At 61.9% G+C, this 57,313-nt stretch carries 49 protein-coding genes and 2 tRNA genes (1 of these 51 running past the window's edge); 32 read left to right on the forward strand and 19 right to left on the reverse strand.

What is annotated here, in order from left to right; translation table 11 throughout:
- Positions 1 to 96: 96 nt before the first annotated feature.
- The 4 genes from hisF to hisB form a co-directional block, all read right to left on the reverse strand.
- Entirely contained in the window at positions 97 to 870 is a 774-nt protein-coding gene (gene hisF, locus ASB58_RS14250; protein ID WP_118131328.1) for an imidazole glycerol phosphate synthase subunit HisF, read from the reverse strand.
- An 81-nt stretch (positions 871 to 951) separates the two neighbouring features.
- Complete coding sequence (gene hisA / locus ASB58_RS14255; RefSeq protein ID WP_118131329.1) at positions 952 to 1,701, reverse strand: 1-(5-phosphoribosyl)-5-[(5-phosphoribosylamino)methylideneamino]imidazole-4-carboxamide isomerase; 750 nt, start codon at positions 1,699 to 1,701, stop codon at positions 952 to 954.
- Between the two features lie 95 nt (positions 1,702 to 1,796).
- Positions 1,797 to 2,441, reverse strand: coding sequence for an imidazole glycerol phosphate synthase subunit HisH (gene hisH, locus ASB58_RS14260; RefSeq protein WP_118131330.1), 645 nt, complete (start codon positions 2,439 to 2,441; stop codon positions 1,797 to 1,799).
- A 3-nt stretch (positions 2,442 to 2,444) separates the two neighbouring features.
- A complete protein-coding gene (hisB, locus tag ASB58_RS14265) occupies positions 2,445 to 3,038 on the reverse strand; it encodes an imidazoleglycerol-phosphate dehydratase HisB (RefSeq protein ID WP_118131331.1) in 594 nt (197 codons plus the stop codon).
- A gap of 140 nt (positions 3,039 to 3,178) precedes the next feature.
- Between hisB and ASB58_RS14270 the strand changes: the two genes are divergently transcribed.
- From ASB58_RS14270 to ASB58_RS14350, 17 genes are all read left to right on the forward strand, one after another.
- Positions 3,179 to 4,282 carry an NAD(P)/FAD-dependent oxidoreductase gene (locus ASB58_RS14270; RefSeq protein ID WP_118131332.1) on the forward strand — a complete coding sequence of 368 codons (1,104 nt, stop codon included), beginning with the start codon at positions 3,179 to 3,181 and terminating at the stop codon, positions 4,280 to 4,282.
- Between the two features lie 90 nt (positions 4,283 to 4,372).
- Complete coding sequence (locus ASB58_RS14275; protein WP_181977943.1) at positions 4,373 to 6,544, forward strand: AsmA family protein; 2,172 nt, start codon at positions 4,373 to 4,375, stop codon at positions 6,542 to 6,544.
- Positions 6,541 to 7,605: an A/G-specific adenine glycosylase gene (gene mutY, locus ASB58_RS14280; protein ID WP_118131334.1), complete on the forward strand. Its 1,065-nt coding sequence runs from the start codon at positions 6,541 to 6,543 to the stop codon at positions 7,603 to 7,605. Before ASB58_RS14275 ends, mutY begins: the two co-directional genes overlap by 4 nt.
- A 4-nt stretch (positions 7,606 to 7,609) precedes the next feature.
- Complete coding sequence (locus ASB58_RS14285; RefSeq protein ID WP_083728207.1) at positions 7,610 to 7,882, forward strand: oxidative damage protection protein; 273 nt, start codon at positions 7,610 to 7,612, stop codon at positions 7,880 to 7,882.
- 87 nt (positions 7,883 to 7,969) lie between these two features.
- Positions 7,970 to 8,045: transfer RNA gene (locus ASB58_RS14290), tRNA-Phe, on the forward strand.
- 145 nt (positions 8,046 to 8,190) lie between these two features.
- Positions 8,191 to 8,991, forward strand: coding sequence for a hypothetical protein (locus ASB58_RS14295; RefSeq protein WP_118131335.1), 801 nt, complete (start codon positions 8,191 to 8,193; stop codon positions 8,989 to 8,991).
- A 17-nt stretch (positions 8,992 to 9,008) separates the two neighbouring features.
- Positions 9,009 to 10,064, forward strand: coding sequence for a bile salt hydrolase (locus ASB58_RS14300; RefSeq protein ID WP_118131336.1), 1,056 nt, complete (start codon positions 9,009 to 9,011; stop codon positions 10,062 to 10,064).
- Between the two features lie 256 nt (positions 10,065 to 10,320).
- Entirely contained in the window at positions 10,321 to 11,088 is a 768-nt protein-coding gene (locus ASB58_RS14305) for an ABC transporter ATP-binding protein (RefSeq protein WP_096004468.1), read from the forward strand.
- 11 nt (positions 11,089 to 11,099) lie between these two features.
- Positions 11,100 to 11,849 carry an ABC transporter substrate-binding protein gene (locus ASB58_RS14310; RefSeq protein WP_118131337.1) on the forward strand — a complete coding sequence of 250 codons (750 nt, stop codon included), beginning with the start codon at positions 11,100 to 11,102 and terminating at the stop codon, positions 11,847 to 11,849.
- 42 nt (positions 11,850 to 11,891) lie between these two features.
- Positions 11,892 to 12,584, forward strand: coding sequence for an ABC transporter permease (locus tag ASB58_RS14315; RefSeq protein ID WP_118131338.1), 693 nt, complete (start codon positions 11,892 to 11,894; stop codon positions 12,582 to 12,584).
- Positions 12,581 to 13,285, forward strand: coding sequence for an ABC transporter permease (locus tag ASB58_RS14320; protein WP_118131339.1), 705 nt, complete (start codon positions 12,581 to 12,583; stop codon positions 13,283 to 13,285). Before ASB58_RS14315 ends, ASB58_RS14320 begins: the two co-directional genes overlap by 4 nt.
- Before the next feature lie 9 nt (positions 13,286 to 13,294).
- Entirely contained in the window at positions 13,295 to 14,506 is a 1,212-nt protein-coding gene (locus ASB58_RS14325) for a methyltransferase (RefSeq protein ID WP_118131340.1), read from the forward strand.
- 415 nt (positions 14,507 to 14,921) lie between these two features.
- Positions 14,922 to 14,997, forward strand: a tRNA-Thr gene (locus ASB58_RS14330).
- A 435-nt stretch (positions 14,998 to 15,432) separates the two neighbouring features.
- Complete coding sequence (locus ASB58_RS14335) at positions 15,433 to 17,469, forward strand: type I restriction-modification system subunit M (RefSeq protein WP_118131341.1); 2,037 nt, start codon at positions 15,433 to 15,435, stop codon at positions 17,467 to 17,469.
- Positions 17,466 to 18,836 (forward strand): restriction endonuclease subunit S, encoded by a 1,371-nt coding sequence (locus ASB58_RS14340; protein WP_147336840.1) that lies wholly within the window; start codon positions 17,466 to 17,468, stop codon positions 18,834 to 18,836. Before ASB58_RS14335 ends, ASB58_RS14340 begins: the two co-directional genes overlap by 4 nt.
- 26 nt (positions 18,837 to 18,862) lie before the next feature.
- Positions 18,863 to 19,996, forward strand: coding sequence for a Fic family protein (locus ASB58_RS14345; RefSeq protein ID WP_118131343.1), 1,134 nt, complete (start codon positions 18,863 to 18,865; stop codon positions 19,994 to 19,996).
- A gap of 452 nt (positions 19,997 to 20,448) precedes the next feature.
- Positions 20,449 to 23,649, forward strand: coding sequence for a type I restriction endonuclease subunit R (locus tag ASB58_RS14350; RefSeq protein ID WP_118131344.1), 3,201 nt, complete (start codon positions 20,449 to 20,451; stop codon positions 23,647 to 23,649).
- A gap of 73 nt (positions 23,650 to 23,722) precedes the next feature.
- Here the strand turns inward: ASB58_RS14350 and ASB58_RS14355 are convergent, their stop codons facing one another.
- The 6 genes from ASB58_RS14355 to ASB58_RS14380 form a co-directional block, all read right to left on the reverse strand.
- Positions 23,723 to 25,051: an ABC transporter ATP-binding protein/permease gene (locus ASB58_RS14355; protein ID WP_118131345.1), complete on the reverse strand. Its 1,329-nt coding sequence runs from the start codon at positions 25,049 to 25,051 to the stop codon at positions 23,723 to 23,725.
- Positions 25,048 to 27,837 carry a M16 family metallopeptidase gene (locus ASB58_RS14360; RefSeq protein ID WP_118131346.1) on the reverse strand — a complete coding sequence of 930 codons (2,790 nt, stop codon included), beginning with the start codon at positions 27,835 to 27,837 and terminating at the stop codon, positions 25,048 to 25,050. Before ASB58_RS14360 ends, ASB58_RS14355 begins: the two co-directional genes overlap by 4 nt.
- A gap of 18 nt (positions 27,838 to 27,855) precedes the next feature.
- Entirely contained in the window at positions 27,856 to 30,723 is a 2,868-nt protein-coding gene (locus ASB58_RS14365; RefSeq protein ID WP_118131347.1) for a TonB-dependent receptor, read from the reverse strand.
- Positions 30,724 to 30,825: 102 nt separating this feature from the next.
- Positions 30,826 to 31,767, reverse strand: coding sequence for a FecR family protein (locus ASB58_RS14370; protein WP_147336841.1), 942 nt, complete (start codon positions 31,765 to 31,767; stop codon positions 30,826 to 30,828).
- A gap of 90 nt (positions 31,768 to 31,857) precedes the next feature.
- Complete coding sequence (locus ASB58_RS14375) at positions 31,858 to 32,349, reverse strand: sigma-70 family RNA polymerase sigma factor (protein WP_118131349.1); 492 nt, start codon at positions 32,347 to 32,349, stop codon at positions 31,858 to 31,860.
- Positions 32,350 to 32,432: 83 nt separating this feature from the next.
- The gene (locus ASB58_RS14380; protein ID WP_118131350.1) at positions 32,433 to 33,368 is read right to left on the reverse strand and encodes an alpha/beta hydrolase; all 936 of its coding nucleotides are present in this window, start codon (positions 33,366 to 33,368) and stop codon (positions 32,433 to 32,435) included.
- 206 nt (positions 33,369 to 33,574) lie between these two features.
- Between ASB58_RS14380 and ppnN the strand changes: the two genes are divergently transcribed.
- Positions 33,575 to 34,948: a nucleotide 5'-monophosphate nucleosidase PpnN gene (gene ppnN, locus ASB58_RS14385; protein WP_118131351.1), complete on the forward strand. Its 1,374-nt coding sequence runs from the start codon at positions 33,575 to 33,577 to the stop codon at positions 34,946 to 34,948.
- Between the two features lie 42 nt (positions 34,949 to 34,990).
- On the opposite strand, the gene rutF is transcribed toward ppnN, so the two are convergent.
- From rutF to rutA, 6 genes are read right to left on the reverse strand one after another with little or no spacing between them, the layout of a single operon-like run.
- Positions 34,991 to 35,503, reverse strand: a complete 513-nt coding sequence (rutF, locus tag ASB58_RS14390) for an NADH-dependent FMN reductase RutF (protein WP_104738077.1) — start codon at positions 35,501 to 35,503, stop codon at positions 34,991 to 34,993.
- A gap of 11 nt (positions 35,504 to 35,514) precedes the next feature.
- The gene (locus tag ASB58_RS14395; protein WP_118131352.1) at positions 35,515 to 36,105 is read right to left on the reverse strand and encodes a malonic semialdehyde reductase; all 591 of its coding nucleotides are present in this window, start codon (positions 36,103 to 36,105) and stop codon (positions 35,515 to 35,517) included.
- Between the two features lie 12 nt (positions 36,106 to 36,117).
- Positions 36,118 to 36,921: a pyrimidine utilization protein D gene (rutD, locus tag ASB58_RS14400; protein ID WP_118131353.1), complete on the reverse strand. Its 804-nt coding sequence runs from the start codon at positions 36,919 to 36,921 to the stop codon at positions 36,118 to 36,120.
- Positions 36,922 to 36,934: 13 nt separating this feature from the next.
- A complete protein-coding gene (gene rutC / locus ASB58_RS14405; RefSeq protein WP_104738080.1) occupies positions 36,935 to 37,318 on the reverse strand; it encodes a pyrimidine utilization protein C in 384 nt (127 codons plus the stop codon).
- On the reverse strand, positions 37,315 to 38,067 hold the full coding sequence (gene rutB, locus ASB58_RS14410; protein ID WP_104738081.1) for a pyrimidine utilization protein B: 753 nt from the start codon (positions 38,065 to 38,067) through the stop codon (positions 37,315 to 37,317). The genes rutC and rutB overlap by 4 nt, the downstream gene beginning before the upstream one ends.
- Positions 38,067 to 39,155 carry a pyrimidine utilization protein A gene (rutA, locus tag ASB58_RS14415; protein WP_118131354.1) on the reverse strand — a complete coding sequence of 363 codons (1,089 nt, stop codon included), beginning with the start codon at positions 39,153 to 39,155 and terminating at the stop codon, positions 38,067 to 38,069. The genes rutB and rutA overlap by 1 nt, the downstream gene beginning before the upstream one ends.
- Positions 39,156 to 39,390: 235 nt before the next feature.
- On the opposite strand from rutA, the gene rutR reads away from it, so the two are divergent.
- The 8 genes from rutR (at position 39,391) to ASB58_RS14455 (ending at position 47,353) form a co-directional block, all read left to right on the forward strand.
- The gene (gene rutR / locus ASB58_RS14420) at positions 39,391 to 40,119 is read left to right on the forward strand and encodes an HTH-type transcriptional regulator RutR (protein ID WP_118131355.1); all 729 of its coding nucleotides are present in this window, start codon (positions 39,391 to 39,393) and stop codon (positions 40,117 to 40,119) included.
- A 242-nt stretch (positions 40,120 to 40,361) separates the two neighbouring features.
- Positions 40,362 to 41,369, forward strand: a complete 1,008-nt coding sequence (locus ASB58_RS14425) for an isopenicillin N synthase family dioxygenase (protein ID WP_104738084.1) — start codon at positions 40,362 to 40,364, stop codon at positions 41,367 to 41,369.
- Position 41,370: 1 nt separating this feature from the next.
- On the forward strand, positions 41,371 to 41,757 hold the full coding sequence (locus ASB58_RS14430; protein ID WP_088277161.1) for a VOC family protein: 387 nt from the start codon (positions 41,371 to 41,373) through the stop codon (positions 41,755 to 41,757).
- Positions 41,758 to 41,790: 33 nt separating this feature from the next.
- Positions 41,791 to 42,882, forward strand: coding sequence for a BMP family ABC transporter substrate-binding protein (locus ASB58_RS14435; protein WP_104738085.1), 1,092 nt, complete (start codon positions 41,791 to 41,793; stop codon positions 42,880 to 42,882).
- Entirely contained in the window at positions 42,879 to 44,396 is a 1,518-nt protein-coding gene (locus ASB58_RS14440) for an ABC transporter ATP-binding protein (protein WP_104738086.1), read from the forward strand. The genes ASB58_RS14435 and ASB58_RS14440 overlap by 4 nt, the downstream gene beginning before the upstream one ends.
- Positions 44,389 to 45,483 (forward strand): ABC transporter permease, encoded by a 1,095-nt coding sequence (locus tag ASB58_RS14445; RefSeq protein ID WP_118131356.1) that lies wholly within the window; start codon positions 44,389 to 44,391, stop codon positions 45,481 to 45,483. The genes ASB58_RS14440 and ASB58_RS14445 overlap by 8 nt, the downstream gene beginning before the upstream one ends.
- Positions 45,483 to 46,412: an ABC transporter permease gene (locus tag ASB58_RS14450; protein WP_118131357.1), complete on the forward strand. Its 930-nt coding sequence runs from the start codon at positions 45,483 to 45,485 to the stop codon at positions 46,410 to 46,412. Before ASB58_RS14445 ends, ASB58_RS14450 begins: the two co-directional genes overlap by 1 nt.
- Before the next feature lie 164 nt (positions 46,413 to 46,576).
- Entirely contained in the window at positions 46,577 to 47,353 is a 777-nt protein-coding gene (locus ASB58_RS14455) for an SDR family NAD(P)-dependent oxidoreductase (RefSeq protein ID WP_118131358.1), read from the forward strand.
- Here the strand turns inward: ASB58_RS14455 and ASB58_RS14460 are convergent.
- Together ASB58_RS14460 and ASB58_RS14465 are read right to left on the reverse strand one after the other, a co-directional pair.
- The gene (locus ASB58_RS14460; RefSeq protein WP_118131359.1) at positions 47,332 to 48,276 is read right to left on the reverse strand and encodes an alpha/beta hydrolase; all 945 of its coding nucleotides are present in this window, start codon (positions 48,274 to 48,276) and stop codon (positions 47,332 to 47,334) included. The two genes, ASB58_RS14455 and ASB58_RS14460, sit on opposite strands and share 22 nt — an antisense overlap.
- The gene (locus ASB58_RS14465) at positions 48,260 to 49,735 is read right to left on the reverse strand and encodes a flavin-containing monooxygenase (RefSeq protein ID WP_118131360.1); all 1,476 of its coding nucleotides are present in this window, start codon (positions 49,733 to 49,735) and stop codon (positions 48,260 to 48,262) included. The genes ASB58_RS14460 and ASB58_RS14465 overlap by 17 nt, the downstream gene beginning before the upstream one ends.
- A gap of 93 nt (positions 49,736 to 49,828) precedes the next feature.
- On the opposite strand from ASB58_RS14465, the gene ASB58_RS14470 reads away from it, so the two are divergent.
- The 3 genes from ASB58_RS14470 (at position 49,829) to ASB58_RS14480 (ending at position 53,329) form a co-directional block, all read left to right on the forward strand.
- Positions 49,829 to 50,863: an AraC family transcriptional regulator gene (locus ASB58_RS14470; protein ID WP_118131361.1), complete on the forward strand. Its 1,035-nt coding sequence runs from the start codon at positions 49,829 to 49,831 to the stop codon at positions 50,861 to 50,863.
- 132 nt (positions 50,864 to 50,995) lie between these two features.
- On the forward strand, positions 50,996 to 52,174 hold the full coding sequence (locus tag ASB58_RS14475) for an acyl-CoA dehydrogenase family protein (protein ID WP_118131362.1): 1,179 nt from the start codon (positions 50,996 to 50,998) through the stop codon (positions 52,172 to 52,174).
- 12 nt (positions 52,175 to 52,186) lie between these two features.
- A complete protein-coding gene (locus ASB58_RS14480; RefSeq protein ID WP_118131363.1) occupies positions 52,187 to 53,329 on the forward strand; it encodes an acyl-CoA dehydrogenase family protein in 1,143 nt (380 codons plus the stop codon).
- Positions 53,330 to 53,565: 236 nt separating this feature from the next.
- Here the strand turns inward: ASB58_RS14480 and ASB58_RS14485 are convergent, their stop codons facing one another.
- Positions 53,566 to 54,342, reverse strand: a complete 777-nt coding sequence (locus ASB58_RS14485) for an outer membrane protein OmpK (protein WP_096004432.1) — start codon at positions 54,340 to 54,342, stop codon at positions 53,566 to 53,568.
- Between the two features lie 209 nt (positions 54,343 to 54,551).
- On the opposite strand from ASB58_RS14485, the gene ASB58_RS14490 reads away from it, so the two are divergent.
- The 3 genes from ASB58_RS14490 to ASB58_RS14500 all read left to right on the forward strand — a co-directional run.
- The gene (locus tag ASB58_RS14490) at positions 54,552 to 54,911 is read left to right on the forward strand and encodes a CidA/LrgA family protein (RefSeq protein ID WP_096004431.1); all 360 of its coding nucleotides are present in this window, start codon (positions 54,552 to 54,554) and stop codon (positions 54,909 to 54,911) included.
- Entirely contained in the window at positions 54,908 to 55,636 is a 729-nt protein-coding gene (locus tag ASB58_RS14495) for an LrgB family protein (RefSeq protein WP_096004430.1), read from the forward strand. Before ASB58_RS14490 ends, ASB58_RS14495 begins: the two co-directional genes overlap by 4 nt.
- A gap of 174 nt (positions 55,637 to 55,810) precedes the next feature.
- On the forward strand, positions 55,811 to 57,313 hold the 5' portion of the coding sequence (locus tag ASB58_RS14500) for a cytochrome ubiquinol oxidase subunit I (protein WP_202974638.1). 54 nt of this gene lie beyond the right edge of the window; 1,503 of the gene's 1,557 nt are visible here — the first part of the coding sequence; the start codon lies at positions 55,811 to 55,813; its stop codon lies beyond the right edge, outside the window.

Consider the following 57,313-nt stretch of genomic DNA (forward strand, 5'->3'; position numbering starts at 1 on the left):
TCCTGCGCTACTCGCCCGCGTAAACGGGACGGCAGTCCGTGCGCGCTGCACCGCTGCTGACGGCCCTCACGCAGAGCGTGGGAGCCACCAAGGATATTAGAGACGCATCTCGATGCCGCGCTCGGCCATATAGGCCTTGGCGTCGGCAATGCTGTATTCACCGAAGTGGAAGATGCTGGCAGCCAGTACCGCGTCTGCCCGGCCTTGCAGTACGCCGTCGGCCAGGTGTTGCAGGTTGCCGACGCCGCCGGAGGCGATCACCGGGATGTGCAGGGCATCGCTTATGGCGCGGGTTACGCCCAAATCGTAGCCGCTCTTCACGCCGTCCTGATCCATGCTGGTCAGCAGAATTTCGCCAGCACCCAGCTGTTCCATCTTCTTCGACCACTCAACCGCATCCAGCCCGGTCGGCTTGCGCCCGCCGTGGGTGAAAATCTCCCAGCGGCCCGGCTCATTCGGGCCCGAGACGCGCTTGGCATCGATTGCCACAACAATGCACTGCGAGCCAAAGCGATCAGCGGCTTCGCCGACAAACTCTGGATTGAACACCGCTGCGGTGTTGATCGAGACCTTGTCTGCGCCGGCGTTGAGCAGGTTGCGAATATCCTGCACGTTACGCACGCCGCCGCCGACGGTCAGCGGGATGAACACCTGGCTGGCCATGCGCTCGACCGTGTGCAGCGTGGTGTCGCGTTCCTGATGGCTGGCGGTGATGTCGAGGAAGGTAATCTCGTCCGCGCCCTGCTCGTTGTAACGACGAGCGATTTCCACCGGGTCACCGGCGTCGCGGATGTTCTCGAACTTGACGCCCTTGACCACGCGACCATTATCGACGTCGAGGCAGGGGATGATGCGTTTGGCCAGGGGCATGGGCTTTCTCCGAAAGCAGCTGCAAGCGACAAGCTTCAAGCTGCAAGCAAAATCAGTAAACCGGCGCGGACAGCTTGCCGCTTAAGGCTTGCGGCTTGCGGCTGCGTTGTCACACAACGCCTGCGCTTGCGCCACATCCAGCGTGCCTTCGTAGATCGCGCGGCCCGTGATGGCGCCGATGATGCCGGGGGCGCGGGCGTCGAGCAGGGTCTGGATGTCGCCGATGTGGTGAATGCCGCCGGAGGCGATCACCGGGATCGAGGTGGCGTTGGCCAGCGCGGCGGTGGCTTCGACGTTGCAGCCCTGCATCATGCCGTCTTTGGCGATGTCGGTGTAGACGATGGCGCTGACGCCGTCGGCTTCAAAGCGTTTGGCCAGATCGACAACCTGAATGCTGCTGACTTCCGCCCAGCCGTCGGTGGCAACAAAGCCGTCTTTGGCGTCCAGCCCGACGATCACCTTACCCGGGAAGGCGCGGCAGGCTTCGCCGACAAACTCCGGCTCTTTGACCGCCTTGGTGCCGATGATGACGTAGCTGACACCTGCCTTGACGTATTCCTCGATGGTTTCCAGCGAGCGAATGCCGCCGCCGATCTGGATCGGCAGGTCGGGGTAGCGGCGCGCAATCGCGGTGACGGCATCGCCGTTGACCGGCTTGCCCTCGAAGGCGCCGTTCAGGTCAACCAGGTGCAGGCGTCGGCAGCCGGCGTCGACCCATTTGGCGGCCATGGCCACCGGGTCGTCGGAGAACACGGTGGCGTCTTCCATCAGGCCCTGACGCAGGCGAACGCAGGCGCCGTCTTTCAGGTCGATAGCGGGGATGATCAGCATGTCTTTTTCCTTTGGAAAAAGAGCTTCAAGCTTCAAGCTTCAAGCTTCAAGCGGTCTGGCTTGTGGCTTGCAGCTTGTGGCTTGTCGCTCGATGTTTACCAGCGCCCATCCCAAGCGAGAAAGTTGCTCAACAGCTGCAGGCCGTTGGTGTGGCTTTTCTCGGGGTGGAATTGGGTGGCGAATACGTTGTCCTGTGCCAACGCTGCGGCAAAGTCGACGCCGTAGTGGCAGCGTCCGGCCAGCTGGCCGCTCTTGTCCGGCGCGGCGTAGTAGCTGTGCACAAAGTAGAAGCGGGCATCTTGCTCGATGCGGTGCCAGAGTGGGTGGTCGATAGCCTGTTTGACCTGGTTCCAGCCCATGTGCGGCACCTTCAGGCGGGTGCCGTCGGCCTCTTTCAGCTCATTGCCAAAGAAACGCACCTTGCCCGGGAACAGACCAAGGCAGTCAACGCCATTGTTCTCTTCGCTATGCTCCAGCAGCATCTGCATGCCGACACAGATGCCCAGCAGGGGCTTTTCCTTGGCAGCCTGACGGACGACGCCGTCCAGTTCGAGCTGGCGCAGTTCGCTGACGCAGTCGCGAATGGCGCCAACGCCGGGCAGCAGCACGCGGTCGGCGGCGAGGATGATCTGCGGATCACTGGTCACGTCGACCTGGCGGGCGCCAGCGTGTTCAAGCGCCTTGGCAACCGAGTGCAGGTTGCCCATGCCATAGTCGATGACGGCTACATGACTGCTCATGGTTTACAGGCAACCCTTGGTCGACGGCATGATGCCGCTCATGCGCGGATCTTCTTCAATCGCCATGCGCAGCGCGCGGCCAAAGGCCTTGAACACCGTCTCGATCTGGTGGTGGGTGTTGACGCCACGCAGGTTATCGATGTGCAGGGTGACCTGGGCGTGGTTGACGAAGCCCTGGAAAAATTCCATGAACAGGTCAACGTCAAAGCCGCCCACGCTGGCGCGGGTGTAGGGCACGTGCATCTGCAGACCGGGGCGGCCAGAGAAGTCGATCACTACGCGTGACAGCGCTTCGTCCAGCGGCACGTAGGCGTGGCCGTAGCGGCGGATGCCTTTCTTGTCGCCGATGGCCTTGGCAAATGCCTGGCCAAGGGTGATGCCGACGTCTTCGACGGTGTGGTGGTCGTCGATGTGCAGGTCGCCGCGGGCCTTGATGGTCATGTCGATCAGGCCGTGACGGGCAATCTGGTCGAGCATGTGTTCAAGAAAAGGCACGCCGATGTCGAAATCGGCCTGGCCGGTGCCGTCGAGGTTAATGGCGACCTGGACCTGGGTTTCCAGCGTGTCGCGCGCGACGCTGGCCTTGCGTTCAGCCATGGCTGTCTCCGCTGATGGATACGTTCAAAGGCGTGCATTATACGTGCCTGCCCGTGCCGAGGGCTACCAGTGGCGGATTCACCCTGCCAATCGGTGTGATAGGTCGGCACAATGGGCCAATTCAAGCGGCGGAGAGATGTGTGGTGGATGTCGACCTGGTGGTGATCGGCGCCGGCGTAGTAGGCCTGGCTATTGCCCAGCGCATGGCGCGGGCGGGGCGCAGCGTGCTGGTGCTGGAGCAGGAAGAGGCGCCGGGCCTGCACTGCTCCAGCCGCAACAGCGAGGTGATCCACGCGGGTATCTACTACGCGCCGGGTTCGCGCAAGGCACAGCTGTGCCGTCAGGGGCGAGATCTGTTGTACGCCTGGTGCCGCGACTACAGGGTGCCGCACCAGCAGCTCGGCAAGCTGCTGGTGGCGGTGAACGAAGACGAGATACCCGCCTTGCAGCGGTTGCAGGCCAATGCCGCTGCCAATCGCGTGGAGCTGATCTGGCTGAGCGCTGCCGAGGTTCAGGCGCGAGAGCCGCAGGTGCGGGCGGTGGCTGGTCTGTTGTCGCCATTGACCGGGATTGTCGACAGCCATGCGCTGTTGCAGTCATTTGAGGCGGCGCTGCAGGCTGCGGATGGTGAGTTGCTGTGTCACACGCAGGTTGAGCACATTAACCCGACGCACGGCGGCCTTGAGCTGACCGGGCACAGCAACGGAGAGGTGTTCAGTCTGCGCGCGCGGCAGGTGGTTAACGCGGGCGGGCTGTTCGCCCAGCAGTTGCAGGCAGCGGCTGGCGCGCAGCAGATTTTGCCGCTGCACCTATGTCAGGGCCGCTATTTCAGCTACAGCGGGCGTTCGCCGTTTTCTCATCTGGTCTATCCGATGCCAGAGGCCAATGCCGCCGGTCTCGGCGTGCATGCGACCTTGGATATGGGCGGCCAGCTGCGCTTCGGGCCGGATGTGCGCTACCTCGATCAGCTGGATTATCAGGTCGACGACGGGCTGCGTGACGCCTTCGCCGCTGCCGTCCGCCGCTATTGGCCGCAGGTTGACGCGCAGCGTCTGCAGCCGGCCTATGCGGGTGTGCGTCCCAAGCTGTCTGGTCCGGGGGAACCGCCCCGGGATTTCGTCATCCAAGACCAGAGCGTACACGGGGTGCCCGGCTTGATTGCCCTGCTGGGCATCGAGTCGCCGGGCCTGACTGCCAGCCTGGCGCTGGCCGAGCTGGTCGCAGCGCGACTGGATGCGGTGTAGGCTCATTTGCAGGCGACCTCTGCGTCGCGCTGTGCCATGATCTTTGCCCCGGGCCGGACGGCCGCCGGCCGGGCTGACCAAGGAGTGATTATGAAATCCGTCGCCAAGGTGCTGGGCTTGGTAGTAGGTGCGGTAGCCCTGCTGTTGATTGCCGCGCTGTTCTTCCTGACCCGCCTGTTTGATCCCAACGACTACAAGGACGATATCCGCGCCGCTGCCCGCGAGCAGGGCAACGTTGAGCTGACGCTGGATGGCGACATTGGTTGGTCACTGTTTCCCTGGTTGGGCATGGAGCTGAAAGACGTGGGTGTCGCGCCGGTCGACAACCCGGCGCAGCCGCTGGCCAAGGTCGGCACCCTGGGCCTTGGCGTCAAGGTGCTGCCGCTGCTGCGTCAGCAGGTACGCATGAGCGATGTGATTCTGGACGACGTCCAGCTGCAACTGGTGCGCAATGATCAGGGCGTGGGTAACTGGGAGACCGTGGGCCCGCAGGACAGCGCCGGCGCAGCAGAAGGCGATGCCGGTAGCGGCGCCGAGCAACCGGAGGACACCGCCGGCTCGTCCTTCGATATCACCATCGAGAGCGTGCAGGTCACCAACGCCAGCGTGCACTACGAGGACCGCCAGAGCGGTCAGATCCTGTCGCTGGACGAAGCCAACCTAACCACCGGCGCGCTGATCCCGGGCGAGCCCTTTGATGTTTCATTCCTGGGCCTGCTGACGTTGGACCAGCCGGCCATGCGGGTGCGTATGGACCTGAACACCGTGGCGACCCTGCAGCCCGACGAACAGCGCTACCTGCTCAGCGGCGTCGACCTGAAGGTCGATGCCAGCGGCGAGCCCTTCTCTGGTCGTGCAGTCAATCTGCAACTCCAGGGCGATGGCCTGGTCGACCTGGCCGAACAGGTCGCCGAGCTGACCCAGCTGCGTCTGTCGCTGGCTGATATGCGTGCCACCGGTCAACTCAAACTCAGCCAGCTGGACACAGAGCCGCAACTGGCGGGCCGCCTCGACGTGGCCGCCTTTGATGCCCGCGACCTGCTGCGTGATATTGGTCAGACATTGCCGGACATGGCCGATCCGGGGGCCCTGTCCAGCGTTGCGTTGTCGGCCAACCTCGAGGGCGGTGCGAGCAGCCTGATGCTGAATGATCTGCAGTTGGCCCTGGACGGCTTTGCCCTGCAGGGCTCTCTCGGGCTGGCGGATTTCGAGCGCCAGGCGCTGCGCTTTGATCTGGCAGGCGACACCCTGAACCTCGACAACTACCTGCCGCCCAGCGCAGAAGGTGAGGGCAGCAGTGGCAGCGCCGGTTCCGGCGGCAGCCGTTCGCAGTCCGCGCCGGAGCCCTGGAGTGACGATGCCATTTTGCCGCTGGAAGCCCTTGCGCGGCTGGATGTCGACGGCAAGCTGGCGCTGCAGCAGGTCACGTTGACCGGGCAGGACATCAAGCCCTTCAATCTGGCAGTCAAGGCGCGTGATGGCGTAGTCCGTCTGACGCAACTGGACGGGGGTATCTTCGGTGGCACCTTCGCTGCCAGTGGCAGCATCGACACCCGCAAGACGCCGGTCAGCAGCGCCCTCAAGGCTCAGTTGCAGAAGATTGACTCAGCCGCGGCGCAGCAGGCTTACGACATACCGCAGCAGGTGCGCGGTCTGCTGGACATGAATCTGGATGTCACCGCTGGCGGCAATAGCCTGCGCCGCTGGATGGGCAGCCTGAACGGTGGCGCCTCCTTTAAAGTGGAGGATGGCGCGTTGCTTGGGGTCAACCTGGAACAGCAGGTCTGCCGCGCTATCGCGCTGGCCAATCGCAAATCGTTGAGTAGCGAGCACGGCAGCGACAATACGCCGTTCGAGCAGCTCGACGGCAGCTTTACCATTCGCAATGGCGTGGTCAGCAATTCGAATCTGGTGGTTGACCTGCCGGGGCTGGCTGGCAAGGGGCGAGGCGAAATCAATCTGCCTGAGCAGCGCCTGGATTACCGTGTCGGCCTGCTGCTCAAGGGTGACCGCAGCGAGATGCCGGATGAGGCCTGCCAGATCAATGAGCGCTACGCCGATATCGAATGGCCGATTCGCTGCCAGGGTTATCTGCACAATGCCGGCAGCAGCTGTGGTGTCGATACCGAAGAGGTCGGCAAGATTGCTGCCAGGCTGGTGGGTAATGAGGTACAGCGCAAACTGGAAGAGCGCATTGACGATTCGCTTGGCGACAAGGCACCGGAGCTGCGTGACGCCATCAAGGGGCTGTTTTCACGGTGACACCCGAGGTTTTCGCCCAGCGCGTGCTGGATTGGTATGACGAGCATGGGCGACACGATCTGCCCTGGCAGCAGGACATGACACCCTACCGCGTCTGGGTGTCGGAGATCATGCTGCAGCAGACGCAGGTGGCGACGGTCATCCCCTACTATCTGCGCTTTATGGAGCAATTGCCGAGCGTTGAGGCGCTGGCAGCGGCCGATGAGGATCAGGTGCTGCACCTGTGGACCGGGCTTGGCTACTACAGCCGGGCGCGCAATCTGCACAAGGCCGCCCAGCAGGTGGTCAGTCAGCACGGCGGCGTGTTTCCGCGCAGTGTCGAAGGGCTCTGCGAGTTGCCGGGGATCGGTCGCTCGACGGCCGGTGCCGTTGCCTCGTTGAGCATGGGGATTCGTGCGCCGATTCTCGATGGCAACGTCAAGCGGGTACTGGCGCGCTTTGCTGCGGTCGAAGGCTGGCCGGGCGAGAAGCCGGTGCACGACCGGCTGTGGCAGTTGGCCGAACGACTCACTCCGCAGCATCGGGTGGCCCATTACACGCAGGCGATGATGGATCTGGGCGCGACCCTGTGCACGCGCAGCAAGCCCTCCTGCCTGCTGTGCCCCCTGGGTGACCACTGTGCGGCCAGGGTGCTCGGCGAGCCAACCCGTTTCCCTTTTTCCAAACCACGCAAGACGCTGCCGGTGCGCAGCTGCGTCATGCCCTTGCTGATCAACGGCGATGGCAGCGTATGGTTGCAGCGCCGCCCCTCCAGCGGGCTCTGGGGCGGGCTCTGGTGTCCGCCCCAGTTGGATGACGACACTCAGTTGGCGGCGTTGCTGGAGCAGTTGCAACTGACTGTCCACCAACGTCAGGACATGACGCCACTGCGGCACACCTTCAGCCACTTCCACCTGGATATTCAGCCGCTGTTGCTGACCGTCTCCGGCCCCGCTGGCGTGGCTGAAAGCGGACAGGTCTGGTATAACCTGCGGCAACCTGAACCACTGGGTCTGGCGGCGCCGGTCAAGAAGCTGCTGGGCCGGATCGAGCCGCTGCTGCAGGCGGCCCTGGAGGAGTAAGCCAATGACGCGCATGGTGATGTGTCGCAAGTACAAGCAGGAACTGCCAGGCCTGGATCGCCCGCCGTATCCGGGTCCCAAAGGGCAGGAAGTTTTCAACGAAGTCTCGCGCAAGGCTTGGGATGAGTGGCAGAAGCACCAGACCATGCTGATCAACGAGCGTCGGCTGAACATGATGGATCCCGAGGATCGGCGTTTCATTCAGCAGGAAATGGACAAGTTTCTCGCCGGTGAGGAATACGCCCAGGCCGACGGCTACGTCCCGCCCAGCGAGTGATGTGTCGGTAAGCGGCTGAAAAAGTGGAAAATATTATGCCGATGGCTTGACAGGTCGAGGCGCAATCTATTTAATGGCGCCCACGTTGCCCGGGTAGCTCAGTTGGTAGAGCAGGGGATTGAAAATCCCCGTGTCGGCGGTTCGATTCCGTCCCCGGGCACCATCTTTTAAAAAGCTCGCTTATGGCGAGCTTTTTTTTGCCTGCGATTTGCCTCCTGGCACCTTTCTGAGGGCGCATGTGCCGCCTGAGGTTTGTCTGACAATCCTGTGCTAGCCTTTTTTTACCATTCGGTAGTAAAGGACTCGTCATGTGCCTGCAGCGTATTTCCCCTGGCAAGGCCTGCTTAGGTGCCGCTGCCGCCTTGGTCGCCGCAGACGCGATGGCCGCCCAGCACGCGGCAGCGGACAGCTGGCAGTGGACCGTCAGCCCCTATGTCTGGACGGCAGCCCTGGACGGCGATACCCGCCTGGCCGGCTACAGCAGCCCGGTTGATATTCCCTTTTCGGAGACCTGGGAGCATCTGGATCTGGCCGCCATGGGGACCGTTGAGCTGAGCAACGGCCTCTGGGGCGGCTATCTGGATCTGCAATATATCGATACCACCCAGGATCAGCAGGTCTCGGGCGGCAAGGCAGAGCTGACGGTCAGCATGCGCACCGCGTCGCTGGGCGCTTTTTATCGGGTTGTTACCCAGCCCTTGGGCGGCGATACGCTGCACGGCCAGCCGCGCCTGTTTACCGTGGCGCCGACTGTCGGTGTGCGCTGGCGGTCCCTGCGCGCTGACGCCAAGGCCCTCGGGGTCAACCAAGACCGCTCGGCGACCTGGTGGGACCCCTTTGTTGGCGCGCGCCTGAGTTACGACCTTGACCCGCGCTGGAACCTGTCAACCGAAGCGGATATTGGTGGCTTCGGTGTGGGTTCGGACTTTGCTTTCAACGGCCAGGTTCAGGTTGGCTACCGCAGCCAGCTCTGGAGCCATCCCGTACTCTGGCGTGCCGGTTATCGGGTACTTGCCGAGGATTTCTCAACGGACGACTTTACCGGCAACCGGTTTGTCTGGGATGTACGTGAGTACGGCCCGGTATTCGGCATGTCAATGGTGTTCTAGGGCAGATGGAGGTAGCGATGCGCAAGGTTTTACAGGCGTTTTTAGGGAGCGTGCTGGTCGCGTCAGGGTTGGGCGTGCAGCAGGCCGATGCCTGCACGCGACTGGTGTATCTGGGGGCGGGAGAACAGGTTGTTACCGCGCGCTCGATGGATTGGCGTAACGACATTGATACCCACCTGTGGGTTTTTCCGCGCGGCATGCAGCGCAATGGCGAGGCGGGGCCCAACTCGATCGAGTGGACGTCCCAATACGGCAGCGTGATCGCCAGCGGCTATGACATCTCGACCACCGACGGCATGAATGAGGCGGGCCTGGTCGCCAATGTGCTGTGGTTGGTGGAGTCCGACTATCCCGCGTATTCGGCGGACCGCCCCGGACTGGCCATTTCAGCCTGGGCGCAGTATGTGCTGGATAATTTTGCCTCGGTTGATGAAGCGGTAACCGCCCTGCGTGAAGAGCCCTTCTTGCTGGTTACCGACAAGGTGCCGGGTGAAGACCGGATGGCGACCCTGCATCTGTCGCTGTCCGATGCCAGTGGCGACAGTGCCATTGTCGAGTACATTGACGGCGAACAGGTGATTCATCACTCGCGCGAGTATCAGGTAATGACCAATTCGCCGGTATTTGATCAGCAGCTGGCGCTGGATACCTATTGGCGTCAGATCGGTGGCACGGTGATGTTGCCGGGCACCAATCGCGCGGCGGACCGCTTTGCCAGAGCCTCCTTCTATGTCAACGCGATACCCAAGAGCGAGGATGCCAACCGCGCCGTCGCCAGTGTGTTCAGCGTTATCCGCAATGTCTCGGTGCCCTACGGCATCACCACCCCGAGCGAGCCGAATATCTCTTCCACGCGTTGGCGTACCGTCGCTGATCACCAGCGTCTGCTGTACTTTTTTGAGTCGGCGCTGACCCCCAACACCTTCTGGGTTGATCTCAAGCGAGTTGACTTTTCTTCTGAGACAGGTAGTGTGCGCCGCCTTGATCTTGGCAAGGACCAGGACCACACCTATTCGGGCGACGCGACGGCAGACTTTGTCGAAGCTGCACCGTTTCGGTTCATGGGGTTGTGACCGTCGCTGCTGACGGTTTGCCCTGATGGCTCTGTTTCGGGCGTTCCGGGTGCGGGATCAATGAAGATGGCAAGCCTTTTGCCTATAAAAGGCTCAATGTGACCGAAGATAGGCGCTTGGTCATGGTTAGCAGCTGTGCTAGGTTTGCCATCAGCATGACAACCGGATGACTACAAACGGACTTGTCTAACGGTGGCGCATCACAAGTGCGGCACCTCATACCTGATGGCCAACACAGCCTGGTGGATACTGATACGTGACTTCACCCGCTCTTGAAGTGCGCAACCTGCACAAACGTTATGGCGACCTTGAGGTACTCAAGGGTGTCGATTTGATCGCCCGCGACGGCGATGTTATTTCCATTCTGGGATCGTCGGGGTCCGGCAAAAGCACGCTGCTGCGTTGCATCAACCTGCTGGAGAATCCCCATGACGGCCAGATTCTGGTGGCCGGCGAAGAGCTCAAGCTCAAGCGCGCCCGGCAGGGCGAACTGGTCGCCGCCGACAATCGGCAGATCAACCGGCTGCGTGCCCGCGTCGGCTTCGTGTTCCAGAGTTTCAACCTCTGGCCGCACATGAGCATCCTCGACAACATCATCGAAGCGCCGCGCCGCGTACTCGGCCAGTCCAAGGCCGAAGCGGTCGAGGCGGCCGAAGCCTTTCTGGCCAAGGTCGGTATCGCCGACAAGCGCCATGCCTTTCCTGCCCAGTTGTCCGGCGGTCAGCAACAGCGCGCCGCCATCGCGCGCACGCTGGCGATGCAGCCGCGGGTAATACTGTTTGATGAGCCAACCTCGGCACTGGACCCGGAAATGGTGCAGGAGGTGCTCAGCGTGATTCGTACACTGGCTGACGAGGGCCGTACTATGCTGTTGGTTACCCACGAATTGGGGTTTGCCCGGCAGGTGTCCAGTCAGGTGGTGTTTCTGCATCAGGGGCAGGTCGAAGAAATCGGCACCCCGGATCAGGTGTTCGATAACCCAGGTTCCGAACGCTGCCGACAGTTCATGTCTAGCCACAAGTAAGGAGTCGTACCATGAATCAGTACAAGAAGATGTTGCTGGCGGCTGCCACCGCGTTGTTCGTGAGTGCACCTGCCGTTGCCGAGACCCTGCGCATTGGTACCGAGGGCGCTTATCCTCCCTTCAACCAGATCGATGCCAGCGGTGAAGTGGTTGGCTTTGACCTGGATATCGCCAAGGCCCTGTGTGCCGAGATGCAGGTGGAGTGCACCGTCGTGACCTCCGACTGGGACGGTATTATCCCGGCCCTGAACAACAACAAGTTCGACTTCCTGGTCGCCTCCATGTCGATCACCGACGAGCGCAAGCAGGCCGTTGACTTCACCGAGCCCTACTACACCAACAAGCTGCAGTTTGTGGCGCCCAAAGACGCTGACTTCCAGACTGACGAAGCCAGCCTCGACGGCAAGACCATCGGTGCCCAGCGCGCGACCATCGCCGGTCAGTGGCTGGAAGACAACCTGGGTGATGTCGTGGATATTCGTCTGTACGACACCCAGGAAAACGCCTACCTGGACATGAGCGCAGGCCGCATTGACGGCGTGCTGGCTGACAACTTTGTCCAGTACGAGTGGCTGCAGAGCGATGCCGGTGCGGACTTCGAGTTCAAGGGCGAGCCGGTGTTCGACAATGACCAGATCGGTATTGCCGTGCGCAAGGGCGACCCGCTGCGCGAGCGTCTGAACACGGCACTCAAGACCATCGTTGAGAACGGTACCTACGAGACCATCAACGCCAAGTACTTCCCCTTCAGCATCTACTGATAACCAGCCGGGCCCTGCGGGGCCCGGTTCGGATGTAACCTCATGCCTGATCTTCACGGTTTTGCTCCAGCCCTGCTTGAAGGGACCTGGATGACCATTCGTTTGTCCCTGGCCTCGCTGGCCCTGGGGCTGCTGTTCGGCCTGCTTGGCGCCTCTGCCAAGGTGTCGGACAAGCGCGTGCCGCGCCTGCTGGGCGGCTTTTATACCTCGGTGGTGCGTGGTGTACCCGAAACGGTCTGGGTACTGATGATGTACTTCGGCACCGTGTCGGCCATGAATGCCATCGGCGCCTGGTTCGGTAATCCGCAGCTGTCGCTCAGCCCCTTTGTGGCTGGTACTTTCGCGTTGGCACTGTGCTTTGGCGCTTATGCCACGGAGGTGTTTCGGGGGGCGTTGCTGGCCATCCCCAAGGGGCAGAAAGAAGCGGGGCAGGCGCTGGGCATGTCCAACCTGCGCATCTTCTGGCGCATTACCTTGCCGCAGTTGTGGCGCGTCGCATTGCCGGGGCTGGGTAACCTGTATCTGATCATGCTCAAGGATACTGCGCTGGTGTCGCTGATCACCCTGGAAGAGATCATGCGCAAGGCGCAAACCGCCGCCAACGCCACCAAGGAACCCTTCACCTTTTATCTGCTGGCCGCGTTGATCTACCTGTTCCTCACGGTCTTTATCATGGGCGCGCTGCACTGGTTCGAGCGCCGCGCCAACCGTGGTTTTGTGAGGACTGAGCTATGACCTGGGCTGAACGCTGGGCGACTATCGAGCGCTTTCTGCCGCAGCTGTGGGACGGCACCCTGGTCACCCTGCAACTGGTCGGGCTGGCGGTACTGATTGGCCTGTTTTTCGCTATCCCATTGGGGCTGGCGCGGGCATCGCGGCATTGGTATGTGCGCGCGCTGCCGTACAGCTATATCTTTTTCTTCCGTGGTACGCCGCTGCTGCTGCAGCTGTTCCTCGTGTACTACGGCATTTCCCAGTTCGAGGTGGTGCGCAAGAGCTTCCTCTGGCCCTATCTGCGCGAGCCCTACTGGTGTGCACTGATCACCATGACCATGCATACCTCGGCCTACATCGCCGAGATTCTGCGCGGCGCCATCCAGGCGGTACCGCCGGGCGAGGTGGAAGCGGCTCGGGCGTTGGGCATGTCGCGGCGCCAGGCGCTGCAGTACATCATCCTGCCGCGTGCCATCCGCATCGGCCTGCCGGCCTACGGCAACGAGGTGATCCTCATGCTCAAGGCCAGTGCCGTGGTGTACACCATCACCATGATGGACATCATGGGGGTGATTCGCACCATCAACTCGCGTACTTACCAGTACGAGCTGTTCTTCTTTGTCGCTGGTGTCATGTATCTGATCATCACCCTGGTGTTCACCCAGCTGTTCCGGCTGGTCGAGCGCTGGCTCAAGGTCGACGCCAGCCGGCAGCAACGCTGACCGCCACGCGTGGAGCTGCTCACCCGGTTCAAACAGCTGACTGATTGGCTGCAGCGCCACCAGGCGCTGTGGCGTGAGCGTCCGTTTACCCACCTGCAGCTGTCCTGGGAGCAGGACTGGACCGCGCTGGCCAGCTGGTTGCGTCAGCGCAGTCTGGCCGACGCCGAGGCGGCGCAGCTGCAGCCGGCCTTGCTGGCCGATGCCCCTGAGCCCTTTGGCGCGCTGGCCGCCCAGGCGCGCGAGCTGTGCGGTGTGCCGCGCTGGCACGGCGAGCTGGCGGAGCCGATACCCGAGCCGCTGCAGCGGCATATTCCGGGGCGCAAGTGGCAGCAGATTACCCGCTTCAGTGCCGTCACTTCTGCGCGTATCCCTGCACCGCCGCAGCGTTGGGTCGACTGGTGCGCGGGCAAGGGCCACCTTGGCCGGCTGCTGGCCTGGCACAGCCAATGTCCGGTATGTTGCCTGGAGTGGGACGCCACCCTGTGTGGTGCCGGGCAGCAGCTCAGCCAGCAACTGCAGCTGCCGGTGCAGCATCTGACGGCGGATGTCATGCAGCTGCCTGTAGCGCATCTGCAACCCCAGGACGCTGCGGTGGCCCTGCACGCCTGCGGTGATCTGCACCGGCAACTGATCGAACAGGTAGTGGCTGCCGGTTGTGCACAGCTGGCGCTGTCGCCCTGTTGCTACAACCGCATCAGCGCGCCGCAGCACCAACCGTTATCAAATGCCGGCAGACAAGCCGGACTGCAGCTCAGCCGCGACGAGCTGGGTCTACCGCTACAGCAGACAGTGACTGCGGGTGCCCGTGAGCGGCGTCAGCGCGACCGCTCCATGGCCTGGCGGCTGGCCTGCGACCTCTGGCAGCGCGAAGCCCGCGGGATAGACGCCTACCTGCCCACTCCCTCGAAACCGCCAGGCCCCGCGCCGGATACCCTGCAGCAGTTCTGCCAAGCCATTGCCCAGCATCACCAGCTGGCGCTATCGGCACCACCCTGCTGGGACGCACTGGAGCAGCGCGGCTGGCAGCGGCTGGCCGAAGTACGCAACCTGGAACTGGTGGCCGGGCTGTTCCGTCGCCCCCTGGAGCTTTGGCTGGTGATCGAGCGCGCCCTTTATCTACAGGAAGCCGGCTACAGCGTCAGCCTGGGCGAGTTCTGCGACACGGAACTGACTCCACGCAACCTGCTGTTGCTGGCGACAGCAAGCCCTGATCAAGTCTGAACGCCGGGTGGAACGAGCGCTCAAGGCTCTACAGGGCGTGTGCAATGGGTCCATGCAGTCTATACACAACAACTGACAGTTACTCACCAGCCTGTCTACCGCTTGCGCACAGGGTTATCCACAGCTTGTGCTGGCCTGTGGTTATCCACGCCTTCTGTGCATAACTGTGTTGATGACATTGGAGTAACCCTGCCAAAGCCAGATTTGGCGCGGGCTGGCGCGCGCAGGCTAAATGTTGATCAGTTGTGCTCTGTGTGTAAAAACAACGGCTTGCAAGCACTTTGTGAAGCGTCGGTAGAAAAGTCATGCACAAGTGAGATTTGTCTGGCAGGGGATAAAATCCACAGCGAAAAAGCGCGCATAGCGGCCGCCGATCTCTTTACACAGGAATCTGGCGATATATAATGCACCCCGCGCCGGTATAGCTCAGCTGGTAGAGCAACTGACTTGTAATCAGTAGGTCCCGAGTTCGACTCTTGGTGCCGGCACCACAACATAGAAGGCCTGCGAGAAATCGCAGGCCTTTTTTGTGCTTGTGTACGTACAAAAACGCGTACAAACAGGCCGTTGAGTAAGGAGACGGGCTGGCATCCTCGCTATGCTCTGCGCAGTCCTCCTTCACCACCAGCCAGCGAAACGTCGCTGCCTACACGATAGCCCGGGTTATCGCGTCGCTCCTATGCCGTGCAGGCTTTGGCACGCACTGCTTAGTCGTTGCTTCCTGCGCATTAAATCATCATCGCTCGCCAACTTTTCCTCCAATCGTTGTGCGCATCTGTTTGCGGACCTTATTTTGGCTCTTAGCCGGGGCTTGCCTGGCCGGCGAGGTGCTGGGTTGTTTGGGTTGCTGTCCAATAGCGCGGCGGTATTTTCGGCGCTTGCATGGGGTACACTGCGGGTTTGCGCGTATTCCAAGGAGCAGTAGCGTGAACACGGAAAACCATTCCCAGACGGCCGCTTTTCTATGGTCGATTGCCGACCTGCTACGCGGTGATTTCAAGCAGTCCCAGTATGGCCGCATCATCCTGCCTTTTACGCTGCTGCGGCGGATGGAGTGTGTGCTGGAGCCCACAAAGGATAAGGTCGTCAGCGAGTCTTTCGCCCAACAGGGGCGACCCGACACCGTGCGTGAAATGCTTTTGCTACGTGCCGCCGGTGATCTGCAGTTTTTCAATGCGTCCGAGCTGACGCTCGGCACCCTGTCGGACACCCAGACCGCCTTTGATCTGATGAGCTATGTGCAGGCCTTCAGCAAGGATGCCCGCGAGATCTTCGAGCACTTTCACTTTGAAGACTTCGTGCAGCAGCTCGAAAACGCCAACCTGGTCTATCAGGTGGTGCAGCGCTTTGCTGCGGTTGACCTGAGCCCCGAGCGCATAAGCAACTTCGGCATGGGCATCATCTTTGAAGAGCTGATCCGCAAGTTCGCGGAAAGCTCCAACGAAACCGCCGGGGAACACTTCACCCCGCGCGATATAGTGCACCTGACCACCTCGCTGGTGATTACCGGGCAGGACGATAAGCTCAAGCCCAACAGCATCGTTACCATCTATGACCCGACTGCCGGCACCGGCGGGTTTCTCTCCGAGGGCGATGAGTACATCCAGTCCATCAGCCAGGGCGTTACCGTGTCGCTGCACGGCCAGGAGCTGAACCCCGAGTCCTACGCTATCTGCAAGGCCGACATGCTGATCAAGGGCCAACAGGTCGCTAACATCAAGCTGGGCAATACCCTGTCCAACGACCAACTGGCCGGCCCCGAGCACCGTTTTGACTTTATGCTCAGTAACCCGCCGTTTGGCGTGGAGTGGAAGAAGGTACAGAAGCAGATCCTCGCCGAGCACGAAGCAAAAGGCTTCGATGGACGCTTTGGCCCGGGCCTGCCGCGCGTCTCCGATGGCTCGCTGCTGTTCCTGCTGCACCTGGTCAGCAAGATGCGTGACCCGCGTGAAGGCGCCGCACAGGGACGTGCCAGTGTCGCGGGAGGCAGGACGCCGGGAGCGACCGGCTCGCGCATCGGCATCATCCTCAACGGCTCGCCGCTGTTTACCGGCGGCGCCGGTTCGGGCGAGTCGGAGATTCGCCGCTACCTGCTGCAGAACGATCTGGTCGAGGCCATCATCGCCCTGCCCACCGACATGTTCTACAACACCGGCATCGCCACCTATGTGTGGGTGCTGAGCAATCACAAGGCCGCCAAGCGCCAGGGCAAGGTGCAGTTGATCGACGGCAGCCAGCACTTTGCCAAGATGCGCAAATCTCTCGGCAGCAAGCGCCAGTACATTACCGACGAGCAGATCAGTGATCTGGTTCGCCTGTATGGCCGCTTTGAAGAGACCGCGCAGAGCAAGATCTTCCCGGTCGAAGCCTTTGGCTACCGGCGCATCACTGTCGAACGCCCGCTACGTCTGAACTTTCAGGTTAACGCCGAGCGTATTGAAAAGGTGCTGGAAGAAAAGGCCATTCAGAAAATGGACGCGGCGGCACAGCAGCAACTGGTTACCGCCCTGCAAGCCATGGACGCCAGCGTGCTGCACCGCAACCGCGAGCAGTTCAGCAAACTGCTGAAGAAGACCCTCGGCGCTCACAATGTATCGCCCAGCACGCCCGAGCTGAAAGCCATCCTCAATGCTCTGAGCGAGCGGGACCCCGAGGCGGATATCTGCACCACCAAGGGCAAACCTGAGCCGGACACCGGCCTGCGCGATAACGAGAACGTGCCGCTGGGCGAATCGGTATACGACTACTTCGAGCGTGAAGTGAAACCCCATGTGCCGGATGCCTGGATCGACGAGAGTAAGACGGATACGCAGGACGGTGAAGTCGGCGTGGTTGGCTTCGAGATTCCGTTTAACCGCCACTTCTATGTGTTCCAGCCACCGCGCCCGTTGGAAGCCATCGACCGCGACCTGAAGGCCTGTACTGACCGCATCAAGCAGATGATCGAGGGGCTGTCGGCGTGAATGGGTTCAAACCGTACCCGGCCTATAAGGATTCTGGGGTGGAGTGGTTGGGGGAAGTCCCTGGTCATTGGATTAAATCTAGCGTCAAGCATGTTGCTGCAATCAATATGGGGCAGTCCCCGAACTCAGATGACTGCAATACTGATGGTATCGGTCTTCCCTTTCTTCAGGGGAATGGGGAGTTTGGAGCTAAATATCCAACGCCCAGACAGTATTGCCCAGTTGCCAGAAAAACTGCTGATGCTGGTGATTTATTGTTTTCTGTAAGAGCTCCGGTCGGAGCTCTTAATGAAGCAGATCAAAGCTACGGAATTGGTCGTGGCTTGTGCGCAATGAAAGCAGTCTGGGGAAATTCTAAAGAGTTTCTCTGGTGGTTCTTATCATCGTCCCAGTCGTTCCTTGATTCAATTTCAACAGGAAGTACTTTTGAAGCCGTTTCCGCTGAGCAGGTTGCAAATATTGCGATTGCTCTGCCGCGAGAGCTTGCAGAACAAACTCAAATTGCCCGTTTCCTCGACCACGAAACCGCCCGCATCGACGCGCTGATTGAAGAGCAGCAGCGCCTGATCGAACTGCTCAAGGAAAAGCGCCAGGCCGTCATCTCCCACGCCGTCACCAAAGGCCTCGACCCGACGGTGCCGATGAAGGACTCCGGCGTCGAGTGGCTGGGCGAGGTGCCAGCACATTGGGATATTATAAGAGGCAAGTTCGTCTTCAGGTTAGTCAGCGGCTACGCCTTTAAAAGTGAGTTTTTTCATAAAGATGGTGATGGCGAAAAAGTCCTCATCACTCCCGGTAGTTTTGATGAGGTCGGTAGGCTGTATTTTAGTGAGAAGACCACTGTTCAATATAGTGGTGAATGGCAGTCTCAATTTGAACTCGAGGTCGGCGATCTAGTAATGGTTCTGACTGACCTTTCGTACAAGAAGCTGATTTTAGGTCGTGCCGCTTTTGTTGGACGGGATGATGCCCTGCTTAATCAGCGAATTGCCAAAGTGGTCATCACGCCTAGAGTTAAGGCCAATTACTTATGGCTCGGCATCAACTCTGAGGTGATGAGAGAGCAGGTAAAGCTAACCGCAAGCGGCGCTACAGTTTTCCACACCTCACCCGAGAAAGTTGGCGATTGCTTGATGGCCTTGCCGCCATGTGAGGAGCAACTGCAGATTGCCGCTTTCGCTGAGGAGTTCCACTTAGAGTTAGATTCGCTTATTGAGCAAGTGAGAAGTACGGTTGGTCTGTTAAGAGAACGCCGTTCCGCCCTCATCTCCGCCGCCGTCACCGGCAAAATCGACGTGCGCGGCTGGCAGCCACCCGCTACAGAGCAGAGTGCGCCGCAAATAACGGAAATGGCACACGAATCGTGACCGCACGGCGCAGGGAGCGCACCAATATGAAGTTTGAAGAATTCAAATCCGGCACCTGGGTGCAGCAGTACCAGTACAAGAGCTTCAGTCCGCTCACGGTCAACCGTGAGTGGAGCTGGGAAAACCCGCAGATCAATACCCTGCTGGAGCGGGCTTCTCGCGCATTGGCCGAGCTGGATGCCTTTACGCTGATTGTCCCTGATGTTGACCTGTTTATTCACATGCACATCACCAAGGAAGCCAACAACTCATCGCGGATTGAGGGCACCCAGACCGAGATGGACGAGGCTGTGCTTGATAGCAGCCAGCTGGCGCCGGAAAAGCGGGATGACTGGCAAGAGGTGCAGAACTATATCCAGGCGATCAATGAAGCCGTAGACGAGTTGCAGCGGTTGCCGCTGTCCAACCGGTTGCTGAAGCATACCCATGCCATTTTGATGCAGGGCGTGCGGGGCGAGCACAAAACGCCCGGTGACTTTCGGCTGTCGCAAAACTGGATTGGCGGCAGTAGCCTGGCCGATGCGGCTTTTATCCCTCCGCATCCGGACGAGGTGCCGGCGTTGATGGGCGACCTGGAGTTGTTTTGGCACAACGAGCAGATCAATGTGCCGGAGCTGATCCGCATTGCTATCAGCCACTATCAGTTTGAAACCATTCACCCGTTTCTGGATGGCAATGGCCGAATCGGCCGCTTGCTCATTGCGCTGTACCTGGTCAACAAGGGCTTGCTGCGCAAGCCGTCACTGTACCTCTCCGATTTTTTCGAGAGAAACAGAGCAAGCTACTACGATGCCCTGATGCAGGTCCGTATTTCCAATGATATGACGCACTGGATACGGTTCTTCCTGTCTGCCGTGGTGGAGACCGCAGGCAAGGGCAAGGCGACCTTTGAGGGTATTCTTGCCCTTCGTCAGGAGCTTGATGCGATTGCACTGCGCTATGGTGCGCGTGCAGAAAATATGCAGCGGCTGTTGCGTTACCTGTACAGCAAACCCGCGGTCACTGCGGTAAAGGCGGCAGATATTCTGGAGGTTTCGCACCAGACGGCATCATCGTTACTGCGCAAGATGGTGGATGATGGTGTGCTGGAAGAGATAACGGGATACCAGCGTAACCGCATTTTCTTCTTCAACCGTTATGTGCAGCTGTTCAAGGGCTAGCGCCTGCCTATGTAAAAAAAGGGTGGGTTTTATACACACATATTCTTGTATGTAAAAAAATGCCGTGTTTTTTTACATAAGGTTTTTCTTGTGTAAGGGCTGAGTGCAAAAATCAGCACGGTAACGACAGCCGGACGCAGGGAAAGGTGGTGCTTTAGGTAATGACTAAGAAATGCTTAGTGGTTCGTCAGGATGACCCAAGGCAGGTGTGTTGGCCTGTCAGGCACTACTGTCTCGGCGGCATCATGGCGACTCGCAACGCGATGCAGTTGTTGCAAAAACTACAACAACTGCCGAGGGCAGGCAGAACTTGCCAAGTCGAGCATTCCGATCACGACGCCATTTTAGGGTGTAACAGACAGCATTGACGGTGAACCTGGTGAAGCATTTCGTGCTGCTCAGGTCACTGTAAGAACAGCTAGCAAGCTGCCGAGCAAGGAGCAGAGAGCGTTATGGCGGATAGCCGGGAAGCCCAGTTTCAACAGGACATCATCACCGCCCTGGTCGCCCAGGGTTGGCTCACCGGCCCGGCCAGCGGCTATGACCGGCGCACGGCGTTATATACCGAGGACTTTCTCGGTTACTTCAAGCAGGCCTGGCCGGAGCGTTGGGACAAGTTCGCCAAGGCCAACCCGAACAACCCGGAAGCGGTGCTGGTGCAAAAACTGGTGCGCGAGCTGGAGCAGGACGGCACCTTGGATGTGCTGCGCCATGGCTTCAAGCTGCCGGGGGTGAAGATCGAGGCGTGCAGCTTCAAGCCCGACCACGGCATGAACCCGGACACCCTCAAGCGCTACCAGTGCAACCGTCTGCGCGTGGTGCCGGAGGTGTCCTATTCCCCCCACTACCGCGAGGGCGAGTACAACCCGCGTCTGGATCTGGTGCTGTTCGTCAACGGCATCCCCGCCGCCACGCTGGAGCTAAAAAGCGAGTTCAAACAGAGCGTGGAAAACGCCAAGCGCCAGTACCGCGTTGATCGCCCGGTAAAAGACCCGCTGACGCGCAAGCCCGAGCCGCTGCTGACCTTCAAGCGCGGCGCGCTGGTGCACTTTGCCGTGAGCCAGGATGAGGTGGCGATGACTACCAAGCTGGCCGGCAAGGAGACCTTCTTCCTGCCGTTCAACCTCGGCAGCCTCGACGGCGGTGCCGGCAACCCGCCTGCGCCGGATGACAGCCAGTACGCCACCGGCTACCTGTGGCAGCGCCTGTTCCAGCCGGATGCCTGGCTCAAGGTGCTGGGCCGCTTTCTGCACCTGCAAAAGAGCGTGAAGGAAGAGGTCGACGGCAAGCGGGTCACCAAGGAGACCCTGATCTTCCCGCGCTACCACCAGTGGGAAGTGGTCAACACACTGATCGACACCACCCGCGCGGAAGGGCCGGGAAAGCGCTATCTGATCCAGCACAGCGCCGGCTCCGGCAAGTCCAACTCGATTGCCTGGACGGCGCATCAACTGGCCTCGCTCTACGATGCCGAGGGCCAGCGGCTGTTCAATTCGGTGATCGTGATTACCGACCGCACCGTGCTGGATAAGCAGCTGCAGGACACCATCTACCAGTTCGAGCACGCCCAGGGCGTGGTCAAGTGCATCACCCGCGATATCGGCAGCCAGAGCAAGTCCGAGCAACTGGCCGAGGCGCTGGCCGAGCAGACGCGCATCATCATCGTCACCATCCAGACTTTCCCGGCGCTGTTCGATGCGCTGGACAAGTACCCCAAGCTGGCCAGCGGCCGCTATGCGGTAATCGCCGACGAGGCGCATTCCTCGCAGACCGGTTCATCGGCCAGCAAGCTAAAGCAGATTCTCGGCAGCGATGCTATTGCTGGCAAAGAAGGGGACGCCGAAGAAATCAGCGCCGAAGAGCTGCTGGACGCCGCCGTGGCCGCCCGCGCGCCCAACGAGCGCATCAGCTACTACGCCTTTACCGCCACGCCCAAGGCCAAGACCCTGGAGCTGTTCGGTCGCGTACCCGACCCGACGCTGCCGCCCAGCGCCGACAACAAGCCCGAGGCGTTCCACCTGTATTCCATGCGCCAGGCAATTGAGGAAGGTTTCATCCTCGATGTGCTGCAGAACTACACCACCTACAGCACCGCCTGGAAGATCGCCCACCCGGACGGTGACGACGAGGAAGTGGACTCGAAGAAGGCACGCATGAAGCTGGCGCGGTGGGTGCGCCTGCATCCCTACAACATCAGCCAGAAGGTGGAGGTGATCGTCGAACACTTCCGCGCCAATATCCGCCACCTGCTGGGCGGCCAGGCCAAGGCCATGGTAGTCACCAGCAGCCGGCAGGAGGCGGTGCGCTACCAGTTGGCGATGCAGGCCTATGTGCAGCAGATGGGCTACACCGATGTGCACCCGCTGGTGGCCTTCTCCGGCAGTGTGCTGCCGGACGAGGTGATTCCTGAAGAAGTAACCGAAAGCAGCAGCCTGCTCAACCCCGGCCTGAACGGGCGTGATCTGGCGGAAGCCTTCGACACCCAGGACTTCAACGTGATGATCGCCGCCAACAAGTACCAGACTGGCTTCGATCAGCCCAAGCTGTGCGCCATGTACGTGGACAAGAAGCTGCAGGGCGTGGACTGCGTGCAGACCCTGTCGCGGCTGAATCGTACCTTTGGCGACAGCAAACCGACCTTCATCCTCGACTTCTTCAACGATGCTAAGGACATTCTCGACGCCTTTCTGCCGTACTACACCAAGGCTGAGCTGCAGGATGTTACCGATCCGCAGCTCATCTATGACTTGCAGAAAAAGCTGGATGCCGAGGGCATTTACCACTGGGAGGAGGTGACGGCCTTTGCGTTGGCCTTCTTCGACCCCAAGGCCGCTGCCAGCAAGCTCAGTTATTACTGTGCCCCGGCGAAAGAGCGCTTTGCCAAGCGCTACAAGTTGGCTCAGGAGGCCCGCCGGCATGCGCTGGACTTCAAGCGCTCAGCCGAGCAGAACGGCGACAGTGTTGGCCTGAAGAAGGCCGAAGCTGCCGTTCAGGAAGCCGGTGAGCAGGTTGATCAGCTTGATTTGTTCAAGAAGAACCTGCAGAGCTTTGTGCGTTTGTACGAGTTTCTGTCGCAGATCGTTCCTTACGAGGACGCAGAGCTGGAGCAGCTCTGCGTATACGCCAAGTTGCTGCACCCGCTGCTGAGGGTGGATCGGTTGGAGCAGGACGAGGTGGACGTGGGGGAGTTGCAACTGACTCACTATCGTTTGCGCAAGCGGGCCGAGCAGCAGTTGCGGTTGGGCGAAGAGCGCGGGGAGTACCTGCTCCAACCCGGTACAGGGATAGGCACAGGACAGCCGCACGACCCTGACAAGAAACGGCTGTCTGAGATCATTGAGGCGCTCAACGACATCTTTGGCGCGGAGGTGAGTGACGAGGACCAGTTGCAATTTCTTACTGGCATAGCCCAACGCATCAGCCGCCAGGAGGACGTGATGGCCCAGGTCAACAACCACTCGGTCGAGCAGGTGATGCACGGCCTGTTCCCTAAGCGAGTGCTGGATACTGTGCTGGATGCCATGACTGACAACGAAAAAATGTCGCTGGAAGTGCTGGATAACGAGACCAAGAGCCGGGCGTTTGCGCTGGTGATTCTCAAGATGCTGACCGAGGCTAGTGGCCTGGGTGGGAGCAGCGTGCGCGGCCGTTGAATGTCTCGAACAGACAAGGGCGCTCGCCGCGCCCCAACCCGCCCGACGCTGCGGGCAGGTGAGACGCTGGGCTTCAGGCGGGGGTGGGGCAGGGCGCTGGTGTTGCGCTGCTGGTTGTGGTGTCGGGGCGGAGCGGCAGGCTGCGCCCGCCCGGCAGTTGCCAGCTGCCCCGGCAGTAGGGCCACAGGCCCTGCAGGGTACGCAGCAGGGTGGACTTGCCGAGGCCGCTGGGGCCAGCCAGCCGTACCCACTCGCCACTGGCCACCCGGGCCTGCAGGCCGCTCAGCAAGGGCTCGCCGTTGGGCAGCAGGACATCCAGCTGGTCCAGCCGCAGACAGTCGCCGCAGGGCGCCTCGCGCACCTGCGTGCGGGTGCGGGCAATGGCCTGCTCAAACTGGCCGAGACGCTCGACCGTGGCGCTCCATTCGGCCAGCGTCTGGTAGGCGCTGATAAACCAGCTCAGTGAGCCCTGCACTGCCGAGAAGGCGGTGCGCACCTGCATCAGTCCGCCGAGGGTAATGGCCTTGGTCAGGAATAAGGGCAGTGCGGCAAATACCGGCACGATATTGCTGACCCGGTCGTAGCCGACCACAAAGAACCCCAGATTGCGTTCACGGGCCATCAGTTGCCACCAGTTGTCGGCAATTGCGCGAAAGCGCGTGCTCAGTTGCTGGCGCTCGGCCTGTTCGCCGCGGTACAGGGCAATCTGCTCGGCGTGGTCGCGCTTGCGCAGCAGGTCGGCACGGAAGTCTGCCTCCCGGCTTTGCTGGTTGTAGTTCAGACGGTGCAGCGGGCGGCCCAGCCAGTGCGTGACCAGGGTGCCGATCACGGTGTAGAGCACGGCTATCCACACCAGATAACCTTCTACCTGCAGGCTGTAGCCGAACAGGGTGAACTCGTGGCTGCCGGACAGCGCCCAGAGGATGCCCACAAAGGCGGTTACCTGGGCGAAGTTGGTTATGAAGGACACCAGCAGGTCGACGCTGTGGCTGACCAGCAGATTGACGTCTTCGGCGATCCGCTGATCGGGGTTGTCCGGCTCGCCTTCGAGGCCCAGACGATAAAACGCCTGGCCGCCCAGCCATTCGCCGATCAGCCGCTCGCTCATGCTTTGTCGCCAGCGCAGTAGCAAGGCTTTGCGCAGCCAGGCCTTGTACACCACGATCAGCACAAAGATGCCGATGTACAGCGAATACTGCCCCATCAAGCCGTACAGGGCCGTGGTGTCAAACTCGCCCAGGGTGTCGTAGAAGGTCTTGCTCCAGGCGTTGATCAGCACGTTGATCTGCACGATACCCAGGCCCAGGCCGATAGTGCTGGCCAGCAACACCCAGGCCTGCCAGTTGCGTTTGTCCAGCCAGAACGGGGCGATCAGGCGCCAAAAGATGCGCAGCAGCCTCATGCGTCGGGCTCTTTGTGTGGCATGACGTCCAGGCGCACGCGGTTATCAGCCGGCAGCAGATGGCCGGCCAGCTCACGCAAGGCGTCCACCTGAAGTGCGTCGGGCAGATCCTGCTGGCTGGACAGGTAGCGCGGGTCTCCCCAGCGCTGGTCGCTGAGCATCAGGCGGCGCAGCTGGGTGGCGCCGTCGCGCAGGCGCGCTTGTTCGTCGCGACGCAGCTTGGTGCGTAGTTGCGCAATGCGCTCGGCATCGATGTGGGCGGGCAGCTCTGCCAATACGGCCTCGGCCTCTTGCCATAGCTCGTCGATGCGCTGCGGGTCGCAGGTGAACAGCAGGCGGCTTTCCAGCCGGTTGGTAGCCGGGTTCAGCTCGCTGTCGAAGGTCAGCTGGTAGAGGCCGCGGGCCTCTGCGCGCAGGCGCGCTTTCAGGGCGTCGCTGGCGAGCTGGCGCAGGCTGGCAACGCGCACCGCGTCTGCCGGTGACCAGGGGTGCTCGGCGTAGCCGTACACTTTCAGGCTGGCACGCGGCTCAATACTGTTGGCCAGCCGGGTTTGGTGCGCGCCGGGCTGCTGCAGCAAGGGCGTGGTTGGCGCTGCGGGGGTACGGACGATGCCGGCCAGTTCAGCGCTGACCCATTCGCGCAGTTGCGCCTCCTCCACATCGGCGACCAGATAGTAGGTGACCGGTGCGGCGGCCTGCCGTTGCCAGCGCTCAAGCAGCGCGGTGCGGGTCAGGGCGTGCAGCTCGTCGGCGCTAGGCAAGCTGCTGGGCTGGGGGCCGTAGCGTAGCTGAGCCAGGCGCTGATCCTGTTGCTGGCGGGTGGTCGGTTCGGGTTGCTGAAGGCGTTTGCCCAGGTCTTCGCGCAGCTGTTCTAGCGCTTCGTCTGCCAGCGTGCCACGGGTGATCCGGCTGCGGTACAGGGCAAAGGCTTCGCCCAGGCGAGCGGGTTCGACCCTGAGGCTGTAGTGGGTAGCGGTCTGCTGCTGGTCCTGGCTGAGGTAGAGTTTTTCCCGCTGTTGCCAGGCGTCCCACTGGGCCTCGTCAAAGCCCTGTGGCGGGGTTTGCCAGACTAGCTGGCTGGCGCTTTGCTCCAGCCAGTGCGGGGAGTCTGGCTGGCGGTAGCCGCTGCTGGATTCAATCTGCAGATGCGCCTCGCCATCATCACTTGCCTGGTTAAGCCAGACCAGCCGGTCGCCGTTGCTGAGTGTCCAGTACTGCACCTGTTCGGCGGGGTATTGCTGTACAGCGGCGATTGTTCCGGTGTGCTCGCTGGCCGGCAGCGCCGGTATGACAATCTCGACGGTGCGCTGCTCAGGCGCGGGGGCGTCGAGGGCGGCAATGTCGATAGCGTTGAGCAACTGCTGATAGTCAGCCTCGGTCAGCAGGGTCAGTGGCCGGCTGCGCGGGGCGCTCATCTGCAGTACCAGATCGTCACTGTCGGTCCAGCGGATAAAGCGCTGGTTGATCTCTTCCAGGGTGATGGTGTCGATCAGCGGCAGGCTGTTGGTGGCGATGGTGCTGCGGGTCTGGATGGTGCGGTCTGCCTGACTCGGATCGTTCAGCAGTTGTACCCAGTCGGTGAAGTCGCGTTCGTCGCCACGCTCCAGCATGCGCTCGGCCACCTCGCGCAAGCTGGCCTTTTCGGCCTCCAGGTCGGCGGCGTAGAAACCAAAGCGGCGCAGGCGCTGTACCTCTGTCAGCAGTGCGCCCAGCGCGTCGCGGTGGACTGATTGCTCCAGCGAGGTCGACAGCGCGGTGACCTCCGACTGCTCGCCGATCAGCGCGCGCTGGGCGCTGAAGGCGCGCACGCCGTCTGGCAGCGGCTGGCGTTGCAATTGCCTCAGCAGCAGGCGGCCGGCGACACGGTCGAGCAGACGCTCGCGCTGGCCCCGCAGCGAATCCTCGCGGTTGGCAGCGTAGTGTCCGCGAAACAGCAGGCTGAGCTGATGGCTGCCGCTTTCGCTATCGTGCAGGTGGAAGGCTTTCAGTCCCGGCAGATACGGCAACTCGAGATTGCGCTTGGGTACCGGTCGTGCTCTGGCGGTACCCAGGGTGCGGGCGAGCTGTTGCTGCAACTGCGCCGGATCAAAGTCGCCAACGATGTTCAGCTGCATGTTGTTGGGGGCGTACCAGCGCTGATGAAAATCCCATAGTTGCGTGACGGGTGTCTGCCGGATAGCGGCTTCCGAGCCAATGGTCGGGTGCCCGGCGTAGCCTGAGCCGATGCGTTGGCTGTCACGGCGCTGGGCATTCATGCGCTGGGCCACGCCCAGCCCGCCGCGCCACTCCTCGATGACGATAGGGCGCTCCTGCTCCAGGTCGTCTGCGGCAAAGTCCTGCTGCAACACCAGCTGCGCCAATACCTGCAGGGCAAGCTCGCTGTTCCGGTTGCCGGCGGGCGGGCTGAACAGGTACTGGGTGCGTTCGGCGTTGGTCATGGCGTTGAAATGGCGGCCCTGTTGCCAACCCGCCGCCAGCAGGCGCTGGCGTACCGTCTGTCCGGTGGCGTCGCGATTGTAGAACAGCAGATGTTCAAGCAGGTGCGCGACGCCCACCTGGTCGGCGGTTTCATCCACCGCGCCGGCGTTGACGCGCAGGCGGATATCGAGTCGGCCCGGCTGCTCGCTGGTTGGCAGCAGTCGGTAGCGCAGGCCGTTGGTTAGTTGTCCTTCAATAACCCGGGTGTCGGGTTGTCTGGTCAGCTGTGCAGTGCTGTCGGGCAGATGGCTGCAAGCGCTGGCAAGCAGCGCCAGCGCGGCCAGTAGCCCCGTGCGGAGAATTTTCATCAGGCGTTTTTCTTTGGGTTAGAAGCTGTAACCGACTTCCAGCCAATACTGCCGGCCGGTCTCATAACTCAGCACACCTTTGTCGCTGAGCACATCGTTGACCTTGTCGGCCACGTTGGTCACGTCCACGGCGACGTACAGGGCCTGGTCCTGCCCGGTGGGGATCTCCCATTTGACGCGGGTGTCCCAGGTGGGCGCGGCGCGGACGCGGCCGTTCTGGTAGTAGTCGTAGCTGGTGCCGTCGATATCGATGGTGCTTGGGGTGGTCTGGTAAATCTGCTCGTAGGAGCCGCGGTAGCGGAAGAAATTGCTCCAGGTCAGGTTCCACTGCGGGATGCTGGTGACGGTGTTCAGACGGGCGGTCCAGGGGCGGTTGAAGTTGTCGGTGGGCAGTTCGCTGTAGGGCATCAGGCTGCCGTCGTAGTAAACGTCTTCATCGGCCAGCAGGGCGTCGTCGAAGGTGTTTTCGTAGCTGGCGTTGTTGCTCTGGGTTTCATTCCAGCTCAGGGCCAGCTGCCAGGTCGTCTGGGTGCCGGCAAAGTGCAGGTTCTGCAGTGGCGTGACGCTTAGCGTCACGGTCTGGCTGCGGCTTTCGCCAGCATTGGTGTAGGTGTAGTAGTTGGCAATGCTGCTACTGCCGTCGCCGTCTTCCAGGCCCAGGTAACGGGCGCGTGAGCGCACCACCTGATCGCGGCCTTCGCGGTGGACGTATTTCAGGTCAAAGGCGAGGTTGCCGATCTGCTGGGCCAGGCCAATGGTCCATTCGTCGTCGTAGGGGATATCCAGGCTGCGGAAGCTGGACTCGTCCACGCCGTAGTTCACCAGGTCGCTGAAGTCAGTGATGGTGTCATCGCGTGAGATGCCGCGGGTGGCGCGCCAGCGCAGGGATTCACGGCCATCGGCCAGGCGATACTTGAACAGATTACGGCCGTAATAGCGGTTAAGGCCGCCACTCAGCACGCTGGTGCGGTCGCCGAACAGGTCGTAGCTAACGGCAAAGCGCGGCGCGAGGGTGGTCTTATCCATGTAGTCGTCGCCGTCAAAGCGCAGACCGGGGCGCAGGGTCAGGTTGCCGACCCGAATGTCGTCTTCGATAAACAGCGCGTAGTCGGTCTGCTCCAGCTCGATCTCGCCGGCGCGGTAGTAATTGAGAAAACGGAAGTACTGACGCTGGGCAGTCCCGGTCGCGTTGACGCTGACCGAGCAGTAGTCGCTGTCCAACGCACCGCTTGCGGTGATACAGGATGTGCTGCCGATGTCGGTGGTCAGGTAGGGTGTGGTGGCAGTCCAGCTGTCCTCCATCACCTCGTAGCGTGCCTTTTGGTAACCCAGTTGCAGGCCGGCGTTGATGCGATGACCCGCGCCCAGAAAGTCGAACTCCTGCAGCTCGGCCTTGAAGCTGTATTCACCGCCAGTCTGGCTTTGCTCCAGGTCGCCCATGCCGCCTTCGATGCTGGTGGCGTTGTTGGACAGCACGCCATTGCGGTAGGGGTTGCCCCAGTTCTTCTCCTCAGACCAGCGCCACTGCTTATTCACATTGCTGTCGGCATCACGGGAGGTCTGCACCATCTTGTAGGACAGCTTGTTGGTGTAGGTCACGTTGTCGCCCAGCCACACCGCCTGCAGCGAGGCGGCCTGGCCGCCCTGGTCGATGGTAAAGCCGGAGTTCTTCTGGTTGGCCTTGTAGTACTGGCCGCCGGCGGGGGCGTGGATCAGGCTGAAGGTCAGGTCGAGCTGCTCGCTCGGCATCCAGAAGCCCTTGAGCATGTAGTTGTTGATCTCACGGGTCTGCTCGCGCTTGAGTGAGTCGCCGGCGCTCTGGAAGCCATTGTCGTAGGAATAGACCGGGATTTCCGAGCGCTTGCGCACGATGTTGCCGATCAGGCCAAAGGTGTCGGTCAGCATGCCTTCCAGCATCAGCCGCTGGGTGGTCTTTTCAAACTCCGGCTGGTAGGTCTGATCGCTGGAGAGCTCGAACTCCTCGTCGCTGATCTCGTCGTTGTTGAGGTGATACTCGGTCCATTCCGAGCGGGTCATGCTGACCGAGGCCTTGCCGTGAAAACCCTCGCGCGGGTTACGGGTGATGGCATCGACCACACCGCCGTTGAAGCGGCCGTACTCGGCGGAGATGTTGCTGTCGTAAACCCGCACCTCTTCCAGCAGGTCGGCATCCAGGGCGACGCCGAAGGCGTTGCTGGGGATGTCGTAAATACCGTTGTAGTTATTGCGGCTGGCGCTGCTGGCGGCCGGGTCGAGGTCATTGTTGATACTGATGCCGTCGACCATAAAGTTGTTCTGGTAGAACTTGGCGCCGTTGATGCTGATGTCCGCCGGGTTCAGCTCACCAGGGGTGTGGGAGCTTTGCTGGGTGGTGTCGAATTGCACGTTGGGGTGCATTTCCAGCAGGGTGGTCAGGTCGCCGTTGGCGCCGGGGAAGGTCTCGATGGCGGTGCGGTCAATGCGCTCGCTGCCCTGATACAGGCTGTCGGTGCGACCCAGCACGTGGATGGTCTCCAGGTTCAGATTAGCGCTGTCCGGTCGCGCCTCAAAGCTGAGTACGTTCTGCTCCAGACGCCAGTCGATGCCTTTGCCGCGCAATAGCTGTTGCAGTGCATCAACGCCGCTCAATTGGCCGCTGACTGAATTGCTCTGCACGCCAGCCAGTAGTGCCGGGTCCAGGTTGACCTGCATGCCGCTCTGGCGGGCAAACTCGATCAGCGCCTCGCTGAGCGGTTGGGCATCGATAGCAAAGTGATGCACCTGAGACAGGCCGGGGCTGTCCTGGGCGGTGGCTGCCAGTGGTATGGCGCTCAGCAGGCCACCGAGTGCCAGTGCCAGTGCGAGTAGCGACAGGCGCGGCCGGTCAGATCCATTGAGAGTGGGCATGTACTGCGAAGCTCCTGTGAATGCGAATCCGTATCAATTGAATTGCTCGGAAGCAAAGACGCAGTGAGCTCAAAGAATTTTCAAAATTTTTTTCGAAAAGTGTCAGCCACGCTCGATCAGCAGCAGCGGGCCGAGCTGGCGCAGGGTGCCGCCATGCAGGCCAATGATGGCGCGCAGAGCCTCTTCAGGCGCGCTCAGGTCGTATACGCCGGTAACGAGTTGCTCGCCCAGTTGGCTATCGCGCAGCAGCAGGCGCTGGTCGCAGTAGGGGCGCAGGCTGTCTATCACATCAGCCAGCCGCTCCTGCCGCAGGATCAGCTTGTCGTCGCGCCAGGCGGCAACCTGGGTGGCGGGCTGATGGTGGGGTTGCAAGGTGTCGGCTGACAGGACCGCACCCTGACCGGGGGCAAGGCTGGCGCTGGCGCCGGCTGCGGTACTCACCTGCACCGAGCCTTCGGCGACGTTGACGCGTTGATGCAGCTGGTCGACGTTGAAAGCCGTGCCGGTCACGGTGATGGTCAGATCGTCGGTGGAGACCTGAAAGGGGTGGGCGCTGTTCTTGACCACCTCGAAATAGGCTTGTCCCTGTATCAGCTGCACAGTGCGGCGGCCCTCGCTGAAATCCAGACGCACGGCGGATTGCGCGTCCAGGGTCAACTGGCTGCCGTCGGGCAACTGCAGCTGCTTGCGCTCGGCCTTGGCGGTGGACAGGTCGGCATGCCAGGCCGGATACAGGGTTTGTACCAGCAGCACCAGCAGGCAGCAGGCAGCAATGGCGCTGGCAGCCTGCAGCGTCCGGCGCAGAGTGCGGCGCGGGCGCAGCGGGGTAACGGTGGCCGGTCGCCCGGCTGTTGCCTGCGGCGTCAGCGCGCCACTGACCTGCCAGGCGCGCTGAGCCTGACGAAAGGCGTCCGGGTGGGCTGCATCGCTGGCCAGCCAGACGGCCAGCTGTTCGCGCAGGGCCTCATCCTCGGGGTGCTGCTGGATCTGCAGCAGCCAGTCGAGGGCAGTATCCAGCGGGTCGCGCGGGTCTGTGGTCAGCAAGGCGGGTGGCTCCAAAAACGGGGGCACAGGCTCGCATAGGACTCTGCGGATAACCAACAGACGTTGTCGGGCCGGTTTTTTTTCAGCATTTCAGCGCTCCAGTGCCTTGGCGCAGCAGCGCAACCCCGCGTGCACCAGCTGGTGCACGGTGCCGACCGAAAGCCCCATGCTGTCTGCTACCTGTTGCAGCGTATAGCCCTGCAGGCGATACAGTTCAAAGGCCCGGCGGGTGCGCGTGGGCAGTCGCGCCAGGGCCGCATTCACGGCGCGCAGTTCATGGCTGCTGACGGCATGCGCCTCGGGGCCCGGGGCCTGATCGGCAACGCTGTCGAGCCAGGTGTCATCGTCACTGCTTTGCTCGCCACGGTCGCGGCGCAAGTGATCCATCGCGAGGTTGCGCACGATACGGCGCAGGTAGGCCGCCGGTTCATTGATCGCGCCCTGTACGGCAATAAAGCGCAGCCAAGCCTCTTGCACCACGTCTTCGGCGCTGGCGCGGCTGCCGAGCATCGGCGTGGCGTAGTCAACCAGGGCGCCGCGCTGCGCGAGGTAGAGAGTCAGGCGATGTTGCGAGTCGGACACGGTGTGCGAACGGCGGAGAGGAAAGAGCCGGCAAAGTAGCACAAACAAGAATCATTATCAATAAAGCGGTGTGGTCGCTGTCCTCAGCCCCGATGCCACCCCGCCGGCGTCTGCCCGCTGGCAATCGCCAGGGCCTCCGGTAGCGAGGCGGGAAGCATGGGGCCGTGGCCAAGCTCGGGGAATTGCTTCCAGTGCACACTGAGGCCGGGCTGGTCGGCCAGGCTTTTTACAGTGGCCATAAAGGCGTGGCTGCCTTGCTGCTTGAGGCGGGCGACCTCGGCGGCGTCCATCTGCTCGGTGATGCGTACCTCGTTGCTGCCCCGTGCCAACCAGATATCGGCCTCTGGGTTGCTGTTTGTCAGGTACTGTTGCAGCACGCCGTCATGCCAGTACACCGCCGGGCTGATCGGGATGTAGCGGGTGAAGCTGCTGCTTGGCTGGGTCATGGCGTAGAGTGCGAGCAGGCCGCCAAAGGAGTGGCCCCAGAGGCTTTGTTGTCTGCTGTCGAGGCTGACGCGGCGAGCCACTTCGGGCTTGATGCGCTGCTCCAGCAAACGGAGAAAGGCCTCGGCGCCGCCGCCCAGCCGGTCGGGGCGCAGCGGGTCGGCAATCAGGCCTTCGCCCGGCCCGGCCGGGGTGTAGTCGCGCTGGCGGGCGACTACGTCGAATAGCAGGTCGGTGTCGTAGCCGACCATTACCAGCACCGGTCTGTGCTCGGCGGGCAGCGCGCTGAGCCAGTCTTCACGCAGGTGGTGCAGAGCGGCGTTGCCATCCAGCAGGGTCAGCGACGGGTAGCCGCCGGCTGGCGCCGGGCTGCGTGGTATGCCCAGCCAGATGCGGTAATGACGCTCGCCGTCTGCCGAGTCCAGGCGAAAATCCTCAAAGCGGTACAGGCTCGAGTCGCGATCGGCCAGGGTATTGCCCATGGTGCGGGTCAGATCCGGGCGAGCCTGGGCGAGGCCGGGCAGGGCGCTGGTGGCGAGCAGAGCTTGGATGAACTGGCGGCTGGACAGGGGCATACGGCTGAGTACTCTGTGTCTGTTGCGGCAGGTGGCCACGTTAGCAGGTTTTGCCGTCTGGGTGCCTGTGTGAGGCGTTGAGCCGCCTGGTGATTGCCAAGCCTGTGCGCTCGGCGCAAGAATGGAGTCAGCCGTTGCGACCGGACTGGTCGTATCTATCCCAACGCCGACGTTTGTCTGGTCGGCGTTTGCCAAGGAAGCCTCGCATGACAAGACCCAACGTAATCAATGCATCGGTCAGCCCCAAAGGCAGCCTGGAAACCCTCTCTCAACGTGAAGTACAGCAACTCGGCAAGGTCGGCTCCGGTGGCCTGCATCAGCTGTTTCGCCAGTGTGCGCTGGCGATTCTCAACACCGGCGCGCGGGTCGATAACGCCAAGACCATTCTTGAGGCTTACGCCGATTTTGAAGTGCAGATTCACCAGCAGGATCGTGGCGTCCGGCTGGAGCTGATCAACGCGCCGGCCGATGCTTTTGTCGATGGTGAGATGATTGCCAGCACCCGGGAAATGCTGTTCAGTGCGCTGCGCGACATCGTCTACACCGAAAGCGAGTTGGGTGGTCAGCGCGTGGATTTGGACAGCTCCGCCGGGATCACTGATTACGTCTTCCATCTACTGCGCAACGCCCGCACCCTGCGCCCCGGGCTGGAGCCGAAGATGGTGGTGTGCTGGGGCGGGCACTCGATCAGCATCGAGGAATACAAGTACACCAAGAAGGTGGGCCACGAACTGGGCCTGCGCAATTTGGACATCTGTACCGGTTGCGGGCCGGGGGTGATGAAAGGTCCGATGAAGGGCGCGACCATTGCCCATGCCAAGCAGCGCGTCCTCGAGGGACGCTATCTCGGCATCACCGAGCCCGGTATCATCGCCGCCGAAGCGCCCAACCCGATCGTCAACGAACTGGTCATCATGCCCGACATCGAGAAGCGCCTGGAGGCCTTCGTGCGGGTTGGCCACGGCATCATCATCTTCCCGGGCGGCGCCGGCACGGCGGAGGAGTTTCTCTACCTGCTGGGCATCCTGATGCACCCGGACAACCGTGATTTGCCGTTCCCGGTGATTCTCACCGGGCCGCGCAGTGCCGAGGCCTATCTGCAGCAACTGCATGCCTTTGTCGGTGAAACCCTCGGTGCGCAGGCGCAGCAGCACTACCGCATCATCATTGACGACCCGACCGAGGTCGCGCGCTGCATGGCCGCCGGTCTCAAGGAGGTGGAACGGTTCCGGCGCGAGCGCAACGACGCCTTCCACTTCAACTGGCTGCTGCACATTGAGGAAAGTTTCCAGCGTCCGTTCGACCCGACCCACGCCAACATGGAGGCGCTGCAGCTGACGCTGGATGTGCCGCCGCACGAACTGGCAGCGAATCTGCGCCGGGCGTTTTCCGGGATCGTTGCGGGCAACGTCAAGGACAAGGGTATTCGTCTGATCGAGGAGCACGGGCCGTACCGCATTCACGGCGACCCGCGCATCATGCAGCCGCTGGATGCGCTGCTGCAGGCCTTTGTCGATCAGCACCGGATGAAGCTGCCCGGCGGTGCCGACTACGAGCCGTGTTACCGCGTGGTCAGCTGAAGCAGGAGGTGCCTCGCCGTTAATGCGGCGAGGCACCCGGTGTCAGACCGGCTGACAATAGCGACGCTGGAAGTACACCAGGCCGTCGCCGCTGTCGCGTTGACGGATCGCCAGAATCTCGCAGATCAGAACGTCGTGGCTGCCGGCCGAGACCCGGTTGCTGATGCGGCAATCGAAGTTGATCAGCGCGTCGTCCAGCATCGGGGCACCGCTGATGTCGGTGCTCCAGTCGGCGCTGGCGAAGCGTTCATCCATTGCCGTCTTGCCGCCGAACAGGTTGGACAGCGCCTGCTGATCGCAGGTCAGCGTGTTGACGCACAGATGGTCGTTGGTCTGAAAGATGTCGTACACCGATGCGCTGCGGTTGAGGCAGACCAGCAGGCTTGGCGGCTCGTCCGACACGCTGCACACGGCGGTGGCGGTGAAGCCGGCGCGGCCGGCAGGGCCATCGGTGGTGACCACGTTGACGGCTGATGCCAGCACCGACATGGCGTTGCGGAAGGCATCCTTAGTGACCGGGGCGGGCATGGGTTCCACTATCTTGGCTGCGAGCATGATGGGCTCCTTCAGGTGAGAATGCAGGCCTTGGAATAGGCCAGGCGCGGCAAACGGTCGAACACCTTGCTGCTGTCGCCGTAGCCGAGGTTGATCAACAGATTGGACTTCCAGTGGCTGTCGCTGAAAAACGCGGCGTCCAGCGCCTTGGCGTCAAAGCCGGACATCGGCCCGGTATCCAGCCCCAGGCTGCGGGCGGCCATGATGAAGTAGGCGGCCTGCATCGAGCTGTTACGAAACGCGGTTTCGTAAATCATCTCCGGGCTGCCGGTGAACCAGCTGCGTGCGTCCGCATGCGGGAACAGCTCGGGCAGGGCGTCGTAGAAGCGCGAGTCATACGCGACGATCACGGTGACCGGCGCGCTCATGGTCTTCTCCAGGTTGCCGGATGACAGGCACGGCTTGAGCAGCTCCTTGCCCTGGCGGGTGCGCACAAATACAAAGCGTGCCGGGCTGCAGTTGGCCGAGGTCGGACCCATTTTGGTCAGGTTGTAGATGGTTTCCAGCAGGCTGTCGGGCACCGGCTGGTCGAGCCAGCCGTTGTGGCTGCGGGCCTCGGTGAACAGCTGTGCCAAGGCGGTTTGATCCAATGGTTCGTACATGGTTGCCCTCACTCAGGCGGCGTATTCGGTGTCGTGAATGACGCTGGCAAGAAAGCACTTGAGCGTCGTATTGATGGTGTCCGGGCAGGTCACGCTTGAGGCGTGGCCGCCATAGTCAAAGCATTCCAGGCGGGCGTTCGGCAGTTGCTCGGCAAGCTCTCGCGAGCACTGCCAGGGCACCAGCATGTCGTCGCGGTTGGCGATCAGCAGCGTTGGCTGACGGACCCCGGCCAGCGCCTGTGCGTCCGGCCCAAACGCCTGCAGAGCGGCAATGCGGCGCAGCAGGTTGTCGGTCGGCGGAAAGCCCGCCACGTGCCTGCGGTCGTCGATTTGCAACTGCTCGATGTTGGCGGCAATCCAGTCCGGCGGGTAGAGAAACAGCGCCTGCGCCTCGACATAGGCAGCCGGCCCGCTGCCGGCCAGCAATTGCTTGCGTACCGAGAAACAGCGCGCGGTATGCGGGCTTACCCGCGACCAGGCGTTCATCAGCGTCAGGCTACGCAGCCCCGGTGCCTGCTGGATGGCCAGCGCCAGCCCGACCAGACCGCCGAGGGCGTGACCGATCAGGTGATAGTCGCCGATGCCGTGGCTGGCGAGCAGCATGCGCAACTCGCTGGCCATGGCGTCGATGCTGTAGTCGGCGGGTAGCGTGGCGGGGCTCTTGCCGGTGCCGAGCTGGTCGTACAGCACGACGCGGTAGTCGCTGGTCAGTGCGTCCAGTTGCGGCATCCAGAAGTGCGCCGCGCCACCGAGCCCCGAGCTGAATACCAGCGTCGGGGCGTCGGCATCACGCCGGCCGTGGATTTCGATATGCATCACGGCCGCGGCCTCAGCCGACGTGGGCAATGCTGGCGATTTCGATCAGCGCGTCCGGTTTTACCAGACCGCACTGGATGCAGTAACGCGCCGGCTTTTCGCCCGGGAAGTACTCGGCGTAGACGGTGTTGATGGCGGCGTAATCGCTCCAGTCGCGCAGCATGATCATGTTGAAGGTGACGTCATCCATGGTGCCGCCGGCTTCCTCGACCACACCCTTGATGGTTTCCAGCACGTGACGGGTTTGCGCTGCCGCATCGCCAACGTGCACCACGTTGTTGTCCTTGTCGAAGGGCAGGGTGCCGGAAACATACACAATGCCATCGGCCATCGAGCCCGGAACATAGGGGGCCAGCGGTTTGCCGGTGCCGGCAGGGAGTACGGTTTGCTTGCTCATGCAGTTGCTCCTTGAGTAACGGGCTTGGTCAGGGCATTACAGAAGTCGTCGACGGTGCTGACCCAGCCAAAGAAGGTTTCGATGTTGTACAGCGAGGCCTGCTGGACGAATTCCGGGCCGGCCTGATGGGTGGCGTCGGCCAGTACCACGCCGAAGTATTCGAGGAAGAAGCCGTCGCGCAGGGTGGATTCCACGCAGACGTTGGTGGCGATGCCGGTAAACACCAGATTGCGGATGCCACGGGCGCGCAGCAGGCTGTCGAAGGCGGTGTTGAAGAAGCCGCTGTAGCGCGGTTTCGGCACCACAAGGTCGCCCGGTTGCGGTTGCAGGGCGTCGACCAGATCGTAGTCCCAGGTGCCCTTGGCCAGCAGCTTGCCCTGCAGCTCCGGGTTCTTGCGCATGGTCTTCAGCGCGTTGGACTTGTGCCAGTTCGGCGAGCCGGGGCCGCCGGCTTCGGCGTACTCGCTGTCCCAGCCGTTCTGGAAGAAGATGACCTGCACGCCGGCGGCGCGGGCCGCTTCGATGGCGCGGGCGATCTGTTCGATCACCGGCCCGGTGCTTGAGACATCAAAGCCCGCCAGATCCAGATAGCCGCCCTTGGTCGAGTAGGCGTTCTGCATGTCGACCACGATCAGTGCGGTCTCGCCGCTGTTGATCGCCAGTGACTCGGGGCGCGCGGGCAGAATCACATCGGTCGGGTTGTTGCGTACCGGTGCATGACCGACAACAGGTTTGGTCAGGCTGTTCATCACGCAGTCTCCAGCATCTCGTTAACGTGTTGGCGGCTCTTCATCAGCGGCTGGATCTTGCTGCCGAAGTCTTCGATGCCCTTGATGAAGTCGTCGAAGGTCAGCATCACGCCGCTGTTGCCGGGCACGGTGGCGACTTCGTCGAGCATGCGCGCAACGTTTTCATAGGAGCCCACCAGGGTGCCCATGTTGATGTTCACCGCAGAGGTCGGATCGGCCATCTGGCGGATGTTGGTGTCACCCTTGGACTTGGTGTCGGCGGCGCCCTGTTCGCCCAGCCAGGCGATGGCTTCGTGGTCGGCGCCGTCCTTGTAGTGCTCCCAGCGGGCGCGGGCGGCTTCGTCGGTTTCATCGGCGATGATCATGAACAGCGCACAGGAGGTGACGTCGCGGCCGCTTTCTGCGGTGGCCTTGACCAGTCGTTCGACGGTCGGCGCGAAGGCAGTTGGCGTGTTGACGCCCTTGCCGAAGCAGAAGTTGTAGTCGGCGTACTTGGCGGTGAAGGCCATGCCGGCCTCGCTCTGCCCGGCGCAGATGACCTTCATGTCGGCCTGGGGTTTCGGGCTGACGCGGCAGTCGTCCATCTGGAAGTGTTCGCCCTTGAAGTCGCTGCGACCGGTGGTCCACAGGTCGCGCAGCACGGTGGCGTACTCACCGAGATAGTCGTAGCGGTTGGCAAAGAACTCATCACCCGGCCACAGGCCCATCTGGCTGTATTCCGGCTTCTGCCAGCCGGTCACCAGGTTGACGCCGAAGCGGCCGTTGGAGATCGAATCGATGGTAGAGGCCATGCGCGCGACGATCGCTGGCGGCAGGGTCAGGGTGGCGGCGGTGGCGAACAGCTGGATGCGCTCGGTCACGGCGGCCAGGCCGGCCATCAGGGTGAAGGACTCGAGGTTGTGTTCCCAGAACTCGGTCTCGCCGCCGAAGCCGCGCAGCTTGATCATCGACAGTGCGAATTCGAAGCCGTAGTGCTCGGCGCGTTGCACGATGGCTTTGTTCAGATCAAAGGTCGGCATGTACTGCGGCGCGTTCTTGGAGATCAGCCAGCCGTTGTTACCGATCGGGATGAAGATACCTACATTCATTGGATTGCACTCCGTGGTCCATTTGTTCAGAAGGTCGGCGTATACGGCCGGCCGCTGAACTGGAAAAAGCACAATCCAGGCCATGTTTTTTTTGTTGATTTAAATCAATGGTTTGTGTGGTTTGATTGGTTTAAGTTAGACCATTTAGTCCGAATTAGAGCACTTGGTTTGTGCATGCGACTCGGTTTTGGGGTCCATTTTGGGGCTTGAGTTGGACTGTGTTACCAAGGGTAGAATGCGACCACCAAGGATTAAGGCTGCCCCTCCAGTGAGCAAACAAATACAGCGTCCCGCAACACCTGCAAAGAAGCCCAAGGCGCGCAGTCGGGTGCCCAGCGAGGCGACGCTGAACCGCCGCAAGCGGCTGATGGAGACCAAGCGCAGCGCTATCATGGAGGCGGCGCTGGATGTGTTCTCGCGCTATGGGCTGCACGGCACCAGTCTTGATCAGGTTGCCAGTCAGGCCGATGTATCCAAGACCAACCTGCTGTATTACTTTGCTTCCAAAGAAGACCTGTACATCAATGTGCTGCGTCAGTTGATGGATGTCTGGCTGAGCCCGCTCAAGGCGTTCAGCGTCGAGCAGGACCCGGCCGAGGCGATTGGCGATTACCTGCGCGTGAAGCTGGAACTGTCACGTGATCATCCAGCTGAGTCCCGGCTGTTCTGTCTGGAGGTCATTCAGGGTGCGCCGCTGTTGTTGGGCGAGCTGCAGGGCTCGTTGCGTGATATCGTCGAATCCAAGGTCAGCGTCATCAATGCCTGGATCGAGGCCGGTAAGCTGGCACCGGTCGAGCCGCATCATCTGATCTTTTCGCTCTGGGCCATGACCCAGCACTATGCCGACTTTCGTACCCAGGTTGAGGCCGTCTCTGATCGTACCTTGGAAGACCCGGCCTTCTTTGCCGAGACGCTGACCAATCTCAAGGCATTGGTGTTGCAGGGCGTCTGTCCGCGTTCTTGATGTAGATCAATATCTCCGCCCCTTTTTTGGGCTAAACGCACAAACCGAGTGCTCTAGATCAGACCGTTTGTTCCAAAATAAGCGGTCGGTTTTCATTATCTATCTGTTTTTTAAGAAAAAACACTTTTTGGCATAGTTGCTGCAAACGTCTCCGCTGATTGGAAAATGGCGCGTTGAATACTTCTCGCGTCGCTTCTTCTGCTCAGTGCTCTCGCTGAGCTCCATTTGGAGGAAACGGTTGTATGACGCTTCAATACGTTCCCATTATCGACCTTGGCCCCTATTTCGGCGGGACTGCCGAGGGTAAAGCTGAGGTGGCCAAAGCGGTCAACCAGGCCTGTCGCGACATCGGCTTTCTGGTGATTACCGAGCACCAGATTCCCAAGGAATTGATCGAGCGGGTCTATGCCTTGACTTCACAATTCTTTGATCTGCCGATGGCCGAAAAGCGCAAGGCGGACCGTCCGCGTCCGGACATGGTCCGCGGTTACAGCGCGGTTGCCGAAGAAAGCCTGTCCTACTCGATGGAAGAGGCGGCGCCGGGCGATCTCAAGGAATCCTTCTCGATCGGCCCGACCGATGTACCGGCCGAGCCCTACTACTCCGAAGCCATGGCCGGCCCGCACTTCGCGCCGAATGTCTGGCCCGCTGACCTGCCCGGATTTCAGCAGGCCTATGCCGAGTATTTCGAGGCCATGGGCGATCTGGCCCGCACGCTGATGCGCATCTTCGCGCTGGCGCTGGAACTGCCGGAAACCTTCTTCGACGACAAGATCGACAAGCACATCAGCATGTTCCGCAGCCTGCGTTATCCGCACCTGAAAGAGGGTATCGAGGAAGGCCAGCTGCGCGCCGGTGCGCACACCGATTACGGCAGCCTGACCATCGTCAAACCCGACGGCGCGCAGGGTGGCCTGCAGGTCTGCAACCGCGACGGCGAGTGGGTCGATGTGCCTTATGTGGAAGACGGCTTCGTGGTCAACATCGGTGACCTGATGATGCAGTGGACCAACGACCAGTGGATCTCGACCCTGCACCGGGTGATCAATCCGCCGGAAGACGCTGCCGGTGATCAGCAGCGCCAGTCGCTGGTGTTCTTCCATCAGCCCAACTACGACGTGATGGTTGAGTGTCTGCCGAGCTGCCTGGCCGAGGGCGAGACGCCGCGGTATGCACCGGTCAGCTCCGGCGATCACCTTAAGTCCAAGTTCGTCCGTCAGACGACCTTTGGCGGCAGCAAGGTGGCCTGATATGAGCAAACTCTCCTACGTCAACGTATTCGCCCGCGACATCGAAGCGCTCAGCGGGTTCTACCAGCGGGTGTTCGACTTTCCGGAAGTGGAGGCGATTCGCTCGCCGATCTTTGTCGGTCTGGATGCGGGCACCTGCTGCATCGGCTTCAACGCGCCGGATGCCTACGAGCTGCTGCATCTGGCCGAGCACTCCGACACCCGCGGTTGCAAGTTTCTGCTCAACATCGACGTCGACAGCCCCGCCGAGGTCGACCGCATGGTGCCGATCGCCGTCGAGGCGGGCGCCACCCTGATCAAGCCGCCGTATACCACCTATTACAACTGGTATCAGGCGGTGCTGATGGATCCGGAAGGCAACGTGTTCCGTATCAACCACATGATGTAGTCACACCACCTGATCGCAAGAAGGACTTTGGCAATGAAAAAACTGATTGCGGGCGCCGTATGCGCCCTGGCCGCCTGCGGCCTGCCGACCCTGGCTGCTGCCGAGGAAGGCGGATTTACCCTGACCGGCCCGGCGAAGATCGCCATGCTCTACATCAGCCCGCGCAACGACGGTGGCTGGACCCAGGCGTTCGACGAGGCGCGTCAGCGTCTGGAAGGCGAGATCGGCCAGAAGATTCAGTACGTGGAAAGCGTGCCGGAAACCGCCTCGGCGATCAAACCGACCGTTGAACGACTGATTCAGCGTGGCGCCAACATCATCATCGGTACCGCCTTCGGTTACTCCGACACCTTCAAGGAGCTGGCCGACAAGTACCCGGAAGTGGCCTTCCTGAATGGCTCCGGCACCACCAATTCGCACAACCTGGAATCCTTCTACGGTCGCACCTACGAGAGCCAGTACCTGTGCGGCATGGCTGCGGGCGCCGCTTCTGAAACCGGCAAGCTGGGCTTCGTTGCCGCCAACCCCTTCGGTCAGGTGAACTGGACCGTCAACGCCTTCGCCATGGGCGCCCAGCAGATGAATCCGGATGCGACCGTCACCGTGATCTACACCGGCGCCTGGAACGACCCGGTCAAGGAGCGCGCGGCAGCCACCGCACTGATCGACCAGGGCGCTGACGTCATCGGCCAGCACGTGGATAGCCCGACCCCGCAGATCGTTGCCCAGGAGCGCGGCGTCTATGGCACCGGCCACCACCGTGATATGAGCGAGTTCGCCCCCGAAGCCACCGTCTGTTCCTCGGTCTGGGTCTGGGATCGCTTCCTGGCACCGGAGCTGAAGAAAATCATGGCCGGCAACTGGGTACCGGCTGAACACGGTGCGCTGCTGTCGATGGAGCAGGGCGGCACCGACGTCTCCTGCTGCGGCAAGGGTATCGACGAGGAAGAGAAAGCCAAGATCATGGCCGCCCGTGAGGAGCTGCTGAATGGCGAGAAACTGATCTACGCCGGCCCGATCTCTGACCGTGACGGCAACGTCAAAGCGGCGGAAGGTGAAGCGCTGTCCGACGGTGAACTCTGGTCCATGGACTGGTTCGTCAAGGGAGTGATTACCCAGCAATGAGTAACCCGAACGCGATCCGGCTGGACAGCGTAAGCAAGTCGTTTGACGGCTTCAAGGCGCTGTCCGAAGCCTCCTTCACCGCACGCTGGGGCGAAGTGCATGCCCTGCTGGGCGAGAACGGAGCGGGCAAGTCGTCCCTGATGAACATCGCCGCAGGGCTGTATGCGCCGGAAACCGGATCGCTGTTCATCGACGACAACCCGGTTCGTCTGAAGGGGCCGCTCGATGCCGCAGCACAGGGCATCGGCATGGTGCACCAGCATTTCAAGCTGGTGAAACCCTTCACCGTGGCAGAAAACATTCTGCTCGGTCTTCGTCACCTGCAGGCCGGTACCTACCGGCAGCGGCTGGCGCAGACCGCCGAGCAGATCACCGCCATGGCCGCCAGCCTGGGGTTCAGCATCGAACCCCACGCGCGGGTGGATCAACTGTCGGTGGCCGAGCAGCAGCGGGTCGAGATTCTCAAGGTGCTGCTGGCCGGTGCCCGCATTCTGATTCTCGATGAACCCACCGCGGTACTGACCGATGCGGAAGCAGAAAACCTGCTGACCACGGTCCAGAATTTCGCGCATCAGGAAGGTGCTGCCGTCATCCTGGTGACCCACAAAATGAATGATGTCATGCGCTACGCCGATCAGGTGACGGTGATGCGCACAGGCTCAACGGTTGCCAGCCTCAAGCCGCAGACCGTGTCGGTAGGTGAGCTGGTCAAATTGACCGTTGGCGATGCGCCGACTCCACCGCAGATTCCATCCAGCCGAGACGCGGGCGAGGTCAAGCTGGCGGTGCGTGATCTGCGCTCCAGCAGCGACGCGCCGGTGCTGCGCGGCGTCAATCTTGAGCTGCGCGCTGGCGAGATTTACGGCATCGCCGGGGTTGGTGGCAATGGTCAGAGTGAACTGGCCGGCGCGCTGATGGGCCTGCCCGAGCCGGTGTCCGGCGAGATGGAACTGGTCGGTGAAGGTGATCTCAACAGCCTCAGTGCGGCCCGTCGCCGCGAGCTGGGCATCGCCTGCATCCCGGCCGACCGCTACAGCTCGGCGCTCGCCGCACCGCTGTCGATCAGCGACAACTTTGCCATGGGCGATGTGCACAGCGGTCGCTACGGGCCGTTCTGGTTCCTGCGCCGCAAGCGGATCGAAGCCGACACCGCCGCCGCGGTCGCCGAGTTTGATGTGCAGGGTGTGCGCTCGCTGCAACAGAAGGCAGCGCTGCTGTCTGGCGGCAACGCGCAGAAGCTGGTGATTGCCCGCGAATTCGCCCGTGCCCCGCAACTGGTCATCGTCCACAGCCCCAGTCGCGGGCTGGATGTGCGCGCCACCCTGGCGGTGCACGAGCGGCTGCGCAGCGCGCGTGATGCCGGCGCTGCGGTGCTGCTGATCAGCGAAGACCTCGACGAAGTGATGGCGCTGGCAGACCGCATTGGCGTGATGTCGGCAGGACGTATCATCGGCGAGTTTGCCCAACCGGCAGACCGCCAGGCAATCGGGCAGGCCATGGTGAATCATGTTTGATACAACGAATTTTCAACCGCTGCTGGCGCGCCGTTACACCCTGGAAGTACGCCAGCAGATGGCCTGGTACTGGCAGGCGCTGGTCATCGCGCTGGCGCTGCTGGTCGGGATGCTGATTTCGGCAGCCATTCTGGTCGCCGCCGGGGTGCCGGCGGGTGAGCTGCTCAACGAGTTTGTGATCCTCACGCTGTTCGACAGCCAGAGCCTGCGTGCGGTGCTGTTTCAGGCCGCACCGCTGATCATGGTCGGTCTGGCCGGTTGTCTGGCCTTCCGCGCGCGCTTCTGGAACCTCGGCCTTGAGGGGCAGATGATCTGGGGCGCGATTGGAGCCACCGCAATCTCGCTGTTCGAGATCGGACCGCCGTCGCTGCGCCTGCCGCTGATGATGGCCTGTGCCATGGCCTGCGGCCTGCTCTGGGCGCTGGCGCCGGTGCTGCTCAAGCTGCACCTGAAGGTCAACGAGATCATCTCCACGCTGATGCTCAACTACATCGCGCTCAACTTCCTGCTGCATCTGGTCTACGGCAGCTGGAAGGACCCGCGTGATTCCTTCCCCTATTCGCCGCAGTACAAGGTGTTCGAGCGTCTGCCCGAGCTGTTCGATGGCGTCAGTCTGGCGGTCGTGCTGGCGCTGGTGGTCGCACTGTTCGTGCTCTGGTTCACCGGCATTTCACGCGCTGGCCTGTACCTGCGCTTTGTCGACAGTAGCCCGGGTGTGGCGCGGGCGGTCGGTGTGCCGGTCAAGCGGGTGATCCTCGGCACTGTGCTGCTATCCGGTGCGCTGGCAGGTCTGGCCGGGCTGATGATTACCGCTGGACAGGAAGGGCGGCTGACCCACTCGTTCTATGCCGGGTACGGTTTCTCCGGGATTTTGATCGCCTTCCTGGCGCGCAATCAACCGATTGCCGCGACCGTGGTGGCGGTGCTGGTAGCGACCCTGTTTGTCGCCGGGCGCAGCCTGCAGGTGTTCTATCAGATCCCGTTCTCGATGGTGCAGTTGATCCAGGCGATTCTGGTGATCTGCGTGGCGTCGTCCGAGTTCTTTATCCGTCACCGTATTCGCCGCATTCAGGGAGGGCAGGTCTGATGGACATGATTGCAAGCTGGATCGGCAACATTCCCGACTTTGCCGTGCCCTTTGCGCTGGCGGCGCTCGGGTTGATCGTCATAGAGCGCTCCGGGGTGCTGGCACTGGGCGCCGAAGGCTTGATGCTGGTCGGTGCGCTGGCGGGTATCGGCGCGTCACTGATGACCGGTGGCGCGACTGTCTGGGCGCTGATTCTGGCCATGTGCGCGGCCGGGGTTGTCTCGCTGCTGTTTGCCCTGATGGTGCTGGTGATGCGCATCAATCAGGTGATCGCCGGTCTTGCGCTGGTGTTCTTCTGTCAGGGCCTGACCGGGTTGCTTGGCACCCTGCTGGACTGGACCAACAAGCCGGTCGCCGGGCTGCACGCGGTATCGCTCTGGCCGTTCTCGGAGCTGCCGGTAGTGGGCAAGCTGTTTGTGCAGAACCCGCTGGTATTCATCACGCCGCTGATTTTCGTCGTGGTGGTTCTGGTGCTCAATCGCAGTGTGCTCGGCCTGCGCCTGCGCGCGGTCGGTGAGAACCCGCAGGCCGCCGATGCCGCCGGTATTCCGGTACTGGGTTATCGCTGCGCGGCCATCGTCGCCGGCTCCATGCTGATCGGTCTGGCCGGTGCCTATATCTCGGTACTGAGCACCAAGATGTGGATCGCCGACATGGTCGGCGGGCGCGGCTGGATTGCCGTGGCGCTGGTGATTTTCGCCCGCTGGTCGCCGTGGAAGGCGCTGGCCGGTGCCGTGCTGTTTGGCTGTATCGAGGCGCTGATTCCGCAGATGGCCGCCTCCGGTATTCGTCTGCCGCAGTACTTCGTATTTATGACCCCCTACGCCGTCACCCTCGGGGTGATGATCTGGGTAGCCCTGGCCAGCCGCGATAGCAGCAGCCAGCCCGGGGCGTTGGGAGAACCCTTTATTCGAGAAGAACGCCGCTAGCCGCGTTGAAAGCTGGCTACGTGGCCATCGCAGCGCTAAGAGTCGGCTCAACATGCTCATTTACTGTTCGTAAACTGCGCTGTTTCGCCAATTTTTGCCTTGCGCTGACTGCCTCGCCGACGCTTTCAGCACCGCTAGCCCGGAACTGAAAACAGGACATATTCATGCAAGGTGCAGTATTGATTACCGGCGCGACCTCCGGGTTTGGCGCCGCCAGCGCGCGCTGTCTGGCGCGGCAGGGCTGGCCGCTGATTCTCTGTGGTCGCCGTCTGGAGCGCCTGCAGGCGCTGGCCGATGAATTGAGTGAGCTGACGGCGGTGTTGCCGCTGCAGCTGGATGTGCGCGATGCCATCGCCGTGCAGCGCGCCATTGATGAGCTGCCGGAGCCGTTCTCCGGGATTCAGGTGCTGGTCAACAACGCCGGGCTGGCGCTGGCGCCGGGGCCGGCGCAGGCGGTCGAGCTGAGCGACCTGCACACCATGATCGACACCAACATCACCGGGCTGGTCAACATGACACACGCGGTGTTGCCCAGGCTGATTGCCTGGGGCAGCGGCGCGACCGTTATCAACATTGGCTCCACCGCCGCCGGCAACCCCTATCCGGGCAGTCATGTCTACGGCGCCAGCAAGGCGTTCGTGCAGCAGTTTTCCTATAACTTGCGCTGTGACCTGCAGGGCACCGGCGTGCGGGTGACTGATCTGGCTCCGGGTATTGCCGAGACCGAGTTCAGTCTGGTGCGCAATGCCGGGGACTCGGGTGCCGCGGACAAGGTCTATCGGGGCACAGTACCGCTCACCGCCGACGATGTAGCCGCACAGGTGGGCTACATCGCCGCGCTGCCTGCGCACATGAACATCAATCGACTGGAAGTGGTGCCGGTGCGTCAGGCCTGGGGGCCTTACGCGATTCACCGGGATCAGCTCACCGAGTCGGCCTGAGCGCTGTTCACAAAGTCCACCACCCGCTGCAGTGCCGCATCAGCGCTGTGCAGCAGCCCGGCGTGGGCCTGAAATACATGCCACAGGTCCTCGTAGCGCTCCAGCCGTACGGCGACGTCGGCTGCGCGCGCGGCTTCGGCCAGCCGCAGGCTGTCGTTCAGCAGCACCTCATCTTCACCGACCTGCAGCAGCAATGGCGGCAAGCCCTTGAGCTGGCCGAACAGCGGCGACACCATCGGATCGGCGCGGTCCAGCCCGGCCGGGCAGTAGGCGTCGCGGGCGCTGTCGAGCCAGGACGGATGCAGCAGTGGGTCGCCGGCCGCAGGCGCGTGCAGCTGCTCGGCAGTCATATCGGTGACCGGTGAAAAGCAGACCAGCGAGGCGGGCAGCGGCAGCTTGAGCGCGGCCAGCTTTTGCGCCGTCACCAGTACCAGGTTGCCGCCTGCCGAATCGCCGATCAGGGTGATCTGCGCGGGCGTATAGCCTCGCTGCAGCAGCGCCTGATAGGCGGCGACCGCATCGTCACAGGCCGCTGGTGCCGGATACGCCGGGGCCAGTCGGTAATCGAGTGCGCAGACATCAAACTGACCACGGCTGGCGAGCGCCGAGCAGATGCCCCGATGGGTCTGCGGGGAGCCGATGACGAAGGCGCCGCCATGCAGGTACAGCAGCACGCGACCGTTGCCCCCAGCGGCCGGGCGGTGCCACATACAGGGCCGTCCGGCGATCTGCTCTGCGCTGCGGCTGACGCCTTTGGCCAGCGGCATGCCGAGGGTCAGCAGGCGCAGGATTATCGCCTGCAGGGAAAACGGAATGGGTGGCCGCACTAGACCGCGAAACAGCAGTTTCAGCATGCCGCGCAGAAAGGCGCGCAACCCGGGCTGCCCTGGATTGCGATACAGCTCATCAACGTACCTGGACATAATCGCTCCATGTCGGTTTGCGGGTCATGTATCGATAGGTGAAGGTAAAACCGGGCCAGTTGACGGTCTGTTTGCCGTCGGCGGTCAGATACCAGCTCTGGCAACCCTGAGCCCAGATTGTGCCGCGGGCGTCATCCTGCAGCTGCCGGTTGTAGCGCGCCTGCACTTCGGGCTGCAGATCAAGGTAGCGCAGGCCACGGTCGCGCACGGCCTTCACGCAGGCGATGACGTAGCGGAACTGGCTTTCCAGCATATAGATGATCGAGTTGTGGCCGAGGTTGGTATTGGGCCCGTAGAGCACGTACAGGTTGGGGAAGCCGGCGACCGAGATGCCTTTGTAAGCGTCGGCACCGTCGCGCCAGGCTTCATTCAGCTCGCTGCCGTTGAGCCCGGTGATGCGTATCGGCGCGAGGAATTCGGTGGCGGCAAAGCCGGTGCCATAGATCAGCACGTCGGCCGGGTGCAGGGTGCCGTCCTGGGTGATTACACCCTCTGGCACGACCTTCTCGATACCGTCGGTGACGACATTGACGTGAGGCTGATTCAGCGCCGGATAGTAGTTGTTGCTGATCAGGATACGCTTGCAGCCGAGTGGGTAATCCGGGGTCAGGGCCGCGCGCTTGGCTGGGTCGCTGATGTTGCGCTGCAGGTGGCGCAGCGCGGCCTTTTCGCTGCTTTTGACCAGCGCCGGGAAATGCACGAAAGCCAGCGCGCGCACTTCGTGGGTCAGGTACTGCCAGAGCCGGTCCAGCTGGTGCAGCAGCGGCAGGCGGCTTAGCCAGCGGCGGCGTGAATCGCTGTATTCGCAATCATCCTTGGGCAGCACCCAGGCGGCGTTGCGCTGGTACAGGTCAAGCTGAGCCACCTCGGGCACGATCTGCGGTACGAACTGGATCGCCGAGGCGCCCGTACCGATGACCGCGACCCGCTTGCCCTTGAGGTCAACGTCGTGCTGCCACTCGGCCGAGTGGAAGGCCGGGCCGGTAAAGTTGCCGAGGCCTTCGATGTTCGGCATCAGCGGGCGGTTGAGCTGGCCGGTGGCGGCGATTAAATTGCGCGCGACTAGGGTTTCTCCGCTGCTGGTAGTGACCTGCCAACAGCCGCTGTCGGCGTCAAAGCGGGCTTCGCTGACTTCGCAATTGAGGCGAATGCGCTGGCGCAGGTGGTATTTGTCGGCGCAGTGGCGGATGTAGGCGTGAATTTCGTCCTGGCGGGCGTACTTGTGCGGCCAGGTGGTGCGCGGCTCAAACGAGTAGGAGTACAGGTGCGAGGGCACGTCGCAACCTGAGCCGGGATAATGGTTGTCGCGCCAGGTGCCGCCGATGTCGGCGGCCTTTTCCAGTAGCAGAAAATGGCTGATGCCGGCGCGGTCGAGCTGGATGGCCATGCCAAGGCCGCCAAACCCGCTGCCGATGATGATGGCGTCGAGTGGTGCGGCAGGTGAGCTTTTTTTAGTCATTGTGTGCTTCCTCCTGTGCGACTGATATTAGGCCTTGTCTATCACTGGGGGTATGGCATAGTCGGTCAAAAAATTGTGAGTTTCGGACACGTCATGACTGCTACTGCTCCTCCCTGGCCGCGCCTGCGCAATATCGGCAGCGTTCAGTTGCTGACCCAGCTGGGCACCGAGCTGGGCCTCACCGTTCCGCAGTGCCTGCAGGGCACCGGACTGGATGTCATGGCGCTGGCCGATGGTCAAGCCAAGGTCGAGGCGGCGCAGGAGCTGCAGGTGGTCAGCAACCTGCTCGCTGGCCTGCCTGGTCAGCCGCTGCTCGGCCTGTTGGCCGGGCGTCGTTACCAGCTCAGCCGGTACGGCATCTGGGGTTATGCGCTGCTTAGCAGTGCTTCGCTGGGCGAGGCGCTGGAGATGGGGCTGCGCTATCTCGACCTGACCTTCGCCTTTTGCCGTATCCATGCCCGTGAGGACGCCAGCGGTCGTTGGCTGGTCATCGATGACCGCTGGATTGAGCCGTCTCTGCGGCGCTTTCTGTTGCTGCGTGACAGCGCCGCAACCGCGCGAATTCAGCGTGAACTGACCGGGCTGAGGCAGCCCTTCAAATCAGTTCGGCTGACCCTGCCTGCGCCGCCGGATGCTCAGTTGAATGCCTACACTGAAGCCTATGGTTGCACCCCGCAGTTCGATGCTGCCGAAACCATGCTTGAACTCGACCCGGCGCTGCTGGCCCGTGGTTTGCCTGGCGACAATCCGGCGATTCGGCAGGCCTGCGAGCAGCAGTGCCATCAACTATTGCAGCGCTACCGGGCGCGCGATGGCCTGGCCGGGCGGGTGCGGGAATTGTTGCTGGACGGTGGTGCAACCCTGCCGGACATGCCCACGGTCGCTGCCCGGCTGCATCTGACTGAGCGCACCTTGCGTCGCCGTCTTGATGGCGAGCGGACCAGCTTTCGGCAGCTACAGGAGGAAACCCGTGAGGCGTTGGCAGAAGAGCTGCTGCGGGTGCCGGGGTTGTCGCTCGAGGAGGTGGCGCAGCGACTGGGTTACGGCGAGGTCTCTAACTTTGTCCATGCGTTTCGGCGCTGGAAGGGAATGACTCCACGGCAGTTTTGCCGTAGCGCCCGGGCCTGACGCATCAGCCTGAATGATGGGTGACTATTCGGTCAGTCAAGAGCCGCTTCCGTGCGGCGCCGGCCGGAGTATCTTTGTGGGCTGACCGATTCAGCGTTTCCTGCAGATAAATCACAACAAAGGAGAATGCCCGTGGCCGATCTGGACGTATTTCGCCAGCAAACCCGCGCCTGGCTGGAAGAGAACTGCCCGCAGAGCATGCGCACACCGCAACGCTCGGACAACGACGCCTGCTGGGGTGGGCGTAAGTTCACGTTCGCCAGTGAAGATCAGAAACTCTGGCTCGAGCGCATGGCGGCGCGCGGCTGGACCGCGCCCGAGTGGCCGACCGAGTATGGTGGCGGTGGCCTCAGCCAGCAGGAGCATAAGGTGCTGCGCGAAGAAATGGCGCGCATCAACGCCCGTCCGCCGCTGTCCAGTTTCGGGATATGGATGATCGGCCCGGCGATTCTCAAATTCGGCTCCGAAGAGCTCAAGCGTCAACATCTGCCGCCGATTGTCCGCGGTGAAATCCGCTGGTGTCAGGGCTACAGTGAGCCCGGCGCCGGTTCTGACCTGGCCGGCCTGCAGACCCGTGCCGAAGACCACGGCGACCACTTTATCGTCAATGGCCAGAAGATCTGGACCTCCTACGCCGACAAGGCTGACTGGATGTTCTGTCTGGTGCGTACCAACCCCGATGCCAAGAAGCAGCTGGGCATCAGTCTGGTGCTATTCGACATGACCACCCCCGGCGTAAGCACCCGCCCGATCAAGCTGATTTCCGGCAGCTCGCCGTTCTGCGAAACCTTCCTGGACAACGTCCGGGTAGAGAAAAATCAGGTGGTCGGCGAGATCAACGCCGGCTGGACCATCGCCAAGTACCTGCTGACCCACGAGCGGGAAATGATCGGTGGCATGGGCCGCACCGCGGCTGGCCAGAAGACCCTGCCGCAGATTGCGGTGGATGCCGTTGGGCTGGAAGACGGCAAGCTGGCCGATGGCATGCTGCGCGGTGAGCTGGCGACATGGGATCTGGACGCGGCAGCCTTTGCACTGACCGCCGAGCGGGTGCTGGATGAAGCCAAGGCTGGGCAGGGCGTCGGCGCGGCTTCGGCCATGCTCAAGTATTACGGTACCGAGCTGAACAAGCGGCGGCAGGAACTGATGGTCGCCCTGCATGGCAGCGATGCCATGGTCTGGGAAGGAGAGGCGTCACGCGAAGGTGTCATTCCTCGCACCTGGCTGCGCTCCAAGGGCAACTCGATCGAGGGCGGTACCACCGAGGTGCAGCTCAACGTCATCGCCCGCAACATTCTCGGCCTTCAGTAAGGGGACACTGTCATGTCAGCTTTGGTACTTAACGAAGAACAACAGATGCTCAAGGACGCGGCCAAGCGTTTCATGAGTGAAAGTGCACCGGTCAGTCAGCTGCGTGCGCTGCGCGACAACCGCGACGAAATCGGCTTTTCCCGCGAGCTGTGGCAGAGCATGGTCGAGATGGGCTTTGTCGGCACCCTGATCCCGGAAGCGCTGGGCGGTGCCCAGTTCGGCTACGTCGGTATGGGCCAGGTCAGCGAACAGGCCGGCCGCAACCTCAGCGCCTCACCCTTGATCTCGACTGCCATTGGCGGTGTGGCTGCGCTGCTGCTGGCAGGCTCCAGCGAACAGCAGAAGGCGCTGCTGCCGCAGGTTGCCGAGGGCGGCCTGTTGCTGGCGCTGGCCGTTGATGAAGCGCCGCGTCACGCGCCGAATCGGGTGGCAACCCGGCTGCAGGTGGCCGATGGCGGGTATCTGCTCAATGGCCGTAAGACCTTTGTGGTCGACGGCCATGTTGCCGACAAGCTGATCGTGTCAGCGCGCAGCGAGGGTGCCGAGGGCGACCACGCCGGTATCAGCCTGCTGCTGGTGGACCGCAACGCCCCTGGCGTGAGTGTCGAGCGCACCATCATGGCTGACAGCCGCAATGCGGCGATTGTCAGCCTTGAGGACGTCAAGGTCGCAGCCGGTGATCTGCTGGGTGAGGCGGGCAACGCCTGGGCTGCGCTGGAATTGACGCTGGATGTGGTTAATGCGCAGCTGGCTGGCGAGCTGCTGGGCATTTCGCTGGAGGTGTTCGAGCGCACCGTTGCCTACCTGCAGGAGCGTAAGCAGTTTGGGGTTGCGCTGAGCACCTTCCAGGCCCTGCAGCACCGCTGCGCGCATCTGTTCAGTGAGCTGGAACTGGTCAAGTCGGCGGTGTTGAAGGCGCAGATGGCGCTGGATGCGGGTGATGCCGAGGCGGCGCAGTGGGTCAGTCTGGCCAAGGCCAAGGCCTGCGAAGTAGCCGAGCTGGCGACCAACGAAGCGGTGCAGATGCACGGCGGCATGGGCATGACCGACGAGTTTGATATCGGCCTGTTTATGAAGCGTGCGCGCAGTGTGCAGGCGTTGTTTGGCGATTACCGCTATCACGCCAACCGCTTTGCGGCGTTGCGGGGGTACTGAGTACTTGGTGGAGAAAGCCGTAGGCTTTTCCACCGGATGGCGCGGCGAATGCTGGAGAGCGCTCGCGCTTCAGGTATGCGGCTGCACCGATGGCACGGTCGGACGCGACATGTCGCGTCCCTACGGCAAAAGCGCAACTTCACTGTCCTAGGGCCACGGCATGCCGTGGCCGTTGGTATTACGGGCGCCGCACATAAAAAAACCGCAGCCTTGGCTGCGGTTTTTTTATGCCCTGATCAGAAGTGGTACTTGGCGATCAGGTTGGTTGCGCTCTGGTGGGTATCCAGCCCGAAGGTGCCGTTCGGGATGCCGTACTTGTGCTTCCAGTAGTCGTACTCGATACCGGTGTACAGCTGCTTCTCGGACCAGCCCAGGGCCTTGCCCAGGTCGTATTTGATCTGCGGGTTGATGTGCAGGTTGGCGTGGTAGTTGTCGTCGTCGTTATCGACTACCCAGTCGATAAAGCCGTCGATCAGCACGTCGGAGTTGCCGACCGGGACGGTGTAGGCCCACACCGGGGTGATCTGCCATACGCCGCGGCCGCCAGATGCCTCGTCGGCGTGGCGATAGTAGGTGTTCAGCTGGAAGTAGTCGAAGCCGGGGATATTCAGGTCAACGGCCGGGCCGAGCAGGTAATTTTTGACGTCGTTACGGCCGAACTCGTAGGTGCCGGCCAACAGCACGTCGGTGATCGGGCCGAAGGCAAAGCTCTGGCCGGTGATCTTGCCCAGTGACAGGCGCGGGGAGATTTCACCGTAGTAGCTGCTGTTCTGATCTTCGCTGTTGGTACCACCGTTGTAGTGGATGCTGTCGAAGAAGATGAACAGGTCACCCTTGGTCCAGCCGCTGGCGTGCTCGAAGGTCACGGTTTGCTGGGTGTCAGGGTCAACCTGGAAATCGGTGCCGTACAGATAGGTAATGCTGTTGTTCTGCCACAGCAGGGGATAGGCGTGTGCAAGGCTGCTGGCCAGCATCAGGGTGCTACCCAGTGCAGCGCGGGTCAGGCGGTTCATGGATGTTTCTCCATTTATAGGGGGGGTGTAGAGGGGTGTAACGCCGGCGCGAATGGTATAGCAAAACCTTGGCTGGCGCAGCTGACGCCCGTCGGAGAACGGCGGTGTTTCCAGATGGGAAACGCTATTTCACCATAGTAGGGCTAGGCACCCTCGGAGCGAGTGTTTACCCTTGCCGGTTTGCTGTCGTGGCGAGAGGCCCTAGATCAATGTTGCTACGTGGACTGACCTGGCTGGTGTTCTTCCAGTTGCTGGGTACCGGTTTGAATGTGCTGGTGCTGCCGTTCCTGCCGGGGCCGATCATCGGCATGCTGCTGATGGTCGTGTATCTGTGCCTGCGCGGTGGCGTCAGTGAGTCGATCAGTCTGGCCTCCAGTGGTTTGCTGACCTACCTGCCGCTGATTCTGGTGCCGCCAGCGGTTGGCATCATGGTGTACGGCAGCGAGATTCTTGCTGATGCCACGGCCATCCTGGTCACCCTGGCCTTGTCGCTGGCGCTGAGCATGCCGTTCTGTGGCTGGCTGATGCAGAAGCTGATCGAGCGCCAGGAACGGAGGAAGGCACCATGAGCGGGACGCTGTTGCAAGCCTGGCAGGCTGTCGTCGATCACCCGCTGTTCTGGGTCGGCATGACTCTGGCCGCCTATCAGTTGGGCGTGGCGCTCTACCAGCGTACCAAGCTGGCGGTATTTCACCCGGTGCTGGTATCCACCGCCGTGCTGGTGCTGGTCATTCTCGCCGTCGGACAGGACTACGCGCATTATCGCGAAGCCGTGCAGCCGCTGCAGGTGCTGTTGGGACCGGCCACGGTGGCACTGGCGGTGCCGCTGTACATGAACTTCCGGCGCATTCGCAGCTATTTCTGGCCGGTGCTGGTCTGCCTGCTGGTCGGCGGCACGCTGGCGACCGTGCTGGCGGTGCTGCTGGCTTGGCTGCTGGGCGCCGAGCCGATGATCATGATGACCTTGGCACCTAAATCGGTGACCTCGCCGATTGCCATGCTGGTGGCCGAGCAAATCGGCGGCGTTGCGGCGCTGGCGGCGGTATTTGTGATGTTCACCGGCGTGCTGGGAGCCATCTTCGGTCCGATGCTGCTGCGCCTGTGCGGCGTGGACCATCCGGCCGCCTGGGGTATGGCCATGGGCCTGACCGCGCATGCGGTGGGTACCTCGCGGGCGCTGGAAGAGGGGGAGGAGGCGGGTGCTTTTTCTGCCCTGGCCATGAGTCTGATGGGCACCGCTACGGCGTTGTTGCTGCCGCTCGCGGTATCGCTCTGGATGGTATTTCAGGGCTGAATTTTCTTCGCTCGGGAGTATTTTCCACATCTGTGCGTCATATTTGACGTGCGTCAATTCGCCCAGTCCCCGCTTGCCGGGGGCTGAGCCATACTAATTCGGCAAACATTGTTCCGTAGTGTTTGTCGGCGGTGACCGAATTGACCTGATGATTCCTCCGAGCGGAGTACGCAGATGGATATCGTAGAGCTCTCACGAATGCAGTTCGCCTTGACGGCGATGATTCACTTCTTGTTTGTACCCCTGACGCTGGGCCTGGCTTTCCTGCTGGCGATCATGGAGTCGGTCTATGTGATGACCGGCAAGACCATCTACCGTGACATGACCCAGTTCTGGGGCAAGCTGTTCGGTATCAACTTCGCCCTGGGGGTGACTACCGGCCTGGCGATGGAGTTCCAGTTTGGTACCAACTGGTCCTACTACTCGCACTACGTCGGCGACATCTTCGGCGCGCCGCTGGCGATCGAAGCCCTGATGGCCTTCTTCCTCGAGTCAACGCTGTTCGGCCTGTTCTTCTTCGGCTGGGACCGCATGAGCAAGGTCAAGCACCTGGCGGTGACCTGGCTGATGGCGCTGGCGACCAATTTTTCGGCGTTGTGGATTCTGGTTGCCAATGGCTGGATGCAGCACCCGGTGGGCTCGGAATTCAACATCGAGACCATGCGCATGGAGCTGACCAACTTCGCCGAGGTGCTGCTCAACCCGGTGGCTCAGGTCAAGTTTGTCCACACCGTGTCGGCGGGCTACGTCACCGGCTCCATCTTCGTGCTGGCGATTTCCAGCTACTATCTGCTCAAGGGCCGCGATCTGGCCTTTGCTCGCCGCAGCTTCGCCATCGCCTCCGCGTTTGGTCTGGCTAGCGCGCTGTCGGTCATCGTGCTGGGCGACGAGTCCGGTTACGAGTTGGGCGAGGTGCAAAAGGTCAAGCTGGCGGCGGTAGAGGCCGAGTGGGAAACCCAGCCACCACCGGCGGCCTTTACCCTGATCGGTTTTCCCAACGAGCAGGCTCAGCACACCGACTATGCGATCAAGGTGCCGGCGGTACTCGGGTTGATCGCAACCCGTTCGCTGGATGAGGAAGTCCAGGGGCTGCAACAGATCAAGGAAGAGAACCTTGGGCGCATCATCCGCGGCCAGGAGGCCTATGACCTGATGCAGCGCATCCGCGCCGGGGACAAGTCGTCCGCGACCGTGGAACAGTTCAACGCTGTGCGCGATGACCTGGGCTTCGGTCTGTTGCTCAGTGGCTACACCGATGACGTACTGAATGCGACGCCTGAAGAAATAGCCAATGCGGTAGAAGCCACTGTGCCCAAGGTCTGGCCGCTGTTCTGGAGCTTCCGCGTCATGGTTGCCTGCGGTCTTCTGATGTTGCTGCTGTTTGCCTGCGCCTTCTGGCACAGCGCTCGTCGTACGGTCGACAAGCCAAAATGGTTGCTCAAGTTCGCCATCTTCAGTCTGCCCTTGCCATGGATCGCCAGTGAAATGGGCTGGTTTGTGGCCGAGTATGGGCGGCAGCCCTGGGCCATCGGTGAAATTCTGCCGACCCATCTGGCGGTCTCGCAGCTGAGCCCGGGCGATGTGCTGTTTACCCTGATCTCCATCGCCGTGCTCTATAGCATCTTCGTGATCATCGAGATCTGGTTGATGACCAAGTATGCGCGCAAGGGGCCGTCG

It is taken from the genome of Pseudomonas abyssi (assembly GCF_003444685.1).
Taxonomy (GTDB): Bacteria; Pseudomonadota; Gammaproteobacteria; order Pseudomonadales; family Pseudomonadaceae; genus Halopseudomonas; species Halopseudomonas abyssi.

Excerpts from the sequence above, each read along its gene's own strand:
- hisF (WP_118131328.1), bottom strand. The coding sequence starts at position 870 with ATGCCCCTGGCCAAACGCATCATCCCCTGCCTCGACGTCGATAATGGT.
- hisA (WP_118131329.1), bottom strand. The coding sequence starts at position 1,701 with ATGCTGATCATCCCCGCTATCGACCTGAAAGACGGCGCCTGCGTTCGC.
- hisH (WP_118131330.1), bottom strand. The coding sequence starts at position 2,441 with ATGAGCAGTCATGTAGCCGTCATCGACTATGGCATGGGCAACCTGCAC.
- hisB (WP_118131331.1), bottom strand. The coding sequence starts at position 3,038 with ATGGCTGAACGCAAGGCCAGCGTCGCGCGCGACACGCTGGAAACCCAG.
- ASB58_RS14275 (WP_181977943.1), top strand. The coding sequence starts at position 4,373 with ATGAAATCCGTCGCCAAGGTGCTGGGCTTGGTAGTAGGTGCGGTAGCC.
- ASB58_RS14285 (WP_083728207.1), top strand. The coding sequence starts at position 7,610 with ATGACGCGCATGGTGATGTGTCGCAAGTACAAGCAGGAACTGCCAGGC.
- ASB58_RS14295 (WP_118131335.1), top strand. The coding sequence starts at position 8,191 with ATGTGCCTGCAGCGTATTTCCCCTGGCAAGGCCTGCTTAGGTGCCGCT.
- ASB58_RS14300 (WP_118131336.1), top strand. The coding sequence starts at position 9,009 with ATGCGCAAGGTTTTACAGGCGTTTTTAGGGAGCGTGCTGGTCGCGTCA.
- ASB58_RS14310 (WP_118131337.1), top strand. The coding sequence starts at position 11,100 with ATGAATCAGTACAAGAAGATGTTGCTGGCGGCTGCCACCGCGTTGTTC.
- ASB58_RS14315 (WP_118131338.1), top strand. The coding sequence starts at position 11,892 with ATGCCTGATCTTCACGGTTTTGCTCCAGCCCTGCTTGAAGGGACCTGG.
- ASB58_RS14320 (WP_118131339.1), top strand. The coding sequence starts at position 12,581 with ATGACCTGGGCTGAACGCTGGGCGACTATCGAGCGCTTTCTGCCGCAG.
- ASB58_RS14345 (WP_118131343.1), top strand. The coding sequence starts at position 18,863 with ATGAAGTTTGAAGAATTCAAATCCGGCACCTGGGTGCAGCAGTACCAG.
- ASB58_RS14350 (WP_118131344.1), top strand. The coding sequence starts at position 20,449 with ATGGCGGATAGCCGGGAAGCCCAGTTTCAACAGGACATCATCACCGCC.
- ASB58_RS14355 (WP_118131345.1), bottom strand. The coding sequence starts at position 25,051 with ATGAGGCTGCTGCGCATCTTTTGGCGCCTGATCGCCCCGTTCTGGCTG.
- ASB58_RS14360 (WP_118131346.1), bottom strand. The coding sequence starts at position 27,837 with ATGAAAATTCTCCGCACGGGGCTACTGGCCGCGCTGGCGCTGCTTGCC.
- ASB58_RS14365 (WP_118131347.1), bottom strand. The coding sequence starts at position 30,723 with ATGCCCACTCTCAATGGATCTGACCGGCCGCGCCTGTCGCTACTCGCA.
- ASB58_RS14380 (WP_118131350.1), bottom strand. The coding sequence starts at position 33,368 with ATGCCCCTGTCCAGCCGCCAGTTCATCCAAGCTCTGCTCGCCACCAGC.
- ppnN (WP_118131351.1), top strand. The coding sequence starts at position 33,575 with ATGACAAGACCCAACGTAATCAATGCATCGGTCAGCCCCAAAGGCAGC.
- rutF (WP_104738077.1), bottom strand. The coding sequence starts at position 35,503 with ATGCTCGCAGCCAAGATAGTGGAACCCATGCCCGCCCCGGTCACTAAG.
- ASB58_RS14395 (WP_118131352.1), bottom strand. The coding sequence starts at position 36,105 with ATGTACGAACCATTGGATCAAACCGCCTTGGCACAGCTGTTCACCGAG.
- rutD (WP_118131353.1), bottom strand. The coding sequence starts at position 36,921 with ATGCATATCGAAATCCACGGCCGGCGTGATGCCGACGCCCCGACGCTG.
- rutC (WP_104738080.1), bottom strand. The coding sequence starts at position 37,318 with ATGAGCAAGCAAACCGTACTCCCTGCCGGCACCGGCAAACCGCTGGCC.
- rutB (WP_104738081.1), bottom strand. The coding sequence starts at position 38,067 with ATGAACAGCCTGACCAAACCTGTTGTCGGTCATGCACCGGTACGCAAC.
- rutA (WP_118131354.1), bottom strand. The coding sequence starts at position 39,155 with ATGAATGTAGGTATCTTCATCCCGATCGGTAACAACGGCTGGCTGATC.
- rutR (WP_118131355.1), top strand. The coding sequence starts at position 39,391 with ATGCGACCACCAAGGATTAAGGCTGCCCCTCCAGTGAGCAAACAAATA.
- ASB58_RS14425 (WP_104738084.1), top strand. The coding sequence starts at position 40,362 with ATGACGCTTCAATACGTTCCCATTATCGACCTTGGCCCCTATTTCGGC.
- ASB58_RS14430 (WP_088277161.1), top strand. The coding sequence starts at position 41,371 with ATGAGCAAACTCTCCTACGTCAACGTATTCGCCCGCGACATCGAAGCG.
- ASB58_RS14435 (WP_104738085.1), top strand. The coding sequence starts at position 41,791 with ATGAAAAAACTGATTGCGGGCGCCGTATGCGCCCTGGCCGCCTGCGGC.
- ASB58_RS14440 (WP_104738086.1), top strand. The coding sequence starts at position 42,879 with ATGAGTAACCCGAACGCGATCCGGCTGGACAGCGTAAGCAAGTCGTTT.
- ASB58_RS14445 (WP_118131356.1), top strand. The coding sequence starts at position 44,389 with ATGTTTGATACAACGAATTTTCAACCGCTGCTGGCGCGCCGTTACACC.
- ASB58_RS14450 (WP_118131357.1), top strand. The coding sequence starts at position 45,483 with ATGGACATGATTGCAAGCTGGATCGGCAACATTCCCGACTTTGCCGTG.
- ASB58_RS14455 (WP_118131358.1), top strand. The coding sequence starts at position 46,577 with ATGCAAGGTGCAGTATTGATTACCGGCGCGACCTCCGGGTTTGGCGCC.
- ASB58_RS14460 (WP_118131359.1), bottom strand. The coding sequence starts at position 48,276 with ATGTCCAGGTACGTTGATGAGCTGTATCGCAATCCAGGGCAGCCCGGG.
- ASB58_RS14465 (WP_118131360.1), bottom strand. The coding sequence starts at position 49,735 with ATGACTAAAAAAAGCTCACCTGCCGCACCACTCGACGCCATCATCATC.
- ASB58_RS14470 (WP_118131361.1), top strand. The coding sequence starts at position 49,829 with ATGACTGCTACTGCTCCTCCCTGGCCGCGCCTGCGCAATATCGGCAGC.
- ASB58_RS14480 (WP_118131363.1), top strand. The coding sequence starts at position 52,187 with ATGTCAGCTTTGGTACTTAACGAAGAACAACAGATGCTCAAGGACGCG.
- ASB58_RS14485 (WP_096004432.1), bottom strand. The coding sequence starts at position 54,342 with ATGAACCGCCTGACCCGCGCTGCACTGGGTAGCACCCTGATGCTGGCC.
- ASB58_RS14490 (WP_096004431.1), top strand. The coding sequence starts at position 54,552 with ATGTTGCTACGTGGACTGACCTGGCTGGTGTTCTTCCAGTTGCTGGGT.
- ASB58_RS14495 (WP_096004430.1), top strand. The coding sequence starts at position 54,908 with ATGAGCGGGACGCTGTTGCAAGCCTGGCAGGCTGTCGTCGATCACCCG.